Raw genomic sequence first — 55917 nt, 5'->3', positions numbered from 1 at the left:
CGTGTAGTTGCCATCCAGCGTGCCGTTGTAGACGAAAACAACAGCATTCGAGGCGCGACTGGACGTATCGAGCAACGGGCCAAGGGTGGAGACGGTTGCGCCCGAGGCAATCGTGTCTTGCGCGCCAGCACCAGAAACCAGGGCCAGGCCAAACACCGGCCCTTCAAACGTCAGCGTACCAGCAGAGCCAGAGCCTGGCGTAATCGCCGAGATGGTCAGGGCCTGGTTGCCGTCAGTTTCCAAAAACGCCATCAGCGTGGTGGTGGCGTCGCCGTTTCGCTGCCCAAGAATGTTCACGGACATGCCAACTTGATAGCCGGTGATATTGGCTACGGCAATCGAGGTCGCGCCGGTGGCTAGTGCCGCCGTGGTGGTGGTAGTGATCTGCGGCGGACGCTGAATGGTGGCGCCGTTCATATCCAGCCCGGTGCCAGCGCGAAGCCGGAATGCGCCAGCATATACTGGGTAAGTTGCACCAGGTTGCAACATGATGCGTGCACCAACCGGCGTCGAGTTAATGAAGTCACGCAGGGTCGCAAAATCGGTCGCAGGCACGCCAGTCGGGGCGGGAGCAAGACGGTAGCCCGATGCACCACCGCCACCACCGATAACGCGCAACGTACCATCAGCATCAACGGAGGTCGTGACGTTGTCGGGTTTGATAACACCCGTAGAGGTCGACGTTGCGACCGGAAAATTCAGTACCGCGTCCGCCACCACTGCATCAATAGTTCCCGCAGTGCAGGTGATTAGCAACTTCTGAGTGCCAGAGTACGGGCCGAACGCCGGAAGCTTCCCTGGTGTGACCGGTACTGCCGCACCAGTCGGCACATCAAAGGCATCCAACCGCTGAACAGCGCCTCCAGCGGCAGCCCCGCCGGTAACAAGCAACTGCTGCCCCTCAGGGACGGATACCGTCGCCTGCTCGTTTGTTCGCAGCGAAACCGCGCCACCAGCCAGTGCAGCAACAGGCGGGGATGGAATGATGCGGTAGAAGAATGGCACTCCGCCCGTCAGATCGGCGCTCGCCATTTGGGCAGCCACTAGACCAGCCTCTGTCGCGGAGCTGAGCGTAACGATGGCGTTTTGCGGGTATCGGCCATGGGCACAAAGCAGGCGGACGGTCATGATTATTCTTTCGCGAGCGATTCAGCGTATTCGACGGCGGCAGGATCTGTGTCGATCACACCAGTCAGGGTTTCTGCGATAGATGGATCAACGAGGATGACCTCGTTGCACATGCCCAAATCGCAGTCGATCAGCACGCGCGCTTTTACTTCGCCATTGGAAGATGCGGCGGCGCTGTCGGCTTTAGATGCAGTTTTCGTCATTGGAGACTCCAATAAAACTGCGACGAGGCCAGGCCTCGTCGCTGGTGGATGAGGTTAGGTCGCCGACTGCTGGTACAACTTAATACTGTTTGCGTCGAGCAGATTGCCGCCGGCACGGGACCACGCCAGGAAGCCGACTTGCCCTTTGCTTGCGAATGCCGAGTCTTCAAAACGGAACAGCAGGATGTCCAGCACGTCGCGGATGGTGTAATTGCTGAAGTCACCGAAGCCGATGGTTTTGGCGTTGGCTGCTGGCTGGGCCATGTCGTTGTTGATCGCGACATCGGAGCCCAGCAGTTGTGCGGGAGTGCCGGTTTTAATACCCGCCTCGTACGACTCAGCCCAAATTGGGCGGCCGGCGGTGTCCTTGATCTTTCGGACGACCTTCCGCGTCTGCTGGTGCATCATGAAACGGCAGGTGCCAGCATCCTGGTACGCTTGGTCGATCGATTCCTGCAAATCGACCAAATCTTCATACAACACAGTCACGGTCTGGCCGGTGGCGCCAACCTTGCCGACGCTCGAAGCGGTAACAAAGCCTGTAGGCTGCCCGGTACCGCTGCCGGTCGTGAAACCTTGGTTCATGGTACGGCCAATCCGGTCGCGGATGCGCTTGTTCACCATTGCGATGATGTCAATCGAACTGTCTTGCAACAGCTCCATCGGAATGGTGATGATCTTCGAGCTGGCCTTAAAAGCATTCAGACCAACGGTGCCGAAAGAGGGGTCGGCAGACGATGCCTGGGTGTTTTCAGGCACCCATTCGCCCGTTTCGGACGTGCCGTCGGATGTAGGGTAGCTCAGCGGATTACCCTGTGCAGTGGTGATGCTGGACGCCACGCCACGCATACCGCCGTAGAGTTTCAGTGCGTCGATCAGTTCCTTGGCCACGTCGGACTGCACGGTGTAGCCACCTTGGGATGGCGTAGTGGTCGACATGGTGTTGCGAATTTCCGCGTGTTCTTCGCGGGTCAGTGCTTGAGGGCCGTCGCGCAGCAGTTTTTCAAACAGCGCCCGGGCCTTATTTTCGGCACGGTTGTCAGGATTGCGCCGGAAGTTCTCGACATCGCGATTCTGATCCTCGATCTCGAACTTCATCAGCCGCTCCAGGGCTGTGATTTCGCTCTCCAGCGCTTCGATTTTGTCGGCGCGGGTGTCGAACGCGGTCTGGTCGTCCTTGCTCCAGACGCGATCACCTTTTTGCTCCAGCTGGTTACGGGCTTCCTTTGCGAGTTGCTGACGTTCCTCGCGCAATGCTTGAATCGATTTCATCGTTTCCCCTTTCGACGGGCGTAAAAAAAGCCGCTCAAGGCGGCTGGTTTTGGATTGCGCGAGTGCGTTATCCGATTTCGTGTAGGCGCAAACGGTTGGCGTTGCGTTGTCGAACTGCTTCCCAGTCCTTGGTGTCGTCGCGTGGCGCCGGCGGCGCATTGTTGTAGGCGGTCAAATCCCATTTGTTTTCAACCTTCGCGCCATCGCTGACTTTGTCAGCGAACCCATTAGTAACGGCTTCTTCCGCAGTGAACCAGGTTTCGGCGGCCATCCAGGCGGCGATTTCGTCGCGCGTCTTCCCTGTTTTTTTTTCGTAGTCGTCGATGATCGACTCATCGATTTTCGCCAGGAGTTCTGCCGTTTTGATCAGCTCGTCCTTGTTCCCATAGGCCATCGTCCAGGCGTTGTGGATCATGTAGAAGCTTCCCGGGGCGATCGAGACGGACGCGCAGGCAATCGTCACGTACGTGGCCGCGCTTGCCGCCAGCCCCTCGATAACGGCGTGGACGTCTCCGTGCTGCGCAATCGCTGCGGCCATAGCGCGGCCGTCAAAAACATCCCCGCCCGGCGAGTTGACACGCAGGGTGACCTTCTTGCCAGCCATGCCGGCCAGGGCCTTGTTGAATTCTGCTGCGCCCACCCCCCAATACGGGTCGATTACGTCGTACAGGTAAAGCGTCGCATCCTGATCCTCTGCGATGATCTTCGGTGACGCACTAGCAGCGCTATTGCGCAGCAGCTGGGCTATCTTCTTCATTGGTGTCCTTGTTGGCGGTTTTTGATGGTTGCGCCAGCTTTTCTGGCCGATAAAGCACGTCACCGCCCGCTATTGGCGGCAGATTCTTGATTTTCCGGATCTCGTTGATGGTCATCCAGCCGGGTCCTTGCGAGCCGCCGACAGACTGACGCATGTACTCGCCTTCGGCCTTAAGATCCCCTGTCAACAAAGCTTCCATCTTGTGTTCGGCGAATGGAGATGCGCGGCGGAACAATTTGCGATTCAGCTCCTGACGGATACGGTTGATATGCGGCTGCAGTGCAAATTTCACAAAACCAAGGGTCATCTGCTCGACGCCGGTCCCCCAGGAGCTAGTGGTTTCCTGCGCCCCAATAAGGTGCGGTGGCACGCCGAAAGCACGGGCGATATCGATGACTTGCCACTTACGTGTTTCTAAAAGCTGCGCATCGCCAGCGGTCATACTCATTTCTTTGAGCTCCAGCCCTTGCGTCAGTACCATCGGCGTGCCGGCGTTATTGGCACCGGCGTACTTGCGCTTGTACTCAGCACGCAGCTGCTCGATCTGCTCTTCATTCATCCGGCCGGACGCCTTGATCACATGCTTCGGCGTGGCGCCATTCGCAAAAAAACTTCCGGAGAAGGTGTCAGCGGCGAGGGCAACGCCGATAGACTGGAATGCGGCCCACTGGATTACGGACATGCTGCGCACGCCGTTGAAGCCAAAACCGGCGAAATGCAGCATGTCGTCCTGATGGACGGGCCTGATTCCGCCGTCGTCATCGCAAACGGTATAAATCAAATACTCACCAACCTTACGTGCGGAAACGCGGTCCGGGTGCAATGGATGGAGCGATTTTATTGATGGCCCAGCGCGGCGGATCTCGACGTACCCATCGCCGCGCAGGCAAATCGACATCATGATCCATTCCCACATGGCCGCCGCTGTCCAGCATGGTGCTGGCTCCTCGTTGAGCATCCACCAAAGATCAGGACTGATGGATTCCCGCACACCATCGCGCTCGCGATACAGCGCGACCGGGATCGATGCGATAGCACCTGCAAGCAGCCGCACGGAGGCGTAGACGGCCGACACACGCATTGACGACTCGGGCGTTACTGCGAAGCCGGTGGCAGAGTGGGCGGCGCCCAACATAGCTATCACCTGCGGGTCACTGGACGTTACCGTCTGGATAGCGTTCTGCAGCTGCTTGGCGCTCTCGCGTTCAGCACGCCAGTTTGTCAGGATCGGAGAGCCTGGCACTGCGGCACGGCTCTGCACGACTTCCCAAGCGGTGTTTTTCATAGCGAGACAAAGCCTTGGTCGATTGCGTTACTTTCAGGATTGAGCAGCATCAGTGAAACTGCGTTGAATGCGGCCATCAGCGGGTCTATTTTTGCGGTGCCGGACACCTGCTTCGTGATCAGAATTGCATTCCCTTTTGGCTCAACCTTGGCATTACCTACGCACCACGCCATCATGCGACTACCCGAGTGCTCCAATTCATGGCCCGCGATCTTGCGCTCCGTCGTCTTGATCGCGCCACCGAGCCGCCATCCCTGAGAAACGCCGATAATTTGCTCCATCGTGAAGTCGCGACCGGGTGCCGTCAGTTCATCGACGATGTCGCCAATACCGGCGGGATCAACACCTATCGACTTTTCTTCCGGGAGCAGCCCGGAATTTCGAACCATACAGATCAGGTCCGCCACCTCGGTAACATCTTGGCCGGGCTGGGCAACGATGGTCAGATCACCGTCGGACTCGAAGTCCCTCAGCACTGATGCAATCTCGCTGCGGCGCTGCAAAACAATTTCATGGGCCCATGCATGCGCCCACAGTAACCAGCGGCGCGTTTCGCGATCCCGGCCGATTACGGAAAGGCCAAGTAAGTCATCCAGTCCGCCGCCGTCAATGCCGATCACGGCCACGTCGCAGCGCCGCAGTAACGACTCAAGCGTAAGTGCGCGCCCCTGAGCCTCCCAGAAGTCGGCTCCGGCCCATCGATCGGACCGGAGGTTCATGCCGATCTCGACGTTCAGGTGCTTTGCGAGGAATTGCTGAAATGCCCCATCCCGCTTCGACTGATTCTTTTTTAACTGATCGGCCAGCCATTCCGCGCTCACCGAGCGGCCAAGGTTAGGGTTTGTGATGTAGAAATTCCGGGGGTCAAGGTAAGCCTTCGACTCGACCATCACCTGAGGAAACTCATAAAGAATCCCCAGGGTTTTCAGGTCCTCGATCTTACCGTCGCGGACTTCGCGCCAGTAGTCCAGCTTCTCCTTGAACACACCAGCCGGCGGTTCATCGCTCTGCGTCGTCAGATAAATGACCCATCCCTCATCTCGCGACACCTGGCCGCCCAGGGCTTCCATGAACATCGCCACGGCATTCGACCGCTTACCAAACAACCAAAGCTCGTCGACCAAGATCTTTCCGGATTTTTTTCCCGAGACGGTATCGGTATCCGCTGCAACCACCTTCAGGCTGTTCCGGTTCAACCTATGCGTGATCGTCCTGATGTGGTCCTGTATGTGAAACAAGTCCATCAGCTCATCGTCCGCGCGGATCATGCTTGCCGCAGGCTTAAAACTATTGTCAGCCACCTCCTTAGTTGGAGCCAAGATAAGGTGCTCTTCCTCCTCACGCCAGCACAGGATCAGCGCGGTCACCATAATCCCGGCGGCAATGGTCGACTTCGTATTCTTCTTCGAGATCAGCAGACCGTACTCGCGAATCATCTGCTTGCCGGTTTCAGCGTCATACCCGCCAAAGATGGCGGCCACGAAGTCGAATACGAACTGGTCGGCACACTCGCCAAACGTCGGCTTTCCGGGTAAATCAACGACGCGCAGTTGCTTGAAGATACCCAGCGCCTGCTCTGCCTGCGCCGGGAAGATCGGAGGCGGGATGATCGACTCACCGGCAAGCAGGCGCGCTTCCCAATCAAGGCAGGCGGTCACCCACGCAGGAGTAGCACCCACAGTCAGACCTTCTTGCCGCCAGCCGCCACCAGCTTAGGCGGTGCAGCAGCAGAGAATCTTCCGGCCACCTTCTTGGCGGCATCTTGTTTCTGCTCTTTCTTGCCAACGTCCCCTACCTTTTGGTGCATAAAGGGCATCAGCGCCTTTGCAGCATCGACTCGCAGCGGGCCAGACGCGGCAGGATCGTTCATCGCGGCCAGCAGGAACTGCTTGGGGTCAGAAAACATGATCGCGGTATTGACGTCGAATGTCGGAACCGGCTTGGCTGGCGCAGGTGGTGGCGGCACCGCACCAGGTTTCTTGTACTTCGCGATGAAATCGACGATATCGGGTCGCTTCGCCAGGCGCGAACCCGCAGGACCGGCCGTTTTGGCGCTGTAGCCCGCTGCTATGGCCGCATCCTTGTTCGACATCCCAGCAAGAACGGCGTCCGCGAACAGCCGGTGCTTGCCTGTTAACTCCATTAACCAAACCCTCCGTAGGGGAAATAATCTGCACGTGAGGTACCATGCGGTCTAGAAGCCGGGGGCGGCCAGACTTTCGACCGCCCCCCCCTGCCGACTGCCTGAGACCCTCACGGCGATGGGGTTGCGGCTGGACAGATGGCCCGTGGCGCTGCGTTCCGCGACGTTTGGCCTCAATACCCTCGCGACTCCTCGAGCTGCTTGTCGCGGCTGTGGTGCGGCGCGCACAGCGACTGCCAGTTGGTCGAATCCCAGAACAGCTTCATGTCACCACGATGCGCGATGATGTGGTCGACCACGCTGGCCTGGCCGGCGCCGCGGCGGATGCACTGCGCGAGGAACTCGTCCGTGCCAGGCAAGGCCAAGATGCCTGCCTCGCGAGCGCAGTACACGCAGTAGGGCTGCTTCGCAAGGTAGCCGGCGCGTGCCTGCTGCCACTTGTAGCCATAGCCACGTGCGGTGCTGCTCTGTTTGTCGTTGCGCCAGCTGCCCGGCTGAATCGTCGCCAATCTATTTGGTGGACTGGTGAGGCGAGACTTAAGCGTCTGCAGGCGCGCCATTACCGCACCGCCTCCGGAACCTGCGCGGCCGTGGCGCTCGCGGTCATTCCGCTGGTGCCGTAGCCCTTAGCGCGAAGTATCTCTCGAGCGCGCTCAGCATCAACCAACTGGGCAATCAGACTATCAAGGATGCGGCCATCATGCTCACGCACGGCCCGAATGATCAGGTCGCGATGGTGAATCGTCTGCATGCTGGCCTCGTTGAATGGAGCGGGCGAAGGGAATCGAACCCTCGTACTCGACTTGGAAGGACGCTGCTCTGCCACTGAGCTACGCCCGCATGAATTACGGTGCTGGCGTGAAGTCCACGTAGAACTTGTCGCCGATCTTGAACTTGCCCAGCAAGTCCGGGTTGTTGATCGTCATGGTCAACTCAGCGGACGGAGTCCACTTCGCAAAGCTATTGTCCTCGTCGGAGCCGTCAGCGGGATAGCCGCCAGTTTTGCACACGGCGCGCAGCGACAGGCGTTCGCTGGTAGCGGTCGATTGGACGTCGCTGACTTGCAGCTTGGCACGCATGATGGTGGTCATCGGGTATCTCCTGGGTTAGTCGCGCGCGACCTGATCCGGTTGGCGGTTGAGCGGCAAGAGATGCCAGCCTAGTTGCCGGCGGATCTCATCGGGTGTCGGTGGTGGACAAAGCCGGTCGTGGGTCCGGCGCTCCATGTACTCCCGGACGGTCTCCTTAGCTGGATGCGTCGTGTTCGTCATGGTCGCCCTCGCAATCGGTGAGCGCAAAACAAAAAAGCCCACGACCTTGAGGCGGTGGGCTTGCTTTTCTCCGGGCGAACGAATCCCCGTGTGCGTGCACTATATCAGAAAAGATTCCGAGTACACTCATTTTTTTTCAACTTCAACACCAGCTCCTCGCGCGCTGCGGCGGCCGTCACGACCAAGTCGGCATTGGGGAAGCGCCAAGCGGTAGCAATGCGGCAGCTCGCGTATATCGCCCACACGTGAATGCGGTCCAAGCTGTCGATCATCGCGTCGGTCGCAGCGGCAATCTGCATGTCGTGGCTGTGCTGCGCCTCGTGCAAGTCGTGGCCGTGGCCATCGGTCTCGCCGACCAACCCGCCCATGATGCGCGCACCGAGGTTGCGCTGCCCGGTCGTTGCCATCCAATCCTTCCACGCTGCCAGGCAGTAGTCCAGCGGGTCTGGGCGAACCCACGTGTCGGCCTTCACATCTTGTTTTTTCACTCGTTGCAGCATGATGATCCCTCGTTTGGCGGTTCGTTTTTGTCTTCTTGCCGGCGCTTCGGCGGCGCTCAGCTGGTCTTCTACTGATGATCCTCAATAATCATGAGGTGCAGTATCCATATAGGTTACTTCACGGGTCTTCGCCATTTTTTCGCCATGTTAAACCCGCTTTTTCGGCGATTTTTGCTTGCGCCTTGGTGATGTGATCCATGTTCTTCTCCAGGTAGGCCATCGTGGTGCGCACATCCTTGTGGCGGAGATAGGCCTGAATGCTCTGAATCGGCGCGCCCGCCTCGCTCATGACGGTTGCGATGGTGCCGCGCAGTCGATGTGGCGTGATTCCCTTGATGGCGCACGACGCGTTCGCGGCCCGGATCTGGGCGCGCGCAAAGCCTGAGCCGTACTGACGGCCATCGGGCTGGACGATGACCAGCCCTTCGGTGCTGCGCAAAGGCGCCAGGTATTCGGCCAGCCAAGGCAGGATCGGCAACGCGTCGGCCTCCTTGCCTTTGGTTTTGCCGGGTGTATAGGTCAGTCTCTCCCAGTCGAACCATTCCCAGCGCGCGGTGATCACCTCGGACTCGCGCAGGCCCAGCAGCAGCATCAGCCGCACGGCCACGCTCACGCCCGGCACGCGAATGGCGGCGACGTCGACGGCGGCGAACCAAGCGACCACGGCGGCCAGCGGCAAGGTCGCGCGCGGGCGCTTCTGCACCGGCAGCATGGCCACGTCCCACGGCAGGCGCGGCAGGATCTCGCGCCGCACCGCCCAGCGCACCAGCAGCTTCAGGATGCGCAGCCAGTGATTCGCTGATGCGTGATTGTGGGTCGCCAGATGCGCACTGCGGGCGCGCTCGACGGTATCGGTGTCGATGGCGCTGATCCGCACATCGGCCATGCCATGCATGTGCAGACGGCCAAAGGTTTCGATGCTACGGACATGGTGGGCGCTGGAGTGCGGCGCGCGAACTTGCAGCCAGTCGGCATGCAGCTCAGCCAGGGTGGGGATCGGGTTGCCGCCGTTGGCGCGCGTCACGGCGTCATCGTAGGCTCGCTCGGCTACCGCCAGCGCCTTCTGCTTATCGCGCAGCTTGGTGCTGCGCTGCACGCGTGGAAACGGCTTCACCTGGAACCGGTAGTGGTAGATGCGCCCCACGCGCCAAACGTCTATGCTCAATCAGTTCCCCTATCCGCCGAACCCACGTGTGCGCCCAGATGGCCGTTCCTCCGCCATCGATGGCGGCGCGCCGCCCCAGCCGCTAAACCTGCAAGTCGGACCATCGAACATCAGGTGGACGTCCCCCAGGGCGCCGTTGCGCTGCTTCCTGATCAACACCTCGGTGTAGCCGCGCAAGCGGTCCACGTCGGGCTGGTGCATCTCGGGGCGGTGGACGAGCAAGACGACGTCCGCATCTTGCTCAATTTCGCCGGAGTCGCGCAGATCGGACAGGATCGGACGCTTGTCACCGCGTTCTTCGGATTTGCGGTTGAGCTGCGCCAGCGCGATGACGGCGACGCCTAGCTCTTTCGCGATCGCCTTCAGGCCGCGCGAGTAGGAGCCAATCTGGTCGGAGCGCTTATCCCCCTCACCGCCACTCATCAGGCCGATGTAGTCGACGATGATCACGTCCAATCCGTGTTTGCGCTTCCACGCCTTCGCTTTCAGCCGCAGCTCCAGCAACGTTACAGCGGGGGTGTCATCGATGGCGAAGCGCACATCCGACAGCTTCGCGCAGCCATGGGAGACGCCGTTCCATGCCGGCGTGTCGTGCTCGCTGATTCGGCCCATTACCTTTGCCAGCTCGACGCGGCCGCGATTGGCCAGTGCACGGCCGGACACCTCCTGACTCGACATCTCCATCGAGAACATCAGGACGCTGTGCTGCTCAGAGATGTTCAGGCCGATATCCGACGACAGCGCAGTCTTCCCCATCGAAGGTCGACCGGCAACGATGATCAACTGCTGCGCGCGCAAGCCGCCATTCAGGCGCAGGTCCAACTCGGGGATGCCGGTCGATATCGCGCTGTCCTGCCCTTCCGAGCGCTGCGCGATGCCGTCGACGAACTCGGACAAAATCTCGCGGACCATGCGCGGCTCGTTTCGAACGCGACGCTCGGCCAAACCCGCCACCATCGACTGGGCATGATCCAGCACCTGGTCAGCCGTCTGCCCTTTCGGCGCATAGGCGACGCCGACGATCTTGTCTGCAGTAGAAATCAAGGCGCGCAGTAAGGCGCGGTCAACGACGATGCGAGCGTGCTGCGCGGCGTGAAAGCTCGTGGGAACGCTTTGCGCGATCTGGTTGAGATATGCCCCCAGGTTGCCATCGGAATAGCCGCCACGAGCCTGCATCGCAGCCAAAACGCTCATCACGTCGGTGGACTGTCCGCGCTCTGCTAGCCTAACGATCTCGGCAAAGATGTTTCGGTGGTCCTCGCGGTAGAAATGCTGCGGGCGCAGGTCGCCCACCTTGTCGAAATTGTCGGGCCAGCGCATCAACGCGCCCAGCACGCCGTGCTCTGCCTCAATGGACTGGGGCGGCAGGGTTGCCAGTTCGTCGTCGTTCATGCAGCGCCTCTATTCTCGTAACGGCCCTCACGGACCTTGGCGAAATTATTCGGCTTGGTCATCCACTCCAAGTCGGCGAAGAACGGCTGTTTGGAGCTGCCGCGCCCAACAAGAAAGTCGCAACTGGCGACGTAGACGAAGAATTCGCGCCACCACGCCAGGTCCTGCCGGCGCTTGTCCTCGTTCCAGCGGGCGCGCAGCTGGTTGGCGCGAGCGGGCGTCCAGTCCCGAATACCTGGGCACTGGGGCAGCAGCTCGTGGTACAAGGCAATGATCTCCTGGTGCGGGCAGCCTGGCTTTCCTGACTTCGGCAGCGCAACGACCGTGCCGCCAGCCTCGCTGGTGGCGACTACCCCGTCAGGGGTAGTAGAAGTTAACTCTTCTCTTCTCTTCTCTTCTCTAGGTAACGCACCGCTAACGCTCTGATCTTTTTTCGGTAACGCTGCATGCGTTACCTCGCCGTTACCAGACTTATGATTGGCGACTCGGCGAGCCGTTTGCGCGCGACTTTTCGCTGACGCGCCGTTATGGTCGCTGAAATTGAGAATGCGTAGGCCTTCTGCTGACTCATCCAACCAGCCAACCTGCACCAGCGCGGCGCCGAGACCCACCACACCACACTTGCGATCCAGCGCGCGAGTTGTCATGCCTGGCATCAAGCCGTCAGCAGAGTGCTGGTCAGCTGTCGCCCACAGCCAGTACAGACCGCCGACGACGGTGGCTTCGGCCACGCCGGTGATGTCGCACAGGCTCGACACGCGCGGGTCGTCCCAAAGGTTGCACCGCATTTTGATCCAGTCACCCGCCATTACAAACCTCCGTCAGCACGAGCGGACCTTCAGTACCCAATGCCGCCCAGCGGGTGCTATACCCTTGGTAGTTTCCCTCCCAGGGGTAACGACTACCGAAATAACACTCCTGCTCCAGCAGCAGGCCGGCGCGGGAAAGATGGTGCAGGAGATGCCCAAAACACGAACCGATACTGTGTCGGTCGATTACCGAGCGGAAGTCGCGCCAGCTTAGCCACTCGCCCACGCGCGACTGAACGATGCTGAGCACCTCCGCTTTTACCAAATCGGAAAAAGCGACATGATGAATCCGTTCAACAAGCGTCATGCGGGGCGCTGCTGGCGGCACGGGAAAGAGGTCTAGCTGCTCCCTCACCGGGCTAGGAATGAAAGAGTCACGCTTCATTGCGCACCTCCGCGAACTGGTTGACGAAGTACATAGGGACACCCCCCGTCAAATTTCGGACCGCGCACCATGACCTTGGCCAACTTGATCTCGCCAGGGGCGGCGGCCATCCAGTCCTCGCAGAACTGCGGCGCATCGAATTCCGGGCTGATACGCACCGGCTTCTCGGACTCGTCGAACAGTTTCGCAGCCATTGCATCGCGCTTGACGCGCCATTCGTCGACGGTCAGGCTGATCGTTTTGCCGTCGCGGACCACGTAGGTCAGCACCGCCTTATCGGCAGCCGACTTGCAGGCACTCTTGCTGATGCCAAACACGCAGAATGCGCCCATATCAGCCTCCCACCGTCAAACGGGAAAACACGCAGCCCTGCGCATGTGGCATACCCTGCGGCTGACGGCAGTTCACGCAGCGATAAACCGGGGCATTCATTGGCGAATCCAATCCAAACCGAAGGCCGCGCCAGACCGGCGCGCACTGGCGGCAGTCATCGCCGGGCCTTGCCAGTTGCCGCGATAAGCTGGTTCAGCCGGCGCGCCGGCTTCCTCGGTGCACTCTTCCGGTACCAAGCGCGTGCGTGCGGCCGTGCTGAGTTTGTAGACCACGCCGATCTTGATCAGGCACTGGTCAAGCTCCAGCTGGTCGTACAGCTGCTGGATGGCGCGCTGCCCGAGCGACAGCAAACCGTGGCGCTCGATGCCCTGGTAGATCGTGGCAGGTTCAGCGAGCAACGCTTCAAGAATGGTGCGGCCACGGCTGTTCTTTGGTGGGAATTTCATGGATAATGTCCTTGTTCGATTGTTGTACCTAAGGCCCGCCCCACGCGGGCCTTTCCTATTTCTGGCCAGCTGCTTCGCGGGCCAGCTGTTCGTAGTGCTTGCGGGTCATGACGTGATGCGGTTCCAGTGGAGCCTGTGGTACAGGCGCGCTCAAGCGGGCTCCGGCGCCAGCTCGTCCAGCTTCTCCAGCGACATGCCGAATTTGCGCATGATGCGCAGGCGCAGCGTGGCACCGACATACAGGCGGTTGTTGCGAATCTTGCTGATGACTGGCGGAGCAACTTCCAACGCACGCGACAGCGCTGCATCGTTGGCGATGTTGTTCTCGGTCAGCAGGTAGTCGATCAATGCGTTCGGTTCGAGTTGCCGAGGGCTGGTGTTCAACAGCGTGGTGCTCATGCAGTTCTCCTTTGCAGGGTTGGTGGGAATTCACTTCTCGGCCAGACCTTCGAGGCGCGCGACAAGTTCGTGCATTGCCTGGGTAGTGCGATATACCCGCTCCTTCACGCGAGCGATCTCATGTGGCTCGACCACGCCGTCGGCCAGCGTGGCGTACACCTCGGCGCCAACATCGCTACTTGCCGACCAGGCCTTCGCGACCAGCTCCAGCACCGCGACATCCGAAGGCGCTGAGTCCACATCCACGCGCAGGCAGACATAACCGACGGCCGAAGCGAGCGCATGCAGCACCGACACGTCGCCAGTCAGAGACATAGCCAGTTCGGCGTCAGCCAGCGTAGCCTTGTGGTAGCCGATGTTCGGGTTGGCCTTGTTGCGCAACACACCGGCGGCGACGCCCATGCGCGCAGCCAACGCTTCTGCGCCGCCGGGATAGGTGTGAACTGTCTTGTGGAAGGCGTCTTGGGCATTCATGCGCTGGTCCATTCAAAAAACGTAAGAGTTAAGAAAAAGAAATGTGATACTTACGACAGCTCAGTTCTTTGAGCCAGTCGATGCGACGGCGTGGGGAACAAGCTCCGGCCAGATTCGCATCCAGTCTGCTGGGCGAAGATCGGGGCGAGTGACCTGGCCGTCAGTGGCGATTTCGATGTCAACACAACGCTCTGGCGGTACTGGGCGACTTCCATCCGCCCAGCGACTGACATCTGGAGCATGTGCCCCGATAGCTTTTGCGAGCACTGCCTGGCGGCCACGCTCAAGGGATAGATAGTCGCGTAGGTTCATGCGGGAAAGTATAGCGATTAGCTAAATAAAAGCAATAGCGAATCGCACATTTAAAAATTTAGCTATATGCTATTTAATGATGGCTATGAAAACCAACGATGAAATCCGACGCCAAAATTTGCTTGGCGCAATTGAGCGATACCGCACTGCTGCGAAGTTGGCCGAAGCGGTTGGCACGTCTGCGGCTTACTTGAGTCAGATAAAAAACCAGACACCTGAGAGCAAGACCGGAAAACCCAAGACAATGGGGGATGATCTGGCTAGGCGGATTGAACAAGCTCTTGGTGAGGCTCACGGATGGATGGATGCCGAACACGAGCAACTTGATTTGGCTACCGTGACTAGCATTTTTCCTGACGCGGTGCCAGTCGTCGCGATAGACAGTGACGCGGACTACTATTACCAAATACCTCTTGTGAAACTAAGGCTCCAGGCGGGGATGCAAGGCGTACGAACTGAGCCTGAATATCAGTCGGGAGGGAAGAAGAGCGTGCCGCGTGATTGGGCAGATCGAGAGGGCCTGAATCCGAGTAGGCTAGTCGCGATTCAGGTCAAAGGGGAAAGTATGGAGCCGACGCTGTACGAGGGCGACACGATCGTAATCAACCTAGCAGACACCAAGCTTGTCGATAATGCCATCTACGCCATCAACTACGAGGGCGAGGCTGTCGTAAAAAGAATTTCGAGAGATGCGGGACAATGGTGGCTAATGTCAGACAACGCAGATCAGAGGCGATTTCACAGGCGCGCCTGCCGCAGTGGTGAATGTATCGTGGTCGGTAGAGTGGTCCGGCGCGAGGGTTCAAGGTTTTAGCATTCCAACAACTAGGGACAATAAAATTTCTATGAAATCAATTTATGCGGTCGTTTTACTGGCGCTGTTTTCTGGCTGCGCAGCAAGGTCTAAAGTCAAACTTTCGGAAAACCTGCCCGAAAAATTTCCCGCACATGCAGGACCTGTCTGCATGTTGAAATCCCCTCTGCCCAACAACGTTGGCTACTTAATAATAGGTCAAATAGATAGCTCGAAGCGAACCTATGGGAGTGTGAGCGAGTTGCTACCTCTTATGGCTGCTGATGCCCGCAATATCGGCGCCGACGCCATCGTCAATTTGAACACCGGCCAAAAGTTCGGGCTACTGGCGTGGGCTCGCCCTGTTGGGACAGGAACGGCTGTGAAGTTAAAGGATCCCGCCAGTATCAATTGCCTCTCCCTGGGCGGGGAGTTGCGCTGATCTGTATCAAGCCTTTGTCGCCTGAAAAACGACAACAGCATGTGCTGCCATAAATTAATTTAGCTAATCGCTATATATTTTGCTTTACTTAGATTAGCTAATCGCTATAATCACTCCATCGACTCACCAACCGATGGAGAAATAGCATGGCACCTGCCGCCGCAGTCCTGAGCATCACCGAAGAACGCACCTACAGCGCCAAGCTGGGTGATCGCACCATCACCGGCTTGGCCGTCTCCTCGGTCTGGGAAGGCTTCACCAAGTACACCGATCGGCGCGGCTCGCACCTGATCGTGTTCGATGCCGATCAACGCATCATCACCGCGTCGCTTGACCTGATCGCCGAGCTGAACTTAGTGGATCAAGCAGTCGGCCTGCCAGCAATCGGCGAGGCCTTTGCGGGCGGCTACTTTACGGGCATCATCGTTGTCGACGGCCAGCGCTACGCACTGATCACCGCCGGCGCCGAGGGCGAGCTGCGTGGCAAGTGGAGTGCCGACTACAATGGCGTGGGCGCCGCAGTCTCGCGCGCCGATGGTTATGTCAATACCCGCGCCATGGCAATGGCTGGCAGCGAACTTGCCGCCAAGGCCTTCGATCTGCGTATCGGCGGCTGCAGCGATTGGTACATCCCGTCGCGCGACGAGCAAGAGCTGCAATACCGCAACCTCAAACCAACCACCCGGCCGAATGCTGTCACCAGCGGCGACGGTGAGAACCCAAGCAGCGCACCAACGGGGCAGCTGTACACCCGCGACACTCCAGCGCAGACCATCGCACCTAACTTCCGCGCCGGCGGCATCGACGCGCTGTCCGACACCTGGTACTGGTCCAGCACGCAGCACGCCTCCGACCCTTCTAACGCGTGGCACCAGGGCTTCACCGGTGGCGGCCAGTACTACGGCCACAAGGGCAACGAAGGCCGTGTTCGCGTCGTCCGCAGATTGCCAATTTAGTCCTTCATCAATTTCTTAATCCGGCGCACGGCGCCGGTTCTTTTACTCACCTATGGAGAACACCATGAGCACAGCTGTATCTGTTGCAAACGAAACTCTGTCTGGCGACACCGCGGCGACTACCCTGCCCGCTATCGGCGAAGCATATGCCGGCGGCTACTTCACCGGCATCATCCAGATCGAAGGCAAGCAATTTGCGCTGATCACCGCCGGCGCCGCTGGCCAGCTGCGCGGCAAGCTGCATCCGTCCAGTGCGGCAGTCGATGGCTCCAGCCATCGCGCCGACGGTGCGGCAAACACCGAAGCGCTGGCCGGCGCCGGCAGCACGTTGGCGCAGGAAGCGTTGGCCCTTGTGATCGATGGCCACAAGGATTGGTACATCCCGTCGCGTGACGAGCAGGAGCTGCAATACCGAGCTTTCAAGCCAACCGACGACGAGAACTATGCCGATGGCGAAGACGGTGTCAATCCGAGCAGCGTGCCTGCCGGCGAAGCCTACACCGAAGAATCGCCGGCGCAGGCGACGGTCGAAAACTTCCGTGCAGGCGCGGCTGACGCGTTCGAAGACTGGTGGTACTGGTCCAGCACGCAGCACGCCTCCTACCCTTCTTCCGCGTGGGGCCAGACCTTCCACGTTGGCGGCCAGCACTACGGCCACAAGGTCGGCGAAGGCCGTGTTCGCGTCGTCCGCAGATTGCCAATTTAGTCCTTTATCAATTCGTACCGGCGCGCCGCGGGCGGCGCTTCCACCCACCTGATGGAGAGTGCAATGAAGTACCTCATCACCGAACGCACTACCGATGGCATGCGAACCTACGCCGCCATCGGCGACCTGGGCTTGCTGATAGACGCCGCGTATGAATCTGGTGCGCTGGGCGTAACCGCGATGGTGCAACGATGAATCGCTGGCTAAAGCTCATTCTTCGCGCCTATCTGGGTTGGCGCGCGATCCGCGCCTACAAACACGCTGGCCAGCGCTGCCGAAACCTTTACGAACAGCACCGGGCCTTAGGGATCGAGTTGACCCGTGCGCTGCGCGCAGAGCGGGTGGCAGGCGAGCGCATGGAAGAAGTTCTCAAAACAAATAGCTAGGGAGGCAACATGTCTTGGTTCAAGAATTTGCAGGTCTATCGCGTACCGGCTGACTGGGCGATGACGCCGGCGGCGTTGATCGAGGCGCTTGCGGCGCAATGGTTTGTCCCTCCGGGCGACAACGACATGCTACGCCAAGGATGGGTGCCACCGCGCGAGGGCGGCGACTTGGTGCACACCGTCAACCGCCAAATGCTGCTGCAGCTCAAGACGGAGAAGAAGCTGCTGCCAGCGAAAGCCATCAACCAGGCGGCAAAGGCGCGCGCTGCCGAAATGGAACAAGCACAAGGCTTCGCTCCAGGCAAAAAAGCGATGAAGGAGCTGAAGGAGCGTATTGCGGATGAGTTGCTGCCGCGTGCCCTTCCAATCGCGACGTTCATCAATGTCTGGATCGATCCTGTCAACGGCTGGCTGGTGGTCGATGCAGCCAGCCCGGCCAAGGCGGACGACGTCATCAAGCTGCTGCTGAAGGCGGTCGACAAGCTGCCGCTGGAGAGCCTGCGCGTGCAGCGCTCGCCGGTCGGCGTGATGACCGAGTGGCTGCAAACCGACGAAGCCCCGGCAGGTTTCACGGTCGACATGGACACCGAGCTGCGCGCCACCGGCGAGAGCAAGGCGGCTGTGCGCTACGTCAAGCACTCGCTGGATCCGGAAGAAGTGCGCCGCCACATCGTGGCCGGCAAGCAGTGCACCCGCTTGGCTATGACCTGGGACAACAAGATTTCGTTCGTGCTGACCGAATCGCTGGCGATCAAGGGCGTCAAGCCGCTGGATGTGCTGGAAGAAAAAGACTCAGGCTTGCACAACGCCGATGAACGCTTTGACGGCGATTTCATGCTGATGACGGGCGAACTTGCCAAGCTGCTGGGCGACGTCGTGGAAGCTCTCGGCGGGGAGGCAAAGGCATGAACCAACACATCAGCAGCGCGCCGCCAATGCGGTCCGACATTTTCACCCAATCGGGGAACTACTTCAACTTCACGGCGCCCGCCGACTCGGCATTTGACATCGAAGACGTCGCGCACGCTTTGTCCCATGTCTGCCGCTTTACTGGTCACGTGCGTGAGTTCTACTCGGTGGCACAGCACTCGGTACTGGTAAGCCACGTGGTGCCACCGGAGCATGCCCTGGCTGGGCTTCTGCATGATGCGGCCGAGGCCTTCATCGGCGACGTCTCGCGGCCACTGAAGGCGCTGCTGCCCGACTACAAGGCCATCGAGAAGGCAGTCGAAAGCGCAGTGCTGATGCGCTTCGGCGTCAACCCGGCGCTGCCGCCGGAGGTGAAGGTCGCCGACATGGTTCTGCTCGCCACAGAGCAGCGTGATCTGATGCCGCCCGGTGCGGGCCAATGGGCGTGTCTGGTTGGCATCCAGCCGCTGCCAGAAACGATCCTGCCGTTGACTCCAGGCGCAGCGAAGGCAGAGTTCCTACGGCGCTATTTCGAACTAACGGCACCCGCATACGAGCACGCCGCCAACAGTGAAGGGGGTCTCCGTGGCTAAGCAATCTGAAAAAGACCACAACGCGCGGCGCGCGACCTGGCTTGAAATTGCCCTGATCTATGGCCTGTTCATCGCTCTGGCGATCTGGAACTGGTGGTAGCAGCATGTAGCAAAATCCGCCGGCACGCCGGCACTTCCAAAACTAGGAGAGCAAGATGTCGAAAGAGATTTTCCTGCAACAAAACCTGCGTGAGGGCGAGCTATACGCTGGCCTGATTCTCGGCAAAGACGGCGAGCCGGACTACCACCTGTTCCTGCTGCCGAACAAGGCCGAAGGCCTGGCGTGGGATAAGGCAAAGGCATTCGCGGCGGCCGCCGGCGGCGAGCTGCCAACGCGTCGCGAGCAGTCCATGCTGTTCGCAAATCTGAAGGAGGAATTCGAGCCGCGCTGGTATTGGTCCGGCGAGCAGCACGCCTCCAACCCTTCTGACGCGTGGAGCCAGGGCTTCTACGATGGCAGCCAGATCTACTACCACAAGGACAACGAAGGCCGTGTTCGCGTCGTCCGCAGATTAGTCATTCAATAATTTAGTCATTCCTATGGCCATCCATACCGAACTGCCGATCTACAAGCTGACCTACGAACTGATGTTGCTTGCCATGGAGCTGATCAAAAACATGCGCCGCGACTACAAGGGAACGGTGGGCCAGAAGATCAACGCCGAGTGCCTGGAACTTTCGCTACTGGTCTACAAGGCGAATTGCGCGCGCGACAAGGTGCCGCACCTCGACCTGCTGCTGGAGCGGGTGCAAGTCACGGAGCTACTGTTCCGGCTTTCGGTAGATCTCACGCTGATCTCGAAGGGCCAGTTCGCGAAAGCGATCGGGCTTACCGGAAAGATCGGCCGCCAGGCCAACGGATGGCGCAAGCACTCCGCATCGTCGCCCGCTACTTGACCGTCAAGGCCGTCATGTCTGAGCGATTTTTAAATCTGGTCGTGCCGCTGGCTCACAAGGCCACCGCCATGCGCACCACAGGAACCAGTCGGCGGTGTCCGGCCAGGCCTGGCGCAGTTACCCCGCTGATCGGCTGTAGCCTTCGGTGGGGCGACGTAGATAGCATGAACGGACGCAGCACGCCTCCAACCCTTCTAACGCGTGGAACCAGAACTTCAACGATGGCAACCAGAACTACAACCACAAGGACAACGAAGGCCGTGTTCGCGTCGTCCGCAGATCGAAACGATGCAATTCCTGCGGACTTCTCGCTGGAGGAGCTGGTGGTCGCGTACTTCGACTGCCGGCGTAACAAACGCAACACCCAGAGCGCGCTTCACTTCGAAGAGCGCTTGGAGTACAACCTGTTCGAGCTATACGAAGAATTGACGGCCGGCGCCTATCGGCCCGGCAAGTCGATCTGCTTCGTCGTAACCCGCCCGAAGGCGCGCGAGGTATGGGCGGCGGACTTTCGCGACAGGATAGTACATCACCTGCTCTACAACAAGATATCGCCGCGCTTTTACCGCAGCTTCATCGCGGATACCTGTGCGTGCATCCCCGGGCGCGGCACGATGTACGCCGCGCAGCGCTTGGAATCGAAGATCCGCAGCGCAAGCCAGAACTGGTCAAAGCCTCTGCACTACCTGAAATGCGACCTTGCTAATTTCTTCGTCTCGATCGACAAACAGGTGCTGGACGGTCAGTTGGCCGCTCGCGTCACCGAGCCGTGGTGGATGCAGCTGGCCGGCACGATCCTGCATCACGACCCGCGTGAGGATTTCGAGCTGCGCGGTGCGCCGGAGCTCCTGGCTCGCGTTCCGCCGCACAAGCGCCTGATGAACCAGGCGGCGCATCTTGGGCTGCCAATCGGGAACCTTTCGTCACAATTCTTCGCCAACGTCTTTCTTGACGCGCTGGACCAGTTCGCGAAGCACCAGGTTCGCGTGCGGCACTACATACGCTACGTCGATGATTTCGTGCTGTTGCACGAATCGCCGCAGTGGCTTCAAACGGCACATCAGCGCATTGATGCCTTCCTGCCTGATCGCCTGCACGTGCGTCTCAATCCAACCAAGACCATTCTGCAGCCTGTTAGCCGCGGCGTCGACTTCGTTGGCCACGTTATTCGGCCATGGCGCCGCACGACACGCCGCCGCACCGTAAACGAGGCGCTGAGCCGTGTTCGCGGGGTTTCCACCGAAGACCTCTACGCGACAGCCAATAGCTACTTTGGCCTGCTACGCCAGGCGGGAAATAGTCACGCCGACCGTGCCCGTTTGGCGGGCGAAATATTGAAACGCGATCACGCCGTCAATGGCGCCCTCACCAAAGCCTATCGGAGGAAATATGGGAGCGAATGAACCACGTCAAAGCCTGTCTGAGATCGCCAGGGCTGAAGCCTTCAAGCATGATCAGATGTTGCTGCGTGCCGTTCACAATTGCCAGCGGGTGCTGTATCAGGGCAAGTACAACCACATCCATGTATTGCGCACCGGTCCGGCCGGCGGGGCGATCGAGACGGAGGTGTACCTAACTGGGCGGCCTGAGCCGGTCCCCGCCAGCGAAGTCACGCTGGCACCAGATGTGAGCTGACACCATGCAAAACCCTCGGTCTCGCGAACTATGCATCATGGCCTGCGCGTTTTGCCGTCAAGCCGAGTTTTTGAGTTATCTGCAGGATATCGACCCGCTTGGTGCAATTTGGTCAGAGGAAGAGGCCAAACGATTCGTCCTATCGGTCTGCCAGATCCAAAGCCGCAGTGAGCTGGACAGTAGCAACGCCGCCGCACGGCGCTTTCATGAACTTGTGCGCCAGCCTTTCCTACACTGGCGCGATCAACGAGGTAAATAAGTATGAGTAGCATCGAAAACCGCTACACTTTGTCGAAAGAGGAAATCGCGGACCTGACGCGATACCGCAGGCCAGCAGATCAAATGCGCGTGCTGACGGATCTTGGAATTCCGGCGCGCCGGCTGCACGACAATACTGTCCGCGTCTTGCGCCGGGATTTAATGGCCGCACCTGCTGCGCCGGGAATGCGCGTAACCCAACGTCCCAAACTGGTGCTTTAAATGAATCGCAAACGAAAAGGCCACCGCGACCTTCCTCAGCGGGTATATGTGAAGTTTGGCGCGTACTATTTCGTGCCGGCGGCACCGATCATCGATCCAAGAAAGCCTAAGGAGCCAGTCAAGGCATGGATTAAACTTTGCCGCGTAGACGACGGCAAGTCCCGTATGCACACAGAGCTTGGTCTGGTGCTAGGTGAGCCCAATCTGATCGAGGGATCGATGCCTCACTGCATTCGCGAGTTCAAGCGTGAGAAGATCAGGGAGCCTGAGTACAGCAAGGAAACGGTTGATGCATATGGAGCCAAGCTTGACAGACTATCGGCGGCCTTCGCCAATTTCCACGCCACGGAACCGACGACGAAGGACTGCGCCGACTACATCAAGGCCAAATACAAAGGCAAGGCCAATTCCGCAAAGAAGGTCGCCAGCCTGATGGCAAAGCTGTTTCGTTTCATCATCGGTGAACAGGGCCTACGCCAGGACAATCCAATGGACCAGTTGGAGTTGGCTGAGAGGACAAAAATCAGCACGACGCTGCCGACACACGAACAGTTCGCCGCCATCAGGGCCGCCGGCCTCAAGGCAACGCCTCGCGCTGATACTGGCCATGAGGCCGATAATCTAAGCGGCCCAACGTTCGCGTGCATCATTGATATGACCTACTTGCTATGGCAGCGAGCGATCGATATTCGTCAGCTAAAAGATGTGCAGTATGACGGCTTCATTCCCACGACACCGAGCAAAACGAAAAAGACCAGCGGTAAGGCCGTGGAGTTCAAGATTACGCCAGAGGTGCAGGAAGTGATTGATCGCGCACGCGCTATTAAACGCAAACATGGCGTGGTGAGCGCGTACTTGTTCCCTGCACTGGCCGGAGAGCACAAGGGCCATCCCTATTCGAAGTCAGGTCTGAGTTCAATGTGGCGGCGGGCGAAAACACGTGCCGGCATGGATGGCGCCGATATTCAGTTCCGGCACCTGCGGGCGCTTGCGGCCACTGATGCTGCCAGGCGTGGTGTGACGATTGAAGAAATTCAGAAGCGCCTGGTGCACACGTCGGCGAAGACAAGCAAGGTATATATCAAGGAGGCGATCCCCGAAGTATCGTCACTGGATGTGACCCTGCCGTGGGGGAAGGAAAGCGAAAAGTGAGGGAGGCGGCACTTTATATTAGATGCCCATCTAATATACAGCACTGTGGATTTACACAGGACGACGCGTAAGTATTTGATTTTGTTGGTCGGGGCGAGAGGATTCGAACCTCCGACCCCGTGCACCCCATGCACGTACGCTACCAGGCTGCGCTACGCCCCGACTAACCGGATAATTATAGCAGCGGGTTTAAGTATTTGTCATGTTTGCTTTGCGGCGCTAAGATAACCGCATGAATCCCGGTGATCTGGAGCGCTGATGGCTATCAGCCACAGGTCGACAACGAGGCTTGCGGGCTATTAAACGAGCCGCCTACCTGCCCTCACTGCGGCGGTTTGGCGCGGCCGAATATCCTGATGTTTGGCAACTGGGGATGGAATGAGCAGCGCGCCGCTGCGCAGGAAGCGCGCTTACAACGGCTGCTCAGCAAAGCTGAACGCCCGCTGTTGGTTGAACTGGGCGCCGGTACGGCGATTCCGTCAGTGCGGCACTTCGGCCAGAGCGTCATCAGCCATCACAATGGACGCATGATCCGCGTTAATCCGCGTGAGCCGCAAGTCGCCAGCCCGAGCGACGTCGGACTGGCTGCTGGTGCACTCGATGCATTAAACGCCATCGACGCTTTGCTATAAACGGTTTATACCAATTTCACGGTAATCGGCGACAAGCCTGCAACCTTGCCTTCCAGGACCTGGCCGCGCACCACCGCGCCCACACCTTCCGGCGTACCGCTGAAAATCAAATCGCCCGGCGCCAGCGTGAACAAGGTCGAGAGATTTGCAATCGTTTCGTTGATCGACCAGATCAGATGCGAGATGGCAGAGGACTGCTTGGTCACGCCATCCACATCCAGCTGGATCGCTGCGTTATTGATATCTCCCGCATCGGCCGCAGGATGAATCAAACCAATCGGCGCCGAGAAATCGAAGGCTTTGCCGATCTCCCAAGGACGGCCCGCGTCGCGCATTTTGAATTGCAGGTCGCGGCGTGTCATATCGAAGCCGACCGCGTAGCCGTAGATATGCGACGCTGCATCCTCCACCGCGATGTTCGCTCCGCCCTTGCCGATGGCGACCACCAGTTCGCACTCGTAGTGCAGGTTATTGGTCCCCGGCGGATACGGCAGCTCCAGTACGCGATTCGGCGCCGCCGGCACCACGGCCTGGGCGTCGCCCGGTTTGCAGAAGAAGAATGGCGGTTCGCGGTCCGGGTCAGAGCCCATTTCGCGCGCGTGGCCGGCGTAGTTGCGGCCGACGCAGTACACGCGGCGCACCGGGAATAAATCAGCAGTACCGGCGACCGGCAGGCCGACGATGTCATGGGCGGGAATTACGTAGGAAGTCATGATGCTCCTGTAAGCGGGAAAGAGACATCAGACATGGTACAACAGCAGCCGCCCGCGTGCAGCGGGCGGATACATTAAGAGACAAATCAGGTCAACAGCAAGGCCTTCAACGCAACGCGGTAGCCTTCCACCAGCGAGTTGCGGTTGACCTGCGGCCGGTGCAGGGAACGTATCGGCAGCCCGTGAAATAGCGACACCACGGTATCGATGCGTCCATCCAGCAGTTCATCGTCCACCGGCAGGCCGCGCCGCTCGCGCTCTCGCTTAACGATGGGGCGGAAACGATCCATCGCTGCCTGGTCGCCAATGCGCAACGCTTCAGCAATTTTCGGATTACGCGCCGCTTCGGCAAACATCTCCAGCGGCAGCTGGAAATACTCCGGCTCGAGATTCTCATCCACGTGCTTGGGCGCGTCGTCGATCATCGACTGCAGCGGATCATCCTTGCCTTCCAGTTCACGCAACTGTCCCGTCACATGCTCTACTTCGAGATCCACAAACGCCATGATGATGGCTTCTTTATTCTCGAAGTAGTTGTAGATGTGGCCCGCGCTCATGCCCGCTTCCTTGGAGATTTCGGACATGCTGGCGCCATGGAAGCCGCTGCGCGCGAAACACACCGCTGCTGCCTGCAAGACCTGGTTGCGGCGGTTCTGCGCGCGTTCCGGGTCTGTGCGCCGTTTGACGTCGAATTTCATGGAGCGATCCATTTGAATGATAGTGGGTTGATTATACCGGCGGGAGCCCTCGCCCCCGCCGTTTTGAATCAGCCGCGCGGTTGCGGCAATTCCGGCTGCCAGCCGCCGCCCAGCACCTTGTACAAGGTGACGGCATTGCTGCTCTTGGCCAGGCGCGTGGTAATCAGGCCTTGCTGGGCCGAATACAGCGCGCGTTGCGACACCAGCGCGTTCAGGTACGAATCCGCCCCCTTCTGGTAACGCGCCTCGTTGATGGTGTAGCTCTTCTGCGCCGCATTCACCAGCGCCTGCTGCGACGACAGGCGCTCATCGACTGTGCCGCGCGTTGCCAGTGCATCGGCCACTTCACGGAACGCAGTCTGCACCGCCTTCTCGTACTGCGCTACCGAGATATCGCGATTCGCCTTGGCGATATTCAGGTTGGCGCGGTTGACGCCACCGTCGAAGATCGGCAGGTTGATTTGCGGGACAAAGCTCCACGCCGACGAACCGGCCTTGAACAAACCGGACAAAGTGGTGCTGGCGCTACCACCAGAAGCCGTCAGCGAGATGCTCGGGAAGAAAGCAGCACGCGCCACGCCGATGTTGGCGTTGGCGGCGCGCAGCGCGCGTTCCGCTTCCTGCACGTCCGGACGCGATTGCAGCAGGTCCGACGGCAGGCCTGCCGGAATCGCCGCTAGCTGGGTCACCTCGTTCAGGTCACCCGTCGGCAGCAGCTCTTCCGGCACGGCGCTGCCGACCAGCAGCGTCAATGCATTCTGGTCCAGCGCCACTTGCGCGGTGTAGACGGCAGCGTCGTTGCGCGCCGATTCCAACGTGGTCTGCGCATCGTACATATCGGTGCCAGCCACCAGGCCCGAAGCGAAGCGCTTCTTGCTCAGGTAATAGCTGGTCTGCTGGCTTTTCAGGGTTTCCTGCGCCAGCTTCAAACGCTGCTGGTCGGCGATCAAGGTCAGGTAAGCGTTAGCCACTTCCGACACCAGCGTAATCTGCTGCGTGCGGCGTGCTTCTTCGGTACCGAGATAACTCTGCAAACCGGCTTCCGACTGGCTGCGCACCTTACCGAAGAAATCCAGCTCGTACGAAGACATCACCAAACCGCCGTTGTACTGGCGGTTCAGTTTTGCGTCGCCAGTGCCAGTCATATTCGACGGCGTGCGCGAGGCGCTCTGGTTCACATTCGCCGACAACTTGGGCAGCAAGGCCGCGGTGTCGATGCTGTACTGCGCCTTGGCTTTCTCAATATTGAGCGCCGAAACGCGCAGGTCGCGGTTGTTAGCCAGCGCCAGCTCGATCACCTTGCGCAGCTTCTCGTCGGAGAAGTAGTCGCGCCACTGGATTTGCGACACCGGCTTGGCATCGGCAGCGGCAGCCGGCACGCCCTTGTAGGCGTCGCCGGTCGGCCATGCTGGCGTCACCGCTTGCGCCGGGCGTTCGTACACCGGCGCCAGGCTGCAGCCGGCCAACATCGCCAGCGCTGCCATCGTGATTAAAGACTTTTTCATATTAATGCACCTCTACAGTTGCAGGAGCAGCCTTCTTCGGCGCGAAGTAGCCGCGCACCAGCACAAAGAACAGCGGTACGAAGAAGATGCCCAGGAAGGTTGCGGTCAGCATCCCGCCCAACACACCCACGCCGATCGCGTTCTGGCTGCCGGAACCGGCGCCGCTGCTGATCGCCAGCGGCAGCACGCCGAGGCCGAAAGCGATGGAGGTCATCAGGATAGGACGCAGGCGCAGTTTCACCGCTTGCAGCGTGGCCTGTTTCAATTCGATACCCTGCTCTTGCAGCTCCTTGGCGAATTCCACGATCAGGATCGCGTTCTTCGCCGCGAGGCCGATCACGGTCAGCAGGCCGACCTGGAAGTAAACGTCGTTCGACAGCTTGAACACATAGGTCGACAGCACCGTACCAACTACACCCAGCGGCACCACCAGCAGTACCGAGAACGGCACCGACCAGCTTTCATACAGCGCGGCCAGGCACAGGAACACGATCAGGATCGAGATCGCATACAGCTGCGTGGTTTGCGAACCGGAGTCGCGTTCTTCGGTCGACAGGCCGGTCCACTCGTAGCCGATACCCGGCGGCAGTTGTGCTGCCAGCTTCTCGATTTCCGCCATGGCAGTACCCGACGACTGGCCCGGTACAGGCATACCGAGGATTTCGGTCGATGGCAGACCGTTGTAGCGTTCCAGGCGCGGCGAAGCGTAAATCCACTGGCCGGTCGAGAAGGCCGAGAAAGGCACCATCTGGCCGTCGGCATTACGCACGAACCACTTGTTCAAGTCTTCCGGCGTCATGCGCGATTCGGCTGCACCTTGCAGGTACACCTTCTTCACGCGGCCACGATCCACGAAGTCGTTGACGTAGGCACTACCCCAAGCGGTGCTCAGCACCTTGTTCACATCCGCCACGGCCAAGCCGAGGGCAATGGCCTTCTGCTGGTCGACGGTGATCTTGTACTGCGGCGTATCTTCCTGGCCGTTAGGACGCACGCCCACCAGCACAGGGCTCTTGGACGCCATACCCAGCATCTGGTTACGCGCAGCCATCAGCGCATCGTGACCGACGCCGCCGATATCCTGCAGCTGCAAGTCGAAGCCGCTGGCGTTACCCAGTTCCAGCACGGCTGGCGGAGCAAACGCAAACACCATCGCATCCTTGATCTGCGAGAAGGTGCACATGGCGCGTCCAACAATCGCGTTGACGCGATTCGCAGCGCCTGGACGTTCAGACCAATCCTTCATACGCACGAAAGCGATACCGCTGTTCTGGCCATTACCGGAAAAGCTGAAGCCAGCCACCGCGAACACGGAAGCGACAGCGTCCTTCTCCTGGTTCATGAAGTGGTTCTCGACCTTTTCAATCACCTTCAGCGTACGCTCTTGCGTCGCGCCGGTTGGCAGCTGGATCTGCGAGAACAGCACGCCCTGGTCTTCTTCCGGCAGGAAGGAAGTCGGCAAGCGCACGAACACCACGGCCAGCACCACCACGATGATGCCGTACACCGCCAGCGAACGGCCACCGCGATTCAAGATAGCACCGACGATGCCTTGATACTTGTTGGTGCTACGTTCAAAGGTACGGTTAAACCAGCCGAAGAAGCCCTTGTTGGTCAGGTGATGACCTTTCTCCACTGGCTTGAGGATGGTCGCGCACAGTGCTGGCGTGAATACCATCGCCACAATCACCGACAGCACCATCGCCGACACGATCGTGATCGAGAACTGGCGATAAATCACACCGGTCGAACCGCTGAAGAAGGCCATCGGCACGAATACCGCCGACAACACCATCGCGATGCCCACCAGCGCGCCACTGATCTGGCTCATGGACTTGCGGGTCGCTTCCAACGGCGACAAGCCCTCTTCCGTCATCACGCGTTCAACGTTTTCCACCACCACGATCGCATCATCCACCAGCAGGCCGATCGCCAGCACCACCGCAAACATGGTCAGCGTGTTGATCGAGTAGCCCAGCGCCGACAGGATGGCGAAGGTACCCAGCAGAACGACAGGCACCGCCATCGTAGGAATCAGGGTAGCGCGGAAGTTTTGCAGGAACAGGTACATCACCAGGAATACCAGGATCACCGCTTCCACCAGCGTCTTCACCACTTCTTCAATCGACAGTTTGACGAATGGGGTGGTATCGAAAGCGACGACCGCTTTCAGGCCGTGCGGGAACTGTTTCTCCAGCAGCGCCACTTTGGCTTTCACCGCATTGGCGGTATCCAGCGCGTTAGCGCCGGTGGCCAGCTTGATCGCCATGCCGGAAGCAGCCTTGCCGTTGTAGCGAGCCAGGATGTTGTAGGTCTCGCTGCCCAGCTCCATGCGGGCGACATCGCGCAAGTGCACGGTGGCGCCGTTGGCGGAAGTCTTCAGCAGGATGGCGCCGAATTGTTCGGCGGTTTGCAGACGGCTTTGCGCGGTCACGGTGGCGTTCAGCTGCTGGCCGCTAACGGCAGGCAGACCGCCCAATTCACCGGCGGAGACTTCAGTATTCTGCGCCGTAATGGCGTTCGATACGTCGGCTGGCGTCAGCTGGTAGCTTTGCAGCTTGGCCGCGTCCAGCCAGATGCGCATGGCGTACTGCGAACCGAAGTTGGTCACATCGCCCACGCCTTCCACGCGCGAGATTGGATCAATCACGCTGGCGGCCACGTAGTCGCCAATGTCGGCCTGCTTCATCGAGCCGTCTTCGGACACGAAGCCCAGCACCATCAGGAAATTCTTGGTGGCTTTCGCAACCACCAGGCCTTGCTGCTGCACGGCGGCAGGCAGCAGCGGCGTCGCCAGCTGCAGCTTGTTCTGCACTTGCACCTGCGCGATGTCAGGATTGGTGCCGCTCTTGAAGGTCAGGGTGATGCTGACGCCACCGGTCGAATCGGACGACGACGACATGTAGCGCAGGCCGTCGATACCCTTCATCTTTTGTTCGATGATCTGAGTGACAGCGTCTTCCACCGTCTTGGCCGAGGCGCCAGGGTAGGAGCCGCTGATCGAAATCGACGGCGGCGCAATGCTTGGATACTGCGATATCGGCAGGCCGAGAATCGCAATCACGCCCGCAAGCATGATCACAATCGCGACCACCCACGCAAAAATCGGGCGATCAATAAAGAAACGGGACATGAGCTATCTCCTTATTGCGCGCTCTTAGGGCTGGAGCCCGAGGCGACAGCAGCAGCCGGCTTGGCAGCGTTGGCCGGAGCACCCGGCTTCACTTTCTGCACGCCTTCCACGATCAGCAGATCGCCTTCGTTCAGGCCCGATTTCACCAGCCACTTGGCGCCCAGCGTGGAAGTAGTGACCAGCGTGCGCTGTTCAACTTTGCCTTCCTTGTTCAGCACCAGCGCGGTCGCTTCGCCTTTGGCGTTTCGGGTCACGCCCTGCTGCGGCACAGCGATGGCGTGTTCGTTGACGCCGGATTCAATCACGGCGCGCACAAACATACCTGGCAGCAGATCGTGTTTAGGATTCGGGAACAGTGCGCGCAGCGTCACGTTGCCGGTGCCCGGATCAACCGTCACGTCGGAGAATTGCAGCTTGCCTTCCTGCTCGTACTTGGTGCCGTCGGACAGCAGCAAGGTCACTTTGGCCTGGCCGCCGTTTTTCTTCAAGCCGCCGTTTTCGATTTCGCGTTTCAGGCGCAGCATGTCTTCGCTGGTCTGGGTCAAGTCAACATAGATCGGGTCCAGCTGCTGCACGGTGGTCAGCGCGGTGGTCTGGCTCGCGGTCACCAGTGCGCCCGGCGTTACGGCCGAACGGCTGATACGGCCGCTGATCGGCGCATCGACGTGGGTGTAATCGAGATTGATCTTGGCTTGTTCCAGTGCGGCGGTAGCGGCTTCCACGTCGGCCTTGGCCTGCTCGTGGGCGGCGACAGCGTCGTCGTAGTCCTGGCGGCTCACGCCTTCGATGGCGAACAGTTCCTTGTAGCGCGCCACTTTCGGGGTAGCGGCAACCAGGTTGGCCTTGGCCTTGGCGAGAGCCGCCTTGGCCGAGTTGTATGCGGCTTGATAAGTGGCCGCGTCGATCTGGTACAGCGCGACGCCGGCTTTAACGTCGGCGCCTTCAACAAACAGGCGTTTCTGAATCAGGCCACTGACCTGCGGGCGCACTTCCGCTACTTGATAAGCAGCGGTACGGCCTGGCAGTTCAGTGGTGATTTGCAGCGCTTCTTGCGCTACTTTGAAAACGCCCACTTCCGCCACCTGCTGCTGGTGAGGTGCTTCGGTCGTGGATTTGGAGCAACCGGCCAATACGGCCAGTGCGGAGATCATGGCTGCGGCGCCAGCGGTCCGCAGCAGAGGTTTTTTGCAGAAAAAGGCTTCCATGTGATTGGGCTTTCTGTATAAAAATTAAGCACAGACTATAGAATGAACGATCATTCTAATTAAGTCAAGCAACATTTTTGTGCAACGCAGTATGTTTAAGCCCGGCTTAAGCGTGGTTTAAGGCAGCAAAATTGGCCGCAAGGCAGCATTCCGTGGGGTCCGCGATGCTACAATCAATTACTTTCTTTTTGACATCATTCCGGCCCGCCAGTGCAGCCCATGCTCCCGCCGCCTCCCAGCACCCGCCCCCGGCTGATCACCCTGGTGACGGCTGGCGTCAGCGCGACGGTGCTGCTGACCGTGTTGTCGCTGTTAATCCTGGTTGACCATTTCGCCATCAGTTACGCCCGGCACGAGGCCGAGCAGCGCCTGCAGCAGCTATCGTGGCAAATGCGCGATGCACTGAATGGCGTAGTGCGCAAGGCCACCGCCGACGTCCGCCTCCTCAGCGCCCTGCCGCGCGTGCGTGAAGCGCGCAGCCCGGCCGAGGTACGGCAGGTGCTGGAAAGCCTGCAAAAAACCTTCCCCGACTACGCCTGGATCGGCCTGGCCACACCGGAGGGCAAGGTCTATGCCGCCACCCAGGGCGTACAGGAAGACGCAGACGTCAGCGCGCGCGAATGGTTCCAGGCCGGCCGCAGCAAACTGTATGCGGGCGACTATCCGCCAGCCGCCCTGCCCGGCCAAAAACTTCCCTACCACGCCGACCCGTGGCGCTTCGTCGATGCGTCCGGCCCGGTGCTGGGACCGGACGGCGAGTTCCGCGGCGTGATCTGCGTGCGCATGGGCTGGGGCTGGGCGCGGCGCATGGTGCAGACCATCTTCGCGCCGGCCAGCCAGCAGTATTCGGCCGATGTCTTCGTGGTGCGCCGCGACGGCGTCGCCATCCTCGGCCCTCAGGGCATGGAAGAACAAAAGATCAACAGCGAAAGCCTGGCGCTGGCCAGCGGCGGCGGCTTCGGCTCGCTCAAGGAAACCTGGGCCGATGGCCGCGACTACCTCACCGGCTATGCACGCACCGGCACGCCCGGCGATCCGGCCAGCCTGCCGTGGTCTATCCTGGTACGCCAGCCGGAGGCGCTGGCCTTATCCGGTGCGCGTGCGCTGGAGCGCCAGATTCTGCTGCTGGGCGCCATCCTCGGCACGGTGATGGCGCTGGGCGGCGCAGTGGCGGCGCGCCGTCTCACCCGGCCGCTGAATGCCTTGAGCCGCGCCATTGAAGAACGCCTGGCCGCGCCGCGCGACAGCACCACGCCGCCGGACGTGCAGCAGAACGACAGCTATCACGAAGTGCAGGTGCTATCGCGCGCCCTGAACGAAATGCTGCGCAATGAACAATGCCACCTGGACGCGCTGCGCGGCTTGAACGAGAAGCTGGAATCCACGGTGGGCGAGCGCACCCGCGAAATCGCCCGCAAGGCGCTGCAGCTGGAGCGCGCGCTGGGACAAGAGCAAAGCACGCAGCAGCTGCTGCAGGAGCGCGCGGCCGAGCTGCGGGCGATTCTCGACAACGCGCACGACGCTTTCATCGCACTCGATCCGGGCGGCGTGGTGCGCGAGTGGAACCTGCAAGCGGAAAGGCTGCTGGGCTGGAAGCGTTCGGAAGTCATCGGCCAGCCGCTGGCCGCGATGATGCTGCCGCCGCTGCTGCGGCGCGCCTATGAACGCGACATGCGACAGCTGGCCGAGAGCAGCAAGGGCGACGCACCGCTGCTAAGCCGCCGCGTGGAGCTGATGCTGCACAACCGCGCCGGCAAGGAGCTGCCGGTGGAAGTGTCGCTGGCCTATGTACCGCGTAGCAGCGGCCATTTGTTCATCGCCTTCCTGCACGATATCAGCGAGCGCAAATCGCTGTTCGCGTCGATGGAGGCGATGGCGCTGAAGGACACTTTAACCGGCCTGCCGAACCGCCGCGCGCTGATGCAAGCCCTGCCCGAAGCGCTGCAGCGCGCCAACCGCCTGCGCCAGAGCTGCGCCGTGCTGTTCCTCGACCTGGACCGCTTCAAGCAAGTCAACGACCGCTACGGCCATGAGGAAGGCGACGAGCTGCTGCGCCAGTTCGCCGAGCGCGTACGCGGCGCAGTGCGCCGGACCGACACCGTGGGCCGCCTGGCCGGCGACGAATTCGTGGTCATCCTCGAAATGCTGCACAACGACGTCGACGCCCAGGAAGCGGCCGACAAGCTGATACCCGCGCTGCAGCAGCCCTTCGTGCTGAAAACCACCACCGTCTCGCTGAGCGCCAGCATCGGCATCGCCATCCACCACCCGGACGACCCGCAGGATACCGAAACACTGCTGGGCCGCGCCGACCGCGCCATGTACCATCACAAACAACAAGGTATGCAGCGGCGCGCACGCCGTTAAGTTCTCTATCGAACATCCCGTTTTTGCTGCTTCAGGTAGTATTTTCAGACAACGTACCACGTATCGGAATCTCACTATGGAAGAACAAAACAGCGTTACCCGCGATTTTTTATCCACTGGCGTGCCAGGGCTGGATGAAATCCTCGCTGGCGGCTTGACCAGCGACCGGCTTTACCTCGTCGAAGGGGAGCCTGGTACTGGAAAGACCACGCTGGCCTTGCAGTTCCTGACTGAAGGCGCACGGCGCGGCGAGAGCACGCTGTACATCACGCTGGCCGAAACCCGCGTCGAACTGCTCAGCGTAGCGCAGTCGCACGGCTGGGATATGGCAGGCATCCACATCGAGGAAATCATCCCCGATGAAAAAGCGCTCAATCCCGACCAGCAGTACACCATCTTCCACCCATCCGAAATTGAACTCGGCGGCACCACCCAGCGCATCCTGGCGGCGGTTGATCGATATCATCCGCGCCGCGTAGTACTCGACTCGCTATCTGAATTACAGCTGCTGGCCGAAAGCCCGCTGCGCTACCGGCGCCAGGTGCTGGCGCTCAAGCAGTACCTGAGCAGCCGTAAATGCACCACCGTCCTGCTCGACGACCGCACCGCCCTCAGCACCGATCTGCAAGTGCGAAGCGTGGCGCATGCGGTACTCACATTGGAACTGGTCGACCAGGCCTATGGCGCCGAGCGCCGCCGCCTGCGCGTGGTCAAGTACCGCGGCATCGCTTTCCGCGGCGGTACGCACGACTACAAAATTTACAAAGGCGGCCTGCATGTCTATCCGCGCCTGGTGGCCGCCGAATCGCGCGAAAACACCACCCGCAAACAGCTCTCCAGCGGCCTGCCGGCGCTCGACGTGCTGCTGGGAGGCGGCCTTGAAGAAGGAATGAGCACTTTAATTAGCGGGCCGTCCGGCACCGGCAAATCCTCGCTCTCGGCACAGTTCATCCACGCCGCCGTCCAGCGCGGCCAGCGCTGTGCCATGTTCCTGTTCGAGGAAGCACGTAGCAATATGCTGACTCGCTGCAAGGGCCTGGAACTCGATTTGAACGGCGCCGTCGCCAGTGGCCTGCTAACGATCCAACAGGTTGATCCGGCCGAGCTATCTCCCGGCGAGTTTGCGAATGCGGTAATACAGTCCGTAGAACAAGGCGCACGCATGGTCGTCATCGACAGTTTAAACGGCTACCTGAATGCCGTGCCGGATGAGCGCTTCCTCATCATCCACCTGCACGAACTGCTGACTTACCTCGGCCAGCGCGGCGTGGTCAGCATCATCGTCGGCGTGCAGCAGGGCATGGTGGGCGGCGGCATGAACAACGCGATCGATGCCAGCTATCTGGCCGACAACGTCATCATGTTGCGCTACTTCGAGGCTCTTGGCGAAGTACGGCAAGCCATTTCGGTGTTCAAGAAACGCGGTAGTGCGCATGAGCGCACCCTGCGCCGCTTGGAGATCACCAGCAACGGACTGCGCGTCGGACCGGTGCTGAAGGAATTCCACGGCGTGCTGACCGGCGTGCCGACCTACCACGGCGACGGCGGCTGACCACCATGGAATCACGCATCCTGATCTACGCCCCCACCGGACAGGATGCGCCGCTGGCCGCCAAAGTGCTGTCGACGGCCGCCATCGAAAGCCACGTGTGCGCCACCTTACCCGAATTGGCGGAGGAGCTGGAACGCGGCGCCGGCGCCGTGCTGACGGTGGAAGAAGCACTGGCGCCGGGCGGCTTCCAGCTGTTGCAGAGCTGCGTGGCGCGCCAACCCGACTGGTCCGACCTGCCCATCATCCTGCTAACAGGCAGCGGCGCCGATTCGCCCCGGGTGCGGCAGGCCGTGCTAGGACTGGGCAACGTGGCGCTGCTGGAGCGGCCGGTGCGCACGCTGACGCTGATCACCGCGCTGCATGCCACGCTGCGCGCGCGCAGCAAGCAATATCAGGTGCGCGAGGCGGCACGGCGCAAAGACGAATTCCTCGCCAGCCTGGGACATGAGTTACGCAATCCGCTGGCGCCGATCCGCACCTCGGTCTCGCTGCTGACGCATTTGTATCCGCAAGCGGCGCCGGTGGCCCGCATCCGCGACGTGGTGGAGCGCCAGGTACGCCTGCTGACGCGCCTCGTCGACGACTTACTCGATGTGGCCCGCATCACCAGCGGAAAAATCAAACTGCAGCGGCAATTGGTAACGCTGGCATCGGTCATGAGCCATGTCAGTGAATTGTGCCAGCAGGCGTCGGAGGCCAAGCGCATTCACATCGCCTGGCAGCTGCCGCCGCAGGAAGTCATGCTGAATATCGACTACGCGCGCGTGGTGCAGATCTACGCCAACATCTTGTCCAACGCGGTCAAGTTCACGCCTCAGGGCGGCCATGTGGCGGTGAGCGCCGCCGTTGATGACGATGCGCTGCTGGTGACCATCCGCGACGACGGCATCGGCCTGGATACCGACACCATCCCGCGCATCTTCCACATGTTCGAGCAAAGCAAAACCGTCAACGGCCAGTTCTCCAGTGGGCTAGGCATCGGCCTGAGTTTATCGCGCCAGTTCGCAGAAATGCACGGCGGCACCGTCAACGCCGTCAGCGACGGCGTCGGCAAAGGTAGCGAGTTCGTGATCCGCCTGCCGGTGCTGGGCCATGAAAGTGTGCGCGATGCCGTACCGCTGGCGCAGCAGGCCAGCGCCGACGGCCGAAAAATGCGGGTGCTGGTGGTCGACGACAATGCGGATGCCGCCGATTCGCTCACCGCCCTGCTGGATCTGGACGGCTTCGACGCGCACGCTGTGTACGACGGCGTATCGGCGGTGGCGACGGTAGCGCAGCAAGTGCCGGACATGATCATCATGGACCTGGGCATGCCGGGCATGGACGGCTACGAAACGGCACGCGCCATCCGCCGCATCGCCGGCGCTGAACACATCCTGCTGCTGGCACTGACCGGCTGGGGACAAGTCGACGCGCGCAAGCGCACTGTGGAAGCGGGCTTCGACCACCATCTGGTCAAGCCGGTGGAACTGGCGCAAATCGTCCGCCTGGCCGGCGCGCGGCAAAACCGCGACCGGGTGCAGGCGGCGCGCTAGCGGCTTACTTCCAGTCGCCGCGCAGTGCGGCCACGCGCTGTTTCAGGTCGTCCGGCGAAACATCTTGTGGTGCGACCGGTGTGCCCACTGCCAGCGAGAGGCGTGAGCGCAAGCCTTTGCGGAACACGCGTTCAAACACATTCTCCTGGTTGCGGCTCAACAGGTGCCCCCACAGGCCGCGCAGCGCCATCGGAATCACCGGCACTTTGGTGCGTTCGATGATCTTGGCGACGCCGCCCTTGAATTCATTGATATCGCCGGTGCGGGTGAGCTGCCCTTCCGGGAAGATGCATACCAGGTCGCCCTCGTGCAGCGCCTGTGCGATGTCGATGTAAGCTTTCTCCATCAGCCACGGATCTTCCTTGGCCGGTGCAATCGGGATCGCGCGCGCGGTGCGGAAAATCCAGCCAAGCAGCGGCAGCTTGAAGATGCGGTGGTCCATCACAAAGCGGATCGGACGCGGGGACGCGGCGCCGATCACGATGGCGTCCACATACGACACGTGATTACACACCAGCACCGCCGCGCCTTCGGCCGGAATGCGCGCGGCATCGACTACCTGCACGCGGTGGATGGTGTGGATCAACAGCCAGGCGAGGAAGCGCATCAGGAATTCCGGCACCAGCGAGAAGATGTAAATCGCCACCGCAGCATTCAGCAGCGCGGTAACGAGGAACAGCTGCGGAATCGTCAAGCCCTGACCCAGCAGTACAATTGCCAGTCCGGCCGCCGCCACCATGAACAGCGCGTTCAGGATATTCATGCCGGCGATGGTGCGCGAGATGTGGGCCGGATCGCAGCGCAGCTGGATCAGGGCAAACAGCGGCACGATGAAGAAGCCGCCGAACATGCCGATCATCAGCACATCAAACAGGATGCGCCACATGCCATGCTGCGCCAGCAGCGCAAACGCATCGAGATGCACACCCGCCGATGCAGCGGCGGCAGTGCTGCTGAAAGCCAGGCTGGCGAAATACAGGTCGATGCCAAACACCGTCAGGCCGATGGAGCCGAACGGCACCAGGCCGATCTCCACCTTATGCCCCGACAGACGCTCGCACAGCAGCGAGCCGCTGCCCACGCCCAGCGAGAAGACGGTCAACAGCATCACAAACGCGCCATGATCGCCATGCAGGTAATCCTTGGCGTACACCGGGAACTGCGCCAGCACCAGCGCGCCGTAGAACCAGAACCACGAGTTGCCCAGCATGGACAGGAACACCGAGCGATTCTTGCGCGAGAAATTGATATTGCGGATCGATTCGCCGATGAAGTTCCAGCTGATTTTCAGCTCAGGCGCTGGCGCCGGCGACAACGGAATGCGATATGCCGTGACCAGCCCCATCGCCGCCACGCAAACCGTGGCAGCAGCTTCCAGCAGCAGGCCATGCGGCTGCTGTACCACCAGCACCGCGCCCAGCAACTCGCCCATCAGGATGCCGACGAAAGTACCCATCTCGGTCACACCATTGCCGCCGATGAGTTCTTCCGGCTTCAGTTGCTGCGGCAGATAGGCATATTTAACAGGTCCGAACAGCGTCGAGTGCACGCCCATGCCCACCACGGCGGCGATCAGCAGCCACAAATGATGTGTGACCCAGCCGATACCCGCCACGCACATGATGCCCAGTTCCAGCCACTTGACGAAGCGCGTCAATGAAGACTTCTCGAACTTGTCGGCCAACTGGCCGGCGGTAGCGGAGAACAGCACGTACGGCAGGATGAACAAGCCAGGTATCAAATTGGTGACCACCGACGGCGACAACGTGGTCCAGCTCAGCGCATCAAAAGTAATGATGACCACCAGCGCGGTCTTGAACAAATTATCGTTAAACGCGCCGAGGAACTGGGTCCAGAAAAACGGCGCGAAGCGGCGTTGCTTCAGCAGGGCAAACTGATTGGGCTGGCTCATGTCAGGCGGTTCCGTTCAATGTGAAGTTTCCGGAAAGATTGAACGGATTATAACCGCATGATTACGCCGCCTGTTGTATCTCTCCCTGTACCGGTACGACCTTGCGCAAGGACCAGACACTGTGCGGGTCACCGTGTTGGCCGCGTGCCAGTACAGCGCGGGACATGCGCCAGTACATTGTGGAGAACAGCACTGATACAGCGGCCACGCCGGCCACTACGCCGTCGCCTTGCAGCAGCGCCAGCAGCGGGTTAACGCCGGTGCTCCACCAGTGCGCCAGCGGCACGGCCAGCGTCAGCACGGAACACAGTTTGAGCAGCTCGTGCGCGCCACGCGCCGGTGGACGGGCGAAGGCCCACAGCACGCAGCCGAAGAACACGGCGTAATAGCTGCGCGACTCCCACAACGGTAGCTGCCCTGCCGGTCCCAGTTTATTCGCCAGGAACACCGCCGCCACGCCGGCCACGCAACCAAGGCACACACCCAGCGTGGCTTGCGCCATCAGTTTTCCGCTGCGCGGCTGCACCAGCTTGTGGCGCTTGCGGCGCGCTTCAATCCACAGCAAGTTCCCGCTGTAGAACAGGAAGGCACCCGCCATGCCCAGCACGAAATACATCCACTGCACCGCCGCCGCACCGAAACTGCCGAAATGCAGCGTCTGCAAACTGCGCATGAAGCGCGTTCCGGGGCTGTAATTATCCGGCGTCACCACGCGTTCCACTTTGCCGCTGCTGGCATTCAGCACCACCGCGCTGACGCTGGAAACGGTCTTCTGGTGCGCATGGCCATAGGCTTGCAGTTGCGCGTTGGCGTCGCCCGCCTTGTGGTAGACCATGGTCTCGACCTCCATGCCGGGAGCTGCTCGCTGCACCTCAGCGAGCAGCTGCGCGGCCGGCGCCAGCGGCGCGCTAACGCCTGCTAGCTTGGGCGGCACGGCGGCGCTGATATCCTGCCCCACCAACTGCAGCAGCTTGCCGTCGAAGACCAGGTACTGGAACGGCGCCAGCAAAATGACGCCCAGCGCCAGCACCGCGCTGCTCCACGCATACATCAAGTGGAACGGTAGTGACAGTATGCCAATAGCGTTGTGCGCATCCTGCCACATGCGCTTGATGTTCTTCCCGATCCGCAGCGCGAACAAGTCCTTGAAGAAGTTGGGCGCGTAGATAATTACGCCGCTGGCCAGCGCCAGCCCGTAAAGCACACACACCACGCCCAGCACGTAAATGCCCCAGCTGCGCGGCAGGCCCGCCGTGTAGTGCAGGCGGTAGATGAAATCCACCAGTTGCGAAGGCTCCTGGAATTCTTCTACCTTACCGTTGGCGTCGAAACGGAAATGACGCTCGTCGAATTCCAGCACCATGTCCGGCAGGCGCAGGTAGAACACATCCTTGGCCTTGGGATGCGCCAGCAGCACCGCATCGATCAGCACCTGCGGATCGCGCTGCGGTGCAGCCACCTTGGCCGGCGGCGTTTCCCAAGCGTGCAGCTCTTCATGGAACAACGTCACCGATCCCGCATAGAAAGCGATGAACAAGGCAAAGCCGGCCACCAGCCCCACCCACGTATGCACTGAAATAAAAGTGCGCAAAGTAGAAGACTTCATGCGGCGATCCTTAGCAGGCCACTGGCCTTGAGAAAATGCAGGGCAGTGAAACCGATCACGGTAGCGCCGCCCATCCACAGCCACGCGCGCAAGCCGGTCTTGAACAAGAAGGCGCCGGTCATGGTGGCTATCCAGACCAGAAAGAACAGCAGTAGCCAAGGCAAGGTAGTACTGGCCTGGTCGCGGCTGAGCAGTGCCGCAAAGCCGACGATCAGCACCGCCAGCGGCAAGCCGAGAATCGCGGCAGCAGTCGATTTACCGAGCATGCGGACCTCCCTTCCGGCGCCACGCGTCCAGATACGGCAGCGACACCAGTGCCATCATGAAGCCGGCCAGCGCGATGCACACACCGCACCACGCGCCGTAGGTCTCCACCGCGCTGGCCACGGAGCCCACCAGCAGCGGCACCGACAGCCAGCGCAGGAAAGCCTGCCGCCGCAGCGCCGCCTTCCACAACGTCTGGTGCGGCGACGCCAGGTAGAGGCACAAGGCCGCTAGCGCGGCGACACCGGTGCAGATCCAGTTCATATCGAACCTTGTACGCCAAAGCCGAACTGGCGTGCATTCCCCAGCACCACGTTGTAGCGGCCCGTGACCGAATCCAGATGATTGGCCGTGATGTAGGTGCGGTTGGTCAGGTTGCTGCCATACGCGAACAGCGTGACGCCGTTGGGCAGCGTGTAAGTCGTCTTGCCACCCAGCGTGGTGTGACCGTCGTTACGCTGGATGTTGTCGGAGCGGGTGTAGGTGCCGCCCGAGTGCTGCAAATTCATATTCACCATCCAGCGTCCCGGTGTCCAGCTGAAGCCCACCGACTGCGACTCGCGCGGCGAACGCGCAAACTGCTTGCCGGTGAAATCCTCGGTTGGCGTAACGAAGTTAATGAACTTGGTGCGCGCAATGCCGACTGCACCGAACAGCTCCAGCTGCGGCGTCACACGGCCGCGCAGCTCACCTTCCAGTCCTTGCAAGCGCGAACTGCCGGCATTGACCAGATACGTGTCCAGCGTATTCTTGCCAATATCGACCTGCTGGTCGGTCCAGTTCACGCGGTAGGCATTCACCGACACCATCAAGCCATTCTGCATCGCGCCTTTCAGCGACAGCTCGTAGTTCTTGGTGTACTCAGGACCGTAAGCGTGCGAACCGCGCTGGTAGCTGTAATCGACGCCGCCGGTGCGGTAGCCACGCTGCGCGGTCAAGCCAGCCACCCACTCCGGCGCCAGTGCATAGCGCACGCCCAGCTTGGGCAGCCACACCGAGTTATCCGTGTTCAGATTCTGCGGACCATCCGGCGCAAAATAGCCAGCGCTGATCAGCTGCCCGAAGATTTGCCGCGCCAGCGGCGAAGTACCGTCAGTCTTCGAATCCGGAATGCGGCTCTGGCGCTCGCCGTCGAAACGCATGCCGGCGGTGACCGTCAGCTTATCGACCACATAATCGAACTCGCCGTAGGCAGCGCGCGTCTTGCTGGCGTTGTTCTGCATCTGGCGGCGGCTGATGAAGTCCGAACCATACGCCGCATCGCACGCGGCCTGCACCGCGCACTGGCCGATCAACCCCAGTACATAGGATACCGGCACGATGAAGGTGTCATCACCGTTGTAGTACTGCTGCGAGTAGTACAAGCCCGCCACGCCTTTCAGCTTATGGCCGAACAACTGCGTATCGAAGTTGGCGCGCGCTTCCTGCTGCCATTGGCGGTCGATATTCTCGCCGACGCGGTAGCCCTGCTTCAGCTCCGTGCCATCGTAATCCTGCGTGCGGTTGTAGCGATTGTGCGAGTAGGTGGACAGCAGCGTGATGTCCGCGCCCAACGCGCGGAAGGTCTGCTCCAGCGCGGCCGACCGCGTGTGGTTCTCCGTGAAGCTCGCCTCATTGGCCAGATTCTGGCGCGCCGCTGCCGGCACCTTCACTGCCTCCACCGTGCTGTAGCCCGACTGCTGTTTGTCGTCCACCAGCGTCACCAGCGCCTGATAGTTATCGCCCCACGGCGTGACGCGCAGCTTGGCGCGCAGCGTGTGACCGTCATCGTGATTGGCGCGCTTGTCATCGCGGGTGGGGTTGTAGACATCACCATCGCGCTTGCGCTGCTCGAACGAGATGCGGCCCGCCAGCACCTGCTCGACGATAGCGCCGCCGCCGGCCAGCGCCACGCGGTGCGCATTCTGGTTGCCCGCGCTGACGCGGTAATTGAAGTCCGGCGTATCGGACGGATCGCGCGTCTTCAGCACCACCGCACCGGCCAGCGAATTGCGGCCCTGGTTGGTGGACTGCGGACCGCGCAGCACTTCAACGCGATCGGCATCCCATACACTGAGATTCGTGATGTCCTGCCCGAAGCCGTCCTGCGGCACGCCGTCCACCACCAGCGTGATGGTCTTGCCGCCGCCACCGGTCGGGCCGTAAGCCTGCACGCCGCGGATCGACAGGTTCTCGGCGGTGCCGACGTTGGCCATCTGCGCCACCACCTCGTCCAGCGAGGTGACGCCCGATTCGGCGATCTGGCGGCGGTTGCGCGCACCAACGCTGGCGCTGCTGTCGATTTCCGTGCGCTTGAGCTTATCGCCGGTGATGACCACCTGCTCGATCGGCTCCGCCTCTTCCGCATGCACCGCCCACGCCGCCATCACTCCAGCCAGCGCCACCACCATTACTTTGATCCGCATTTCCCTGTTTCCCTTGCTTTATTGAATGAGAATTATTCACAAACAATAATACCAAATGAGAATCGTTTACATTCACAAGGAGAATTTTATCGAATTGGCATTGCAATGTTGATACGCGTGCCTGCCGCCAAGCCGGTATCAACGCTGATTCGGCCATTGGCCGCATAGACCCGCTCGCGCATGCCGACCAGCCCGATGCCGCTGGAAGCCTGCGCCGTATCGTAGCCGATGCCATTGTCGGCAATCTGCATCCGCAGCTCGCCCTCTTCCAGCGACAAACTGACCGTGGCCTGCGTGGCGCGCGCATGCTTGACGATGTTGGACAAAGCCTCTTGCACGATCCGGTACGCGGAGATAGCAATCGAGCTTTCCATGCGAGAGAAGTCCCCGCGGGCCTGCAAATTGAAGCGGCAACCACTGCGAGCGTTGTCGTAATGGCGTAGCATCTCCTCCACCGCCCCTTCCAGCCCCAGCATATCCAGCACTTCCGGCCGCAAACGGCGCACCAGCGCCCGTCCGCTGTTGTACAAACCCAGCGTCAATTTGATGATGGATTGCGCCTTGTCGCGTACCTCGCCGTCCGGACTGAGGTCGGCAATGCGCTGCGCCTCCAGCCGCGCGGCGATCAGCGTAGCGTTCAACTCATCATGGATTTCCAGCGCAATGCTTTGACGTTCATCCTCCACCGCCGTGTTGACCTTGCCGATCAGACGGCGCTTCTCGGCATCGGCCTCGCGCAGCGCCCGCATCGACGCCTGCAGCGACGCATCCAGCCCCTTGGCCAGTTGCCACGCCAGCAGCACGCAAGCCAGCAAGCCCAGGCTGGCCACCAGCAGCTCAACATAAAAGCGGCGCGTCTGCTTGAGCAGCAGTGCCGACGGCGACATGGTTACCCGCACAAAGCCCATCGTCTCCACCGTCACACCACTGGCGCCGGCTGGCCGGTCCTTCTGGTAAGGCTTGCCATCCGGTCCCAGCATGGCGACCCACATCAGGCGCTTGAGCACCGGCGCTTCGTAGTAGCGCGCTTCCGGCTCGCCGGAGGAACGGGCCGCAGCATGCACCAGCTCGCGCCTTTGCGCGTCCAGCACATCGATGCGGTAAATGCTCGGGTCGGCACGCAGCAAGCCGTTGATGGTCAGCTTCAAATCATCGTAGCGATGCGAGACCAGGCTGAACTCACTGCTATCGGCCAGCACCTTGGCCACCAGCGGGCCGCGCTCGGCCATCTCCTCGTGCACCTCCGACAGGCGCGACTGGTAGGCGTACCAGACAAAGCTGCAAAACAGATAGGCCAATGGAATCGCGGTCATGGCCATCAGCCGCGTCCGCACACTCCAATTGCGCCACACCTGCCAGCGCATCAGGGCTCAATCAGGCCGTGCTTGACCGCCAGCTTGGTGATGTAGGCGGGACGATGCACGCCCAGCTTCTCCTTCACCGCCTGGCTGATATTGCTGATGGTCTTGGTGGAGACATCCAGCTTCTCGGCGATCTCGGCGTTAGTCAGGCCTTCCGCCATCAGTGTGAAAATTTCCAGCGCGCGCTCGTCCAGCTGCGACTGCGGCGACGCATCGCCGCGCACCGACAAGTTGGCCAACCGCTCAGCGATATGCGGCAGGAAGTACAGCTCACCCTGATGTGCGCGCCGCACCGCAGCGGCCAGATCAGCAGGATCGCAATCCTTGGTCATGAAGGCGCGGCCGCCAAGGCGGTAAGTTTCCTTGATCAGGCTATCCTGGTCGAACTGGCTCAGGAACACGATGGCGGCGGACGGCGCTCGTGCCAGGATTTGCTTGGCCACATCCAGCCCGGTCAGCTGCTCGCCAAAGCGGATGTCGAGCACGATGACATCTGGCTTAATTTGCTGGTACTGCGCCAGCGCCTCTTCCGGTGTGCGCGCCTGCGTCACCACTTCCAGTCCCTGCCCTTCCAGCGACATGGCAAAGCCGGTCATCACGATCGGATGGTCATCCGCCAACATTACGCGTATTTTCTTCATTTGCTACCTTTAAGTGCATTGCATTGCTCGATGGTGGAAGCATAACACACCATGATCGCGCAAAAAACGCTTTGTTTTTACTATGTCATAGAATAATATACTTCCAATACATAGCAAATTTCTCACCACAAAGGAGTAGCCATGAATCAAAAGAAGAACCTGACTGGTATGGCGACGGTAGTCTTGCTGCACGTGGTGCTGCTGGCCGCCTTCCTGCATGGATCGAAGCTGACCGTGTTCCACTCGGCGCCGCCGGTTATCGACCTGGTGCCCAATCTGGATCCGCCCAAGCCCAAGACGCGCGATCTGCAAGTGGACGAACCGACCTTATCGCCGCCCACACGTATCGTCGTTCCGGAGCCACCAACCGATATCCCCATCGAGAAGAGCACCATCACCGGCACCACGGAGCGGCCACCGGAACAGCCGCCAACGGTGGTGACGCATGATGGCGGCGGAGTCAAAGTGGCGCCGTCCAAGGCTGCGCCGGCCGTGGTGGCGGCAGTCGTGGACGCCAGCGCCTGCACCAAACCAGACTACCCCAAGACCTCCCTGCGCAACGGCGACACCGGCACTGTCATGCTGGCCCTGCTGATCGGCACCGACGGCAAAGTGGCCGACTCGCGCATCGAGCGCACCAGCGGCTTCCGTGACCTCGACCGCGCCGCCCAAGCCGGCCTGAGCCTGTGCAAATTCAAGCCGGGCACGGTGGACGGCGTGGCCCAGCAGTCCTGGACCCGCATGCAATACGTCTGGAGTTTGAACGACTGAAAAAAAGCCGGCTAAGCCGGCTTTTTTACATTGAGAGCGTCACCACTTCGATTAGCGGCGGCTTTTCCAGCGGTTTGTCGGTGCACAGCACCATCGACAATTCCGCATGCGGCAGTACCAGGCAATGGCCGCCGCCGCTGATACCCAGCTTGAAGCGGGCTTCCTTCTCGCTCCATAAACGGTAGAAGCCTTCGACACGCTCATCGCCCGGCAAGCCTTGCAGGCGCTCCCACTGCGACATCTCGACGCTATCGAAAGCCTGGGCGGCCAACGCATTCAGGTCACGCGTACCATCCTTCATTTCAATGTCCAGTCCCAGCGCGGTTTGCGCACTGACCGCGCACGCCACCCAGCGGCCGCTGTGGGCAATGCTGAAACCGGGCTGCACGCCCTTCATCACCGGCGCGGCCAGGCGCGGCGCCTTGCCGACCTGCTCTTCCAGCCGGATCTCCTGCGGCGTCACGCCGAGCAAGCGGCCCAGCGCCATGCGCAGCAGCACCCGGCCGGCCACGAACTGGCGCTGCCGCTGCGCGCGCACGAAGCGCTGGTGACGCGCCATCTCACCCGGCGAGAGCCAGCCGCGCAAGCGCTGCAGCTCGGCGTCGGTGACCGCGTCCGCATCCACCATCCAGAAAGAAGCCTTCGTCATTGTGAGAACAATTGCCCTAAGCCAAAAGGGCATTATAAACGAGGCTAGCCCCCTCAGGCCGCTGGTTTAATCGCCACCAGATTGATCAGCGTTTCTTCCCGCACGGCGGGCGGCTTGATGCGCAGGACGGTTTCCAGCACGCCCAGGTCTTCCCGGCTCCACCAAAGGAAGGGATAGGAGACCGCACTGTCCGGCACCGCAAAGCCGGCCGCACGTACCATCGCCAGGTATTCCGGCGCGGTCTTTTGCACGTCCATCGGATGGCGGAACAGCAAGCGGATAATCCAGGAGTGGATGTAGCGCTTGGTCGATTCGGCAAACAGCAGCACGCCGCCCGGCTTCAGCACGCGAAAGAATTCCTGGATGGCGGCATCCTGGTCGATCAGGTGGTGGAAGGTCTGGTGGCAAAACAGCATATCCACCGAGTTGTCCGGCAGCGCAATACTCGAACTGGAGCAGCAGATGAATTCCGCCTTCACGCCATGCGCCGCCACTTCCTTGGCCGACTCCTGCAGCATCTCCGGATCGATATCCATGCCGATCAGGCGCTGCGGCGCAAAGCGCTGGTGCAGCTTGGGCAGCGAGCGGCCGTAGCCGCAGCCAACGTCGACCACCACCGCGAACGAGCGGCGTTCTGCCGGCATCAGGCGCTGCAAATCGGTCAGTGCGCGCTCCAGCACGTGCACGGTCCAGGTTTGCGTGCGCAGGAACCATTTGCCGAATTCCGTTTCCGGCACATGCGGTTCGCCTGGCGGCTGGGTGAGATCGAGGTCGGCGCTCATAGGTTCTTCTTCATAAATTAAATTCACGTACAATATCGGACCCGTTTTTATTGATTGATTGAGTCCGTGATAGCAATTCGTTCACGTTTACTGCTGGCCGCCCTCTCGCTCACGCTGTTCTGCGCTGCTGCGATGGCGCAGACTGCCCGGGCGCCGGTGCGCTTCCTGCTGACCTTCGACGACGGTCCGGCAGCGGCTGTCAACGACAACCCCACCGTCCACATCCTCGAAGTGCTGGCGCAGAAACATATCAAGGCCGTATTCTTCACCCAGACTCGCGCCTGGCACGGCGGCGGCACCGACATGGGCCGCTGGCTGATACGGCGCGAATTCAGCGAAGGCCATGTCATCGGCCTGCATTCGGCCACCACCTTCCACTCCAATCACCGCTTCATGAGCCGTGAGCAGCTGGACCAGACCATGCAGCTTGGCATAGCCGACCTGCAGGCCGAAACCGGCGTCGTGCCTAAACTCGTGCGCCCGCCATTCTGGGCCTACGACGCCGACACACTGGCCTCGTATCACGCACACGGCTTGCAGATGCTGCTGACCGACCTGAATGCCAACGACGGCAAAATCTACGGCATCAACTTCAGCTGGCACAAGCGCTCCAACATGCTCAAGCATCTGGCCGAAACCCGCGAGCGCTGGGCCGCTGGCCACATGCCGGCAGTGGATGGCTACACGCCGGTGGTCGTCACCTTCCACGACGTGAATCCCTACACTTCGCGCCACATCGAAGAATATATCGACATCCTGCTCGACGTGGCCCGCGAGCTGGAAGTGCCGCTGGCAGCACAGCCCTTCTACGACAATCACGATGAAGCGGAGCGCGCCGCCCTGGCCGCGACCATCAGCAGCCCAGAGGCCAAGCCCAGGTTACCGGGCTTGTGGAACTGGCTCTGGCAATAAACTGAAACGCCGGCTTACTGGGCGATCTTGACGAAGTCGCCCTTCAGCGCCACGCCGGCCATGAGGGCGCCGTCGGCGCATTCAAACTCGGTGGCGCTGGCCATTTCCACGTTGTTGAAATTGCTGACGATGTTGACCACCGCATTCGCACCCAGATCGTGCGCGCGATTTTGCAGCGCCAACATGGCCGACAGGAACACCCAGTTGCAAGCCTTCTCGGCGGACTTGCCGAAGCCGTTGGTGCGCTGGCTGGTCTTATCGCTGGCGATCTGGGTCAGCACTGTCGGCGTGGGCTGGCCGGCAAAATAAAACTTCACCGAATCACCAAGGCGCTTCTCGGCGTCGTTCGCAGACATTGCGCCGGCGATCGGAAGTTTCAGCATGGTGTCGGCCGCCTGCGCGGAGAACGACGTCGAAACAGCCAGCAGTACTGCGACAGAAATCATTTTCTTCATGGTGGTTTTCCTATTTGACGTAGCGTTTAAAAATAAGCGAGGTGTTGATGCCGCCGAAGGCGAAATTGTTCGACATGATGTAGTCGCAATCCAGCTTCCGGCCCACACCGGCGATGTAGTCTAGCGGAGCGCACTCCGGATCGACTTGTTCCAGATTAATGGTAGGCGCGAACCAGCCCTCACGCATCATCTCAATACTGATCCAGGCTTCCAGCGCGCCGCACGCGCCCAGCGTGTGGCCCATATAGCTTTTCAGCGAACTGATAGGCGTCTTGTCGCCGAATATCGCCAGCGTCGCCTGCGATTCGGCCACGTCGCCTTGCGCCGTGCCGGTGCCGTGGGCGTTGATGTAGCCGATGTCGGACGGTTGCAAGCCGGCGTCCTGCAAGGAAAGTTGCATCGCCTTTTGCATGGTGGTGGCGTTTGGCTGCGTGACGTGGCAGCCGTCGCTGTTGGTGCCGAAGCCCACCAGCTCCGCATGGATGGTGGCGCCGCGCGCTACCGCATGTTCTAAATCTTCGAGGATCAGGCAACCGGCGCCCTCGCCGATCACCAAGCCATCACGGCCGCCGTCGAATGGACGCGGCGTGGTGCCGCCAGCATCGTTGCGAGTGCTGGTCGCGAACAGCGTATCAAACACCGCCGCTTCAGTCGCGCACAATTCTTCCGCGCCGCCAGCCACCATGGCCAGCTGCTTGCCGCTCTTGATCGCTTCGTACGCGTAGCCGATGCCCTGGCTGCCGGAAGTACAGGCGCTGGAGGTGGTGATCACACGGCCGGTAATGCCGAAGAAAACACCGATATTCACCGGCGCCGTATGCGCCATCATCTTGATGTAAGTGGTGGCGTTAATGCCCTTGGTGGTGCGCTCTTCCATCATGCGGCCAAAGTCGCCGATGGCGCTAGGCGTACCGGCCGAGGAACCGAACGACACACCAAGGTCACCACTGGATAGCAGCGGATGCTCAAGCAGGCCGGCATCGGCCAGCGCCAGTTCGCTGGCGCGTGTAGCCATCAGCGCCACGCGGCCCATGCTGCGGATCGCCTTGCGGTTGTAGCGTTCCGTCAGTTCAAACGGTGCAGCCGGTGCGCCGAGGCGCGTGTTGAGACCTTCGTAGTCTTCCCAGTCCGCCATGCGCACCACGGCGTTGCGGTATTGGCCAAGACGTTCGCGGATGGTGTTCCAATCATTGCCGATCGGGCTGATGCCGGCCATGCCGGTCACTGCGACGCGGCGGCTCATGCCAGACCGCCGTTGACGGAGATGACCTGGCGCGTGATGTAGCCCGCGTCCTCGCCGACCAGGAAGCTGACCGCAGCGGCCACTTCTTCCGGCTTGCCGACCCGGCGCGCCGGGATCATCTTCAGCGCTTCGTCCATCGGTACGTCCTCGATCATATCGGTCTCAATCAGGCCGGGCGCCACACAATTGACGGTGATGGCGCGCTTGGCCAATTCCAGCGCCAGCGCCTTGGTGGCGCCGATGATGCCCGCCTTGGCGGCGCTGTAGTTCACCTGCCCACGGTTGCCGATCAAGCCCGAGACGGAAGCCAGCGTCACAATGCGCCCCGGCTTGCGGCGCTGAACCAGCGGCATGATCAGCGGATTAAGCACGTTGTAGAAGCCATCCAGATTCGTTTGCAGCACGATATCCCAGTCCTCACCGGACATGGCGGGGAAAGCGTTATCGCGCGCCACGCCGGCGTTGCACACCACGCCGTAGTAGCAGCCATGTTCGGCGATATCCGCTTCCAGCGCAGCGGCAGTGGCGGCGCGGTCGCTGATATCGAACTGCAGCACGCGCGCGGCCCGGCCCATGGCGATCACTTCCTGCGCCACCGCATCGGCTTCCGCACGCTGGCTACGGCAATGCAATACCACGTCATAGCCGTCGCGCGCGAGACGCAGCGCGATTGCCTTGCCGATACCGCGCGACGATCCCGTCACCAGCACGCTCATGGATTTATTCTGACTCATCCTACGTTTCCATCTTTGAGAAATTGATTGACATTGGGCGGCTGGAACACCGTCACCGTAGCTGTAGCAACACTGGCCACACTGGCCACACCGGCCGGGCCATCCACGATATCGATGCGGCACTCGAACGCACCGAGACCGTTATCGCCTTGCAGCACGCGCTGCACATGCACGCGCAGCACGCTCCCCAGCGGGAACTCCGGCACGCTCACTTCATATTTGCGGGAGCCAAGCAGGAAGCCGACCTTGACTTCCTCGTCCCGTTGCAGCGCCACCCAGCCGGCATGCGCCGCCACTGCCTGCGCCATGTATTCGATGCCGACCCACGCGCCGACACCGGTCGGTCCGGCCAGCACGCTGCCTTCATGGATGCGCACCTCGGCGCACAGCTGCTCGGCATCGACGCTGAGGGCGCGGTCGAGCAACACCATCTGGCCGGAGTGCGGCACCAGTTTGCGGATATCGGGCAGCGTCATGCATCCCTCCCCAGCACCAGCGCGGCGTTCGAACCGCCGAAAGCAAACGAGGTGCTCAGGATGCGCCGCAGCGGCCGTCCCAGCGTCGAACCAGTCGGCGCCAGGTTCAGTGCCGGCAGCGCAGGATCGGCCTCGCCGTCCCACAAGTGCGGCGGCAGTTTGCCATCCGCGTTATCGTCCTGCATGGCCAACCAGCACAGCGCCGCTTCGATCGCGGCGGCCGCGCCCAGCGTGTGACCGGTGAACGGCTTGGTCGAACTGACCGGCACTTCCATGCCGAACAAGCGCGCAATCACCTGCGACTCCATCGCATCGTTCTGCGGCGTGGCCGTGCCGTGCATATTGATGTAATCGATCTGCGACGGCGTCACGCCGGCGCGCTGCAAGGCTTGCGTCATCGCCAGCTCGGCGCCCACGCCGGCCGGATCGGGCGCCGACATGTGATGGCCGTCCGACGACTCGCCCCAGCCCATCAACCGCACCGGCGACGGACCGTCCGCGTCTGCGCTCATCAGGAACAGCGCCGCGCCCTCGCCGATATTGATGCCCTTGCGGTTGGCGCTCATCGGATTGCAACGCGCGGCGCTCACCGACTCCAGCGCCGCGAAACCGGCTACCGTGAACGCACACAGCGAATCAGCGCCGCCGGTCAGGACCGCATCGCATAGTCCCATGCGGATCAGGCGCGCCGCACTGGCCAGCGCCTTGGCGCTGGACGAGCAGGCGCTCGAATGCACATAGGCCGGACCGCCGATGCCCAGTTCACGCGCCAGCATGTCGGCCGGCGAGCCCATTTCCTGCACGCCGTAGTGAAAATCCTGCGGCAAGCCGCCGCCGTTGGTGACACAGTCCAGCGCCCGTTCGGCCTCGCCGATGCCGGAGGTGCTGGTGCCGATCACCACGCCGACGCGATCCGCGCCATAACGCGCCACCGCCGCCTCTACTGCCGGCCGTATTTGTGCCAGCGCCGCCAGCGCCAATGCGTTGTTGCGGCTACGCTGGTGCAGCGGAAGATGGTCCACCCATGGCAGTGCGCCCTGCGCTTCGCCCAGCGGTAGCTCGCGGCCGGCCGACCAGCGCGTGGTTGGCGCCACGCCCGATTGGCCGGCGTACAGGCGCGCCTTCACCTGCTCATGGCCTTCGCCGAGAGCACAGATGATGCCGCACGCGTTCAAATAAAAATTCTGCATTCCTTCATTCCGTCGCTGCAAACTGTATCGTCAGCTTATAGTGATATCGCAAGTTATCCAAGACCACCGTGCCACTCCAGCGTGGATCGCCGCTGTAGACTATGCGCATGATAGGCTCGCCGTCCAGTGACAAGGTGCGTACCTTGCCTTCTTCCGCCACGCGCCACGCCGGCGGCAGCGCTGCCGCCACTGCATCCGCAGGCCACAGCGTCAGCTGGATATCTTCCAGCACGTCCTCGGCGCGCACCTGCGACGGCAGCATCACATGCCGCCATGAGCTCAATTCCTTGCCGTCGTAATGCAGCGTCAGCACACGCTGGCCGAATGCCAGGCCCACCACGTCCACCGCATCCGGTTCCACTTGCAGGGCCACATCCAGATCGTCGGTACGTCCATCGCGCTCCACCTTCAGGTGCTGCTGCACGCTGATGGAAGTGCCCAATGCGGCCGGCGCCAGCTTCAATCCCAAACGGGCTTGCGACTGCGGCGGCGCACTGGCGCAAGCTGCCAGCAGCAGCGAGGCGGTCAACGCAATCAGGCGGGCGTACATAGCGCCTCCAGCGCCGCCAGACGGCGCGGCGTTTCCTTCACCAGCGGGTTGCTTTGATCCCACGCGTAGCCTGCAAGGATCGACGAGATCATGCGGCGCACGTCCGGCTGCTTATCTTCATGGAAGATGATGTTCTGGAAGCCGCCCGCGTACCACGACTCCACGAACGCGCGGAAGGTATCGACGCCGCGCCGCAACGGCACGCCGTAATCGGCCTGCCAATCCACCTGCTCGCCCTTGAACTGGCGCTCCAGCGCGGCCGCCGCCAAGCTGGCCGACTTGAAGGCGATGGTCACGCCCGAGGAAAACACCGGATCAAGGAACTCGCCCGCATTGCCCAGCAAAGCATAGCCCTCGCCCCACAGGCGTTCCACGTTGGCCGAGTAGCCGACGATCTGGCGCGCCGGCGTATCCCACTGCGCTTCGGACAGCAGTGCCTTCAACGAAGGCTCTTCCGCCACAATGGCTTGCAGACGCTCGGTCGGCGTGCCTTGATAGCGGTCCAGGAACGCCGTTTCCGCCACCACGCCCAGCGAGCAGCGGCCGGCGGCGAACGGAATGGTCCAGAACCACACATTGCAATGCTGCGGATGCACCGTCACCCGGATCTTGTTGCGGTCAAAGCCACCGCGTATGCCATCTTCGATGTGCGTGAAAATCGCACCGCGCACCGGGAAGTTGGACGGCGTCTCAAGCTTCAGCAAGCGTGGCAGGATGCGGCCAAAACCGCTGGCGTCGAGAATGAAACCGGCGTTGACTTGATAGATCACGCCATCCGGCGCCTTGACCGTCACCAGCGCACCGCCGCACTCGCCCTGTCCCAGCGCGATATCCAGCACCTCATGGCGATAACGGATCTCGGCGCCGAAACGCTCCGCTTCCTTTGCCAGCACGTGGTCAAAATCGGCGCGCTGCACCTGATAAGTGGTGCCCCAGCCAGCGGTATGCTTGTCGCGAAAATCGAAATCCGTGTAGCTGCCGTCGCGCATGAAGGCCGCGCCGTTCTTGAACTGGAAGCCCGCCTCCACCACCGCCTGCAACATGCCCGCCTGTTCGAGGTAGGCCATACTTTGCGGCAGCAGACTCTCGCCAATGGAAAAGCGCGGAAACTGCTCACGCTCGATCACCAGCACTTGGCGACCCTGCTGGCGCAGCAACGCAGCCGCCACCGAACCTGCAGGCCCAGCGCCGACGATCAGGATTTCTACGTTCTCGCTCTTCATTGCTTCACTCATGCGTGCTTTCTTCGATAGAACCAAAACAAGGGACCAGCAGCCAGGCCAGCGCGCACCCCAACAGCATCGTGCGGCCGAAGGCCTGCAAGGCTGGCGTCGAACTTAGGCCCAGTAAACCAAACGACAGCAGCGTGTTCGCCGCCGACATGCCAACCGCCAGCCATGGCGTCGGATCACGCCGCCCCGGATGCTCCTGCATGAAGATGCCGTAGTCGACACCCACGCCCAGCAGCAGCATCAAGGCCAACACATGGAACAGCTGCAAAGACTGGCCGGTGTAGCCGAGCAGCGCTAGCGTGATGATGCTGGCCAGCGCGGTCGGCGCCAGCACGCGCCAGGTGCGGCCGCGATAGCGCGCGAACAGCAGCGCAAACACCACCCCGTAAGCACCCAGCAGCACCCAGCTCATATCGTGGCGATAGCGGCCCAGCACCGAGGAAATCTCTGCCACCTTATCGACCCACTGCACGCCCTCCGTGCCGTTCGATGCCTGTTGCACCTGCAGCGCCGCTGCATTACTCATACCACGCAGCGCGACGATGCTGGCGTAAATGCCATGGCTTTCGCCCAACCACAAATGGCGCCACGGCTCGCTGGCCGGCGATTGCAGGAAAGCTTCCAACGACAGCGGCGCGGCGGCGGCCAGCAGGCCGGCACGGGTGGCCGCCACCCATTGCGCATCTTCGCCGGTTTGCGCGGCGATGGCCTGCAACGGGCCACCATCGGCCAGCAGCTTCGCTTCAATCAAGGCGCGGCGTGCGGCTTGCGTCCGCATCGACGGCACCCAGTTCGACATGGCCTGATAGCCGGTCAGCTGTTTCGAGGTGACGAAGTGATCGAGCTTCTGCTTCAATTGTTCTTCGCGTTGCAGCACCTGTTCCGCCGACGCGCCACGCACCAGGAAGTACTGCACCGGCGTTGGCGCGTCCAGCAGCTTGCTCAATTTAATCTGGTCGTTGATCAGGTGCTTGGGCGGATTTTGCAGCTGGCGGATATCGTCATTGACGCCAAGACGGCTGACGCCATACGCAGCCAGCAGCGCGAAGACCACCGCGCCCGCCAGCGTCGCGCGGTTCATGCGCAGCAAAGGCCAGCGCTGCAAGGCCGCGCCGTAATGACGCACCAAACCGCCGCTCTTCAGCGAACGGCTGTTGATCAACGCCGGGAACCAGCACACCACCGTCAGCCAGGCAAACACCAGCCCCAGTGCCGAGAACACGGCCATCTGGCGCAAGCCAGGGAATGGCGTCAGCGCCAAACCCATGTAGCCGATCACCGCCGCCAGCAGCGTCAGGCCGAGGCCCGGCAGCAGGCGTTTCAGCAACGCTGGGGAATCCAGCTGCTGGTCAACCGACAGGCGGTTGCACAGGAAGTAGATGCCATAGTCCTGGGCCACGCCGATCAAGCTGGCGCCGAACACCAGCGTCATGAGATGGATACGGCCGAACAGCAGCCAACACACCGACAGTGCGCCAAGGCTGCCGATACCGATCGACAGCAGGATCAGCGCGATCGGCTTCAAGGAACGGAAGGCAAACCACATCAGCAGCACGATGCCAAGCAGCGAGCCGATACCGATGGTCGAAACCTCGCCGCTGGCCTGCGCGCTGGCATTGGCAGCATGCAGGATCACGCCGGCGTGAATAAGCTCTACGCCCGGCGCTGCAGCGCGCGCCGCCGCTGTCGCCTGCTGCAGCAGTGGCAGCACGGTGTCCTGCGCCGTCATCGACAGCGCAGGCACCTTGAGCGTCAACGGCAGCAGCACATACTCGCGCTGCGCATCCGCCACAAACAAATGGCCGTCGCGAGGACGCACCGGTGTCTCCTGCGCTCGCTCCTGCACCCAGCCGGTGAACAGGTCGAAAGGATCTTCCTGCCACGAACCGAGTTTTGGGCCGCCGAACGGCGCATACAATTTAGCCAACGCGGTTTCAAGCCAAAATTGCGTCGGCTGCTCGCGCAGCTGCTGCTCCTGCTGCGCCGTCAACAGCGTCAGTCGATGCTGCTGGAATAGCGACAGCCATTCACTCTGCGTCTGCTCGCTGGCCGATGTCGTCTCCAGCAGATCCTTGCGGGTGGCCAGTACGCCACTATAGGCATCGGCGGCGCGTTGGGCGTCGGCCCATTCCGCCGCGCCGACCAGCACCACTACCCGCTGCTGCGCTGCA

Annotated in this window: 62 protein-coding genes and 2 tRNA genes (2 of these 64 only partly in view); 20 read left to right on the top strand and 44 right to left on the bottom strand. The window is 61.1% G+C overall.

Annotation, left to right across the window (positions count from 1 at the left end):
* The 21 genes from GTP46_RS24370 to GTP46_RS24270 form a co-directional block, all read right to left on the bottom strand.
* Window positions 1-1128, bottom strand: partial view of a right-handed parallel beta-helix repeat-containing protein gene (locus GTP46_RS24370; RefSeq protein ID WP_161009213.1) — the beginning only. 1731 nt of this gene lie to the left of the window's left edge; only the first 1128 of its 2859 coding nucleotides appear in the window; the start codon lies at window positions 1126-1128; its stop codon lies beyond the left edge, outside the window.
* Window positions 1129-1130: 2 nt separating this feature from the next.
* A complete protein-coding gene (locus GTP46_RS24365) occupies window positions 1131-1331 on the bottom strand; it encodes a hypothetical protein (RefSeq protein ID WP_161009212.1) in 201 nt (66 codons plus the stop codon).
* 54 nt (window positions 1332-1385) lie between these two features.
* The gene (locus GTP46_RS24360; RefSeq protein WP_161009211.1) at window positions 1386-2603 is read right to left on the bottom strand and encodes a phage major capsid protein; all 1218 of its coding nucleotides are present in this window, start codon (window positions 2601-2603) and stop codon (window positions 1386-1388) included.
* A gap of 67 nt (window positions 2604-2670) precedes the next feature.
* On the bottom strand, window positions 2671-3360 hold the full coding sequence (locus GTP46_RS24355) for a head maturation protease, ClpP-related (RefSeq protein ID WP_229259078.1): 690 nt from the start codon (window positions 3358-3360) through the stop codon (window positions 2671-2673).
* Entirely contained in the window at window positions 3329-4645 is a 1317-nt protein-coding gene (locus GTP46_RS24350) for a phage portal protein (RefSeq protein ID WP_161009210.1), read from the bottom strand. Before GTP46_RS24350 ends, GTP46_RS24355 begins: the two co-directional genes overlap by 32 nt.
* Window positions 4642-6324, bottom strand: coding sequence for a terminase large subunit (locus GTP46_RS24345; RefSeq protein ID WP_371869747.1), 1683 nt, complete (start codon window positions 6322-6324; stop codon window positions 4642-4644). The genes GTP46_RS24350 and GTP46_RS24345 overlap by 4 nt, the downstream gene beginning before the upstream one ends.
* A 2-nt stretch (window positions 6325-6326) precedes the next feature.
* On the bottom strand, window positions 6327-6788 hold the full coding sequence (locus GTP46_RS24340) for a terminase small subunit (protein WP_161009209.1): 462 nt from the start codon (window positions 6786-6788) through the stop codon (window positions 6327-6329).
* A gap of 173 nt (window positions 6789-6961) precedes the next feature.
* Complete coding sequence (locus GTP46_RS24335; protein ID WP_161009208.1) at window positions 6962-7348, bottom strand: HNH endonuclease signature motif containing protein; 387 nt, start codon at window positions 7346-7348, stop codon at window positions 6962-6964.
* Entirely contained in the window at window positions 7348-7539 is a 192-nt protein-coding gene (locus tag GTP46_RS24330) for a hypothetical protein (protein ID WP_161009207.1), read from the bottom strand. The genes GTP46_RS24335 and GTP46_RS24330 overlap by 1 nt, the downstream gene beginning before the upstream one ends.
* A 15-nt stretch (window positions 7540-7554) precedes the next feature.
* Window positions 7555-7628 (bottom strand) — tRNA-Gly (locus tag GTP46_RS24325).
* Between the two features lie 5 nt (window positions 7629-7633).
* A complete protein-coding gene (locus GTP46_RS24320) occupies window positions 7634-7879 on the bottom strand; it encodes a hypothetical protein (protein WP_229259077.1) in 246 nt (81 codons plus the stop codon).
* Window positions 7880-8163: 284 nt separating this feature from the next.
* Window positions 8164-8559 carry a hypothetical protein gene (locus tag GTP46_RS24315; protein ID WP_161009206.1) on the bottom strand — a complete coding sequence of 132 codons (396 nt, stop codon included), beginning with the start codon at window positions 8557-8559 and terminating at the stop codon, window positions 8164-8166.
* Between the two features lie 118 nt (window positions 8560-8677).
* Complete coding sequence (locus GTP46_RS30420) at window positions 8678-9673, bottom strand: tyrosine-type recombinase/integrase (RefSeq protein WP_161009205.1); 996 nt, start codon at window positions 9671-9673, stop codon at window positions 8678-8680.
* A 60-nt stretch (window positions 9674-9733) separates the two neighbouring features.
* Window positions 9734-11116: a replicative DNA helicase gene (gene dnaB, locus GTP46_RS24305; RefSeq protein WP_161009204.1), complete on the bottom strand. Its 1383-nt coding sequence runs from the start codon at window positions 11114-11116 to the stop codon at window positions 9734-9736.
* Window positions 11113-11925, bottom strand: coding sequence for a hypothetical protein (locus tag GTP46_RS24300; RefSeq protein WP_161009203.1), 813 nt, complete (start codon window positions 11923-11925; stop codon window positions 11113-11115). Before GTP46_RS24300 ends, dnaB begins: the two co-directional genes overlap by 4 nt.
* Window positions 11915-12310 carry a hypothetical protein gene (locus GTP46_RS24295; protein WP_161009202.1) on the bottom strand — a complete coding sequence of 132 codons (396 nt, stop codon included), beginning with the start codon at window positions 12308-12310 and terminating at the stop codon, window positions 11915-11917. Before GTP46_RS24295 ends, GTP46_RS24300 begins: the two co-directional genes overlap by 11 nt.
* Window positions 12307-12642 (bottom strand): hypothetical protein, encoded by a 336-nt coding sequence (locus tag GTP46_RS24290; RefSeq protein ID WP_161009201.1) that lies wholly within the window; start codon window positions 12640-12642, stop codon window positions 12307-12309. The genes GTP46_RS24295 and GTP46_RS24290 overlap by 4 nt, the downstream gene beginning before the upstream one ends.
* A 96-nt stretch (window positions 12643-12738) precedes the next feature.
* Entirely contained in the window at window positions 12739-13089 is a 351-nt protein-coding gene (locus GTP46_RS24285; RefSeq protein WP_161009200.1) for a hypothetical protein, read from the bottom strand.
* A 150-nt stretch (window positions 13090-13239) separates the two neighbouring features.
* Window positions 13240-13488: a hypothetical protein gene (locus GTP46_RS24280; protein ID WP_161009199.1), complete on the bottom strand. Its 249-nt coding sequence runs from the start codon at window positions 13486-13488 to the stop codon at window positions 13240-13242.
* Window positions 13489-13518: 30 nt separating this feature from the next.
* Complete coding sequence (locus tag GTP46_RS24275; RefSeq protein ID WP_161009198.1) at window positions 13519-13962, bottom strand: phage regulatory CII family protein; 444 nt, start codon at window positions 13960-13962, stop codon at window positions 13519-13521.
* 60 nt (window positions 13963-14022) lie between these two features.
* Window positions 14023-14274, bottom strand: a complete 252-nt coding sequence (locus GTP46_RS24270; protein WP_161009197.1) for a transcriptional regulator — start codon at window positions 14272-14274, stop codon at window positions 14023-14025.
* An 85-nt stretch (window positions 14275-14359) separates the two neighbouring features.
* Between GTP46_RS24270 and GTP46_RS24265 the strand changes: the two genes are divergently transcribed.
* The 14 genes from GTP46_RS24265 to GTP46_RS24205 all read left to right on the top strand — a co-directional run bounded on the left by GTP46_RS24265 (window position 14360) and on the right by GTP46_RS24205 (window position 23223).
* Entirely contained in the window at window positions 14360-15088 is a 729-nt protein-coding gene (locus GTP46_RS24265) for a S24 family peptidase (protein WP_161009196.1), read from the top strand.
* A gap of 31 nt (window positions 15089-15119) precedes the next feature.
* Window positions 15120-15509 carry a hypothetical protein gene (locus GTP46_RS24260; protein ID WP_161009195.1) on the top strand — a complete coding sequence of 130 codons (390 nt, stop codon included), beginning with the start codon at window positions 15120-15122 and terminating at the stop codon, window positions 15507-15509.
* A 146-nt stretch (window positions 15510-15655) separates the two neighbouring features.
* Window positions 15656-16465, top strand: coding sequence for an Lcl domain-containing protein (locus GTP46_RS24255; RefSeq protein ID WP_202414419.1), 810 nt, complete (start codon window positions 15656-15658; stop codon window positions 16463-16465).
* A gap of 64 nt (window positions 16466-16529) precedes the next feature.
* Complete coding sequence (locus GTP46_RS24250; protein WP_161009194.1) at window positions 16530-17171, top strand: Lcl domain-containing protein; 642 nt, start codon at window positions 16530-16532, stop codon at window positions 17169-17171.
* 63 nt (window positions 17172-17234) lie between these two features.
* Window positions 17235-17366 carry a hypothetical protein gene (locus GTP46_RS30125; protein ID WP_267877432.1) on the top strand — a complete coding sequence of 44 codons (132 nt, stop codon included), beginning with the start codon at window positions 17235-17237 and terminating at the stop codon, window positions 17364-17366.
* A complete protein-coding gene (locus GTP46_RS24245; RefSeq protein WP_161009193.1) occupies window positions 17363-17557 on the top strand; it encodes a hypothetical protein in 195 nt (64 codons plus the stop codon). Before GTP46_RS30125 ends, GTP46_RS24245 begins: the two co-directional genes overlap by 4 nt.
* A 9-nt stretch (window positions 17558-17566) precedes the next feature.
* Window positions 17567-18466: a recombination-associated protein RdgC gene (locus tag GTP46_RS24240; protein WP_161009192.1), complete on the top strand. Its 900-nt coding sequence runs from the start codon at window positions 17567-17569 to the stop codon at window positions 18464-18466.
* On the top strand, window positions 18463-19059 hold the full coding sequence (locus GTP46_RS24235) for a metal-dependent phosphohydrolase (RefSeq protein ID WP_229259076.1): 597 nt from the start codon (window positions 18463-18465) through the stop codon (window positions 19057-19059). The genes GTP46_RS24240 and GTP46_RS24235 overlap by 4 nt, the downstream gene beginning before the upstream one ends.
* Before the next feature lie 155 nt (window positions 19060-19214).
* On the top strand, window positions 19215-19586 hold the full coding sequence (locus GTP46_RS24230) for an Lcl C-terminal domain-containing protein (protein ID WP_161009191.1): 372 nt from the start codon (window positions 19215-19217) through the stop codon (window positions 19584-19586).
* Between the two features lie 13 nt (window positions 19587-19599).
* Window positions 19600-19956 carry a four helix bundle protein gene (locus GTP46_RS24225; protein ID WP_161009190.1) on the top strand — a complete coding sequence of 119 codons (357 nt, stop codon included), beginning with the start codon at window positions 19600-19602 and terminating at the stop codon, window positions 19954-19956.
* 260 nt (window positions 19957-20216) lie between these two features.
* Entirely contained in the window at window positions 20217-21359 is a 1143-nt protein-coding gene (locus GTP46_RS24220; protein WP_503826657.1) for an RNA-directed DNA polymerase, read from the top strand.
* Window positions 21346-21591: a hypothetical protein gene (locus tag GTP46_RS24215; RefSeq protein ID WP_161009189.1), complete on the top strand. Its 246-nt coding sequence runs from the start codon at window positions 21346-21348 to the stop codon at window positions 21589-21591. Before GTP46_RS24220 ends, GTP46_RS24215 begins: the two co-directional genes overlap by 14 nt.
* A gap of 261 nt (window positions 21592-21852) precedes the next feature.
* Entirely contained in the window at window positions 21853-22071 is a 219-nt protein-coding gene (locus tag GTP46_RS24210) for a DUF4224 domain-containing protein (RefSeq protein WP_161009188.1), read from the top strand.
* Window positions 22072-23223, top strand: coding sequence for a tyrosine-type recombinase/integrase (locus GTP46_RS24205; RefSeq protein WP_161009187.1), 1152 nt, complete (start codon window positions 22072-22074; stop codon window positions 23221-23223).
* An 85-nt stretch (window positions 23224-23308) separates the two neighbouring features.
* On the opposite strand, the gene GTP46_RS24200 is transcribed toward GTP46_RS24205, so the two are convergent.
* Window positions 23309-23385 (bottom strand) — tRNA-Pro (locus GTP46_RS24200).
* Window positions 23386-23465: 80 nt separating this feature from the next.
* On the opposite strand from GTP46_RS24200, the gene GTP46_RS24195 reads away from it, so the two are divergent.
* The gene (locus GTP46_RS24195) at window positions 23466-23855 is read left to right on the top strand and encodes an SIR2 family NAD-dependent protein deacylase (protein ID WP_202414417.1); all 390 of its coding nucleotides are present in this window, start codon (window positions 23466-23468) and stop codon (window positions 23853-23855) included.
* Between the two features lie 5 nt (window positions 23856-23860).
* On the opposite strand, the gene GTP46_RS24190 is transcribed toward GTP46_RS24195, so the two are convergent.
* From GTP46_RS24190 to GTP46_RS24170, 5 genes are all read right to left on the bottom strand, one after another.
* On the bottom strand, window positions 23861-24568 hold the full coding sequence (locus tag GTP46_RS24190; RefSeq protein WP_161009186.1) for a fumarylacetoacetate hydrolase family protein: 708 nt from the start codon (window positions 24566-24568) through the stop codon (window positions 23861-23863).
* Between the two features lie 86 nt (window positions 24569-24654).
* Window positions 24655-25266: a TetR/AcrR family transcriptional regulator gene (locus GTP46_RS24185; RefSeq protein ID WP_161009185.1), complete on the bottom strand. Its 612-nt coding sequence runs from the start codon at window positions 25264-25266 to the stop codon at window positions 24655-24657.
* A 68-nt stretch (window positions 25267-25334) separates the two neighbouring features.
* Complete coding sequence (locus tag GTP46_RS24180) at window positions 25335-26771, bottom strand: efflux transporter outer membrane subunit (protein WP_161009184.1); 1437 nt, start codon at window positions 26769-26771, stop codon at window positions 25335-25337.
* Window position 26772: 1 nt separating this feature from the next.
* The gene (locus GTP46_RS24175) at window positions 26773-29904 is read right to left on the bottom strand and encodes an efflux RND transporter permease subunit (RefSeq protein WP_161009183.1); all 3132 of its coding nucleotides are present in this window, start codon (window positions 29902-29904) and stop codon (window positions 26773-26775) included.
* A gap of 11 nt (window positions 29905-29915) precedes the next feature.
* A complete protein-coding gene (locus GTP46_RS24170) occupies window positions 29916-31109 on the bottom strand; it encodes an efflux RND transporter periplasmic adaptor subunit (protein ID WP_371869745.1) in 1194 nt (397 codons plus the stop codon).
* Window positions 31110-31328: 219 nt separating this feature from the next.
* Here GTP46_RS24170 and GTP46_RS24165 point away from each other — a divergent pair, with 219 nt between their 5' ends.
* The 3 genes from GTP46_RS24165 (at window position 31329) to GTP46_RS24155 (ending at window position 36563) form a co-directional block, all read left to right on the top strand.
* Window positions 31329-33476 carry a diguanylate cyclase domain-containing protein gene (locus tag GTP46_RS24165; protein WP_161009181.1) on the top strand — a complete coding sequence of 716 codons (2148 nt, stop codon included), beginning with the start codon at window positions 31329-31331 and terminating at the stop codon, window positions 33474-33476.
* A 76-nt stretch (window positions 33477-33552) separates the two neighbouring features.
* Window positions 33553-35028: an ATPase domain-containing protein gene (locus tag GTP46_RS24160; protein WP_161009180.1), complete on the top strand. Its 1476-nt coding sequence runs from the start codon at window positions 33553-33555 to the stop codon at window positions 35026-35028.
* Window positions 35029-35033: 5 nt separating this feature from the next.
* A complete protein-coding gene (locus GTP46_RS24155; RefSeq protein ID WP_161009179.1) occupies window positions 35034-36563 on the top strand; it encodes an ATP-binding response regulator in 1530 nt (509 codons plus the stop codon).
* 4 nt (window positions 36564-36567) lie between these two features.
* On the opposite strand, the gene GTP46_RS24150 is transcribed toward GTP46_RS24155, so the two are convergent.
* The 7 genes from GTP46_RS24150 to GTP46_RS24120 form a co-directional block, all read right to left on the bottom strand.
* Window positions 36568-38475, bottom strand: coding sequence for an MFS transporter (locus tag GTP46_RS24150; RefSeq protein ID WP_161009178.1), 1908 nt, complete (start codon window positions 38473-38475; stop codon window positions 36568-36570).
* Between the two features lie 61 nt (window positions 38476-38536).
* Window positions 38537-40081: a PepSY-associated TM helix domain-containing protein gene (locus tag GTP46_RS24145; protein ID WP_161009177.1), complete on the bottom strand. Its 1545-nt coding sequence runs from the start codon at window positions 40079-40081 to the stop codon at window positions 38537-38539.
* A complete protein-coding gene (locus GTP46_RS24140) occupies window positions 40078-40347 on the bottom strand; it encodes a hypothetical protein (protein ID WP_161009176.1) in 270 nt (89 codons plus the stop codon). The genes GTP46_RS24145 and GTP46_RS24140 overlap by 4 nt, the downstream gene beginning before the upstream one ends.
* Window positions 40337-40609: a hypothetical protein gene (locus GTP46_RS24135; protein ID WP_161009175.1), complete on the bottom strand. Its 273-nt coding sequence runs from the start codon at window positions 40607-40609 to the stop codon at window positions 40337-40339. The genes GTP46_RS24140 and GTP46_RS24135 overlap by 11 nt, the downstream gene beginning before the upstream one ends.
* Window positions 40606-42750: a TonB-dependent receptor gene (locus GTP46_RS24130; protein ID WP_161009174.1), complete on the bottom strand. Its 2145-nt coding sequence runs from the start codon at window positions 42748-42750 to the stop codon at window positions 40606-40608. The genes GTP46_RS24135 and GTP46_RS24130 overlap by 4 nt, the downstream gene beginning before the upstream one ends.
* An 86-nt stretch (window positions 42751-42836) precedes the next feature.
* The gene (locus tag GTP46_RS24125) at window positions 42837-44114 is read right to left on the bottom strand and encodes a sensor histidine kinase (protein ID WP_161009173.1); all 1278 of its coding nucleotides are present in this window, start codon (window positions 44112-44114) and stop codon (window positions 42837-42839) included.
* Window positions 44114-44752: a response regulator transcription factor gene (locus GTP46_RS24120; protein WP_161009172.1), complete on the bottom strand. Its 639-nt coding sequence runs from the start codon at window positions 44750-44752 to the stop codon at window positions 44114-44116. Before GTP46_RS24120 ends, GTP46_RS24125 begins: the two co-directional genes overlap by 1 nt.
* A 141-nt stretch (window positions 44753-44893) precedes the next feature.
* On the opposite strand from GTP46_RS24120, the gene GTP46_RS24115 reads away from it, so the two are divergent.
* Window positions 44894-45523: an energy transducer TonB gene (locus GTP46_RS24115; protein WP_161009171.1), complete on the top strand. Its 630-nt coding sequence runs from the start codon at window positions 44894-44896 to the stop codon at window positions 45521-45523.
* Window positions 45524-45548: 25 nt separating this feature from the next.
* Here the strand turns inward: GTP46_RS24115 and GTP46_RS24110 are convergent, their stop codons facing one another.
* A complete protein-coding gene (locus GTP46_RS24110) occupies window positions 45549-46172 on the bottom strand; it encodes a 4'-phosphopantetheinyl transferase family protein (RefSeq protein WP_161009170.1) in 624 nt (207 codons plus the stop codon).
* Window positions 46173-46225: 53 nt separating this feature from the next.
* Window positions 46226-46954, bottom strand: a complete 729-nt coding sequence (locus tag GTP46_RS24105; protein ID WP_161009169.1) for a class I SAM-dependent methyltransferase — start codon at window positions 46952-46954, stop codon at window positions 46226-46228.
* 66 nt (window positions 46955-47020) lie between these two features.
* On the opposite strand from GTP46_RS24105, the gene GTP46_RS24100 reads away from it, so the two are divergent.
* Complete coding sequence (locus GTP46_RS24100) at window positions 47021-47866, top strand: polysaccharide deacetylase family protein (protein ID WP_371869742.1); 846 nt, start codon at window positions 47021-47023, stop codon at window positions 47864-47866.
* Window positions 47867-47880: 14 nt separating this feature from the next.
* Here the strand turns inward: GTP46_RS24100 and GTP46_RS24095 are convergent, their stop codons facing one another.
* The 8 genes in view from GTP46_RS24095 to GTP46_RS24060 are tightly spaced (at most 10 nt apart) and all read right to left on the bottom strand, a layout consistent with a single transcriptional unit that may run on beyond the window.
* Complete coding sequence (locus GTP46_RS24095) at window positions 47881-48321, bottom strand: excinuclease ATPase subunit (protein WP_161009168.1); 441 nt, start codon at window positions 48319-48321, stop codon at window positions 47881-47883.
* 10 nt (window positions 48322-48331) lie between these two features.
* Window positions 48332-49564, bottom strand: a complete 1233-nt coding sequence (locus GTP46_RS24090; protein WP_161009167.1) for a beta-ketoacyl-ACP synthase — start codon at window positions 49562-49564, stop codon at window positions 48332-48334.
* Window positions 49561-50298 (bottom strand): 3-ketoacyl-ACP reductase FabG2, encoded by a 738-nt coding sequence (locus tag GTP46_RS24085; RefSeq protein WP_161009166.1) that lies wholly within the window; start codon window positions 50296-50298, stop codon window positions 49561-49563. The genes GTP46_RS24090 and GTP46_RS24085 overlap by 4 nt, the downstream gene beginning before the upstream one ends.
* Window positions 50295-50774, bottom strand: coding sequence for a hotdog family protein (locus tag GTP46_RS24080; protein ID WP_161009165.1), 480 nt, complete (start codon window positions 50772-50774; stop codon window positions 50295-50297). The genes GTP46_RS24085 and GTP46_RS24080 overlap by 4 nt, the downstream gene beginning before the upstream one ends.
* Window positions 50771-51964 (bottom strand): beta-ketoacyl-ACP synthase, encoded by a 1194-nt coding sequence (locus GTP46_RS24075; protein ID WP_161009164.1) that lies wholly within the window; start codon window positions 51962-51964, stop codon window positions 50771-50773. The genes GTP46_RS24080 and GTP46_RS24075 overlap by 4 nt, the downstream gene beginning before the upstream one ends.
* 4 nt (window positions 51965-51968) lie before the next feature.
* On the bottom strand, window positions 51969-52514 hold the full coding sequence (locus GTP46_RS24070) for a DUF3261 domain-containing protein (RefSeq protein WP_161009163.1): 546 nt from the start codon (window positions 52512-52514) through the stop codon (window positions 51969-51971).
* Window positions 52499-53737, bottom strand: a complete 1239-nt coding sequence (locus tag GTP46_RS24065; protein ID WP_161009235.1) for an NAD(P)/FAD-dependent oxidoreductase — start codon at window positions 53735-53737, stop codon at window positions 52499-52501. The genes GTP46_RS24070 and GTP46_RS24065 overlap by 16 nt, the downstream gene beginning before the upstream one ends.
* A gap of 4 nt (window positions 53738-53741) precedes the next feature.
* On the bottom strand, window positions 53742-55917 hold the 3' portion of the coding sequence (locus GTP46_RS24060; protein WP_161009162.1) for an MMPL family transporter. It continues 176 nt past the right edge of the window; only the last 2176 of its 2352 coding nucleotides appear in the window; the start codon falls outside the window, past its right edge; it ends in the stop codon at window positions 53742-53744.

The organism is Duganella flavida (assembly GCF_009857445.1).
In the GTDB taxonomy this organism is placed as follows: Bacteria; Pseudomonadota; Gammaproteobacteria; order Burkholderiales; family Burkholderiaceae_D; genus Rugamonas; species Rugamonas flavida.
Note: the sequence above shows the minus strand (reverse complement) of the source record. Positions and strands in the feature narration are given on the sequence as shown.

Coding starts and splice junctions, on each gene's coding strand:
- GTP46_RS24080 (WP_161009165.1), bottom strand. CDS start 50,774: ATGACGCTGCCCGATATCCGCAAACTGGTGCCGCACTCCGGCCAGATG.
- GTP46_RS24315 (WP_161009206.1), bottom strand. CDS start 8,559: ATGCTGCAACGAGTGAAAAAACAAGATGTGAAGGCCGACACGTGGGTT.
- GTP46_RS24065 (WP_161009235.1), bottom strand. CDS start 53,737: ATGAAGAGCGAGAACGTAGAAATCCTGATCGTCGGCGCTGGGCCTGCA.
- GTP46_RS24145 (WP_161009177.1), bottom strand. CDS start 40,081: ATGAAGTCTTCTACTTTGCGCACTTTTATTTCAGTGCATACGTGGGTG.
- GTP46_RS24330 (WP_161009207.1), bottom strand. CDS start 7,539: ATGCAGACGATTCACCATCGCGACCTGATCATTCGGGCCGTGCGTGAG.
- GTP46_RS24210 (WP_161009188.1), top strand. CDS start 21,853: ATGAGTAGCATCGAAAACCGCTACACTTTGTCGAAAGAGGAAATCGCG.
- GTP46_RS24180 (WP_161009184.1), bottom strand. CDS start 26,771: ATGAAAAAGTCTTTAATCACGATGGCAGCGCTGGCGATGTTGGCCGGC.
- GTP46_RS24175 (WP_161009183.1), bottom strand. CDS start 29,904: ATGTCCCGTTTCTTTATTGATCGCCCGATTTTTGCGTGGGTGGTCGCG.
- GTP46_RS24090 (WP_161009167.1), bottom strand. CDS start 49,564: ATGAGCCGCCGCGTCGCAGTGACCGGCATGGCCGGCATCAGCCCGATC.
- GTP46_RS24280 (WP_161009199.1), bottom strand. CDS start 13,488: ATGAGCACCACGCTGTTGAACACCAGCCCTCGGCAACTCGAACCGAAC.
- GTP46_RS24245 (WP_161009193.1), top strand. CDS start 17,363: ATGAATCGCTGGCTAAAGCTCATTCTTCGCGCCTATCTGGGTTGGCGC.
- GTP46_RS24205 (WP_161009187.1), top strand. CDS start 22,072: ATGAATCGCAAACGAAAAGGCCACCGCGACCTTCCTCAGCGGGTATAT.
- GTP46_RS24115 (WP_161009171.1), top strand. CDS start 44,894: ATGAATCAAAAGAAGAACCTGACTGGTATGGCGACGGTAGTCTTGCTG.
- GTP46_RS24320 (WP_229259077.1), bottom strand. CDS start 7,879: ATGACCACCATCATGCGTGCCAAGCTGCAAGTCAGCGACGTCCAATCG.
- GTP46_RS24270 (WP_161009197.1), bottom strand. CDS start 14,274: ATGAACCTACGCGACTATCTATCCCTTGAGCGTGGCCGCCAGGCAGTG.
- GTP46_RS24120 (WP_161009172.1), bottom strand. CDS start 44,752: ATGAAGAAAATACGCGTAATGTTGGCGGATGACCATCCGATCGTGATG.
- GTP46_RS24170 (WP_371869745.1), bottom strand. CDS start 31,109: ATGGAAGCCTTTTTCTGCAAAAAACCTCTGCTGCGGACCGCTGGCGCC.
- GTP46_RS24365 (WP_161009212.1), bottom strand. CDS start 1,331: ATGACGAAAACTGCATCTAAAGCCGACAGCGCCGCCGCATCTTCCAAT.
- GTP46_RS30125 (WP_267877432.1), top strand. CDS start 17,235: ATGAAGTACCTCATCACCGAACGCACTACCGATGGCATGCGAACCTAC.
- GTP46_RS24225 (WP_161009190.1), top strand. CDS start 19,600: ATGGCCATCCATACCGAACTGCCGATCTACAAGCTGACCTACGAACTG.
- GTP46_RS24110 (WP_161009170.1), bottom strand. CDS start 46,172: ATGACGAAGGCTTCTTTCTGGATGGTGGATGCGGACGCGGTCACCGAC.
- GTP46_RS24160 (WP_161009180.1), top strand. CDS start 33,553: ATGGAAGAACAAAACAGCGTTACCCGCGATTTTTTATCCACTGGCGTG.
- GTP46_RS24335 (WP_161009208.1), bottom strand. CDS start 7,348: ATGGCGCGCCTGCAGACGCTTAAGTCTCGCCTCACCAGTCCACCAAAT.
- GTP46_RS24130 (WP_161009174.1), bottom strand. CDS start 42,750: ATGCGGATCAAAGTAATGGTGGTGGCGCTGGCTGGAGTGATGGCGGCG.
- GTP46_RS24190 (WP_161009186.1), bottom strand. CDS start 24,568: ATGACTTCCTACGTAATTCCCGCCCATGACATCGTCGGCCTGCCGGTC.
- GTP46_RS24185 (WP_161009185.1), bottom strand. CDS start 25,266: ATGAAATTCGACGTCAAACGGCGCACAGACCCGGAACGCGCGCAGAAC.
- GTP46_RS24105 (WP_161009169.1), bottom strand. CDS start 46,954: ATGAGCGCCGACCTCGATCTCACCCAGCCGCCAGGCGAACCGCATGTG.
- GTP46_RS24070 (WP_161009163.1), bottom strand. CDS start 52,514: ATGTACGCCCGCCTGATTGCGTTGACCGCCTCGCTGCTGCTGGCAGCT.
- GTP46_RS24095 (WP_161009168.1), bottom strand. CDS start 48,321: ATGAAGAAAATGATTTCTGTCGCAGTACTGCTGGCTGTTTCGACGTCG.
- GTP46_RS24255 (WP_202414419.1), top strand. CDS start 15,656: ATGGCACCTGCCGCCGCAGTCCTGAGCATCACCGAAGAACGCACCTAC.
- GTP46_RS24135 (WP_161009175.1), bottom strand. CDS start 40,609: ATGAACTGGATCTGCACCGGTGTCGCCGCGCTAGCGGCCTTGTGCCTC.
- GTP46_RS24350 (WP_161009210.1), bottom strand. CDS start 4,645: ATGAAAAACACCGCTTGGGAAGTCGTGCAGAGCCGTGCCGCAGTGCCA.
- GTP46_RS24140 (WP_161009176.1), bottom strand. CDS start 40,347: ATGCTCGGTAAATCGACTGCTGCCGCGATTCTCGGCTTGCCGCTGGCG.
- dnaB (WP_161009204.1), bottom strand. CDS start 11,116: ATGAACGACGACGAACTGGCAACCCTGCCGCCCCAGTCCATTGAGGCA.
- GTP46_RS24155 (WP_161009179.1), top strand. CDS start 35,034: ATGGAATCACGCATCCTGATCTACGCCCCCACCGGACAGGATGCGCCG.
- GTP46_RS24250 (WP_161009194.1), top strand. CDS start 16,530: ATGAGCACAGCTGTATCTGTTGCAAACGAAACTCTGTCTGGCGACACC.
- GTP46_RS24285 (WP_161009200.1), bottom strand. CDS start 13,089: ATGAAATTCCCACCAAAGAACAGCCGTGGCCGCACCATTCTTGAAGCG.
- GTP46_RS24165 (WP_161009181.1), top strand. CDS start 31,329: ATGCTCCCGCCGCCTCCCAGCACCCGCCCCCGGCTGATCACCCTGGTG.
- GTP46_RS24300 (WP_161009203.1), bottom strand. CDS start 11,925: ATGGCGGGTGACTGGATCAAAATGCGGTGCAACCTTTGGGACGACCCG.
- GTP46_RS24230 (WP_161009191.1), top strand. CDS start 19,215: ATGTCGAAAGAGATTTTCCTGCAACAAAACCTGCGTGAGGGCGAGCTA.
- GTP46_RS24150 (WP_161009178.1), bottom strand. CDS start 38,475: ATGAGCCAGCCCAATCAGTTTGCCCTGCTGAAGCAACGCCGCTTCGCG.
- GTP46_RS24295 (WP_161009202.1), bottom strand. CDS start 12,310: ATGAAGCGTGACTCTTTCATTCCTAGCCCGGTGAGGGAGCAGCTAGAC.
- GTP46_RS24290 (WP_161009201.1), bottom strand. CDS start 12,642: ATGGGCGCATTCTGCGTGTTTGGCATCAGCAAGAGTGCCTGCAAGTCG.
- GTP46_RS24235 (WP_229259076.1), top strand. CDS start 18,463: ATGAACCAACACATCAGCAGCGCGCCGCCAATGCGGTCCGACATTTTC.
- GTP46_RS24075 (WP_161009164.1), bottom strand. CDS start 51,964: ATGCAGAATTTTTATTTGAACGCGTGCGGCATCATCTGTGCTCTCGGC.
- GTP46_RS24265 (WP_161009196.1), top strand. CDS start 14,360: ATGAAAACCAACGATGAAATCCGACGCCAAAATTTGCTTGGCGCAATT.
- GTP46_RS24085 (WP_161009166.1), bottom strand. CDS start 50,298: ATGAGTCAGAATAAATCCATGAGCGTGCTGGTGACGGGATCGTCGCGC.
- GTP46_RS24275 (WP_161009198.1), bottom strand. CDS start 13,962: ATGAATGCCCAAGACGCCTTCCACAAGACAGTTCACACCTATCCCGGC.
- GTP46_RS24215 (WP_161009189.1), top strand. CDS start 21,346: ATGGGAGCGAATGAACCACGTCAAAGCCTGTCTGAGATCGCCAGGGCT.
- GTP46_RS24125 (WP_161009173.1), bottom strand. CDS start 44,114: ATGCGCTGGCAGGTGTGGCGCAATTGGAGTGTGCGGACGCGGCTGATG.
- GTP46_RS24240 (WP_161009192.1), top strand. CDS start 17,567: ATGTCTTGGTTCAAGAATTTGCAGGTCTATCGCGTACCGGCTGACTGG.
- GTP46_RS24360 (WP_161009211.1), bottom strand. CDS start 2,603: ATGAAATCGATTCAAGCATTGCGCGAGGAACGTCAGCAACTCGCAAAG.
- GTP46_RS24355 (WP_229259078.1), bottom strand. CDS start 3,360: ATGAAGAAGATAGCCCAGCTGCTGCGCAATAGCGCTGCTAGTGCGTCA.
- GTP46_RS24260 (WP_161009195.1), top strand. CDS start 15,120: ATGAAATCAATTTATGCGGTCGTTTTACTGGCGCTGTTTTCTGGCTGC.
- GTP46_RS24340 (WP_161009209.1), bottom strand. CDS start 6,788: ATGGAGTTAACAGGCAAGCACCGGCTGTTCGCGGACGCCGTTCTTGCT.